This is a genomic window from Nostoc sp., assembly GCF_036917635.1.
Lineage (GTDB): Bacteria > Cyanobacteriota > Cyanobacteriia > Cyanobacteriales > Nostocaceae > Nostoc.
In genome coordinates this window covers 169,935-217,102 of record NZ_JBALCW010000012.1, presented here as the reverse complement: position 1 = coordinate 217,102, position 47,168 = coordinate 169,935, and the positions used below count along the sequence as shown (strand labels likewise).

The window sequence follows — 47,168 nt, the reverse complement described above, 5'->3', positions numbered from 1 at the left end:
GGGGTCATACTTCAAACTGCTGGAATTCTTTTGCAATATACATTTTGGCAGTTTTTGACCCCTATTTCTTCAAGCTTTGTGAGAAATCCGGGTTAAGCAAAGCGCTAGTCTGACGAATCCACCCGTTACCTTAGCAATGCTAGGCTAGTTAGGGACTTCCAAATAAAAAAATACTCAACTACTTATTGTGGGGTGGGCAACATGAGCGCTCATGTTGCCCACCCCACAAGATTGGGTAATTTATTTCTTGGAAGTCCCTTAGAACTCACACCGATAATAATTAATAAAGGGGATAGATGACATTCGCTTGCTGCGAAGCACCCATCCCCGAATAGCTGCCCAGATCGTGAACCTGGAATCTATAGTCCGGTATCTAATCATCCCAGTATCGGCCGAGATATGTTGATTGTCACTAGGATAGATACTGATTTACAAAATATCTACGAAAGTTACACAATTACTCCTGTTTACCCCTTCCATCGCCAACAGCGCCGTCCCGTAAGCTGCTTCTGTATACACTGAGGCAACAACAGGAACCTGCAAATAACGCGCCCTAATTGCACTCCAAGTTTCATTCGCCGCGCCACCGCCAGCAGTATAAACACGGCTCAACTTATCTGCGCCCTTATGCTGTAATAATTCATACCCTCGCGCTTCTATGCGGGCAATGCTTTCTAACAACCCATGCAGAAATTCCATTGGGTTATCTGGGCGTGGTTCCAATCGTGGCGGTAGATTGGGATCATTAATCGGAAAGCGATCGCCTACTTTCAACAACGGATAATAATCTAACTCGCTGGCAATTGATGCATCAATCTCACAGCTAAGGTTTTCTAACTCAGCATTTGTGAAAAATTGCTTTAGTACTGCACCACCAGTATTAGAAGCACCACCAGTCAGCCACAAATCACCCAATCGATGGCTGTAAATTCCATATCTGGCATCTTCTACACGAGTCCGACTTAACAACTTTAGTACCAACGTTGAACCAAGGGAAGTCACGGCTTCACCAGGTAATTTTGCCCCACTGGCGAGAAAAGCAGCAATACTATCAGTTGTACCTGCACAGACCACACAATCACGGCGTAAACCGAACTTATCCGCAATTTCAGGACGCAATTGGGTAATCGGAGTTCCAGGAGTTAAAACTTTGGGTAGCTGAATCGGTATTTGCAGCAATTCTAGCCATTCTGGGTATTTCAACTCTTCTACGTCATAACCCAGCTTTAAAGCATTATGGTAATCGCTAATCCCCAACTGTCCATGTAAGAGAAACGCCAGCCAATCTGCTTGATGCAGGAAATATCTAGCTTCACTAAAAGCGGGTTGTTGCCTCATCCACAAAAGTTTGGCAAGGCTGGAGGTGGCACTCAACACGGTATGATTGGGGGGTGCGATACTCCTCAAATGCTCTAGCAGCAATGATCCTCGCGTATCGTTGTACAACAGGGGTGCATCTGTTGGATTGCCAGCAGCATCGACTAGCAAGACGGTGGAAGAGGTACCATTAATTGCGATCGCTTTAATTTCTCGCCGCAATTGGTCAGGTATTTGTTCCACCAGCACAAACAAAGCCTCTTGCCAAATTTTTGGCGTAACGGCGGCTGGTGAGTCCTGGAAAGGATATCGCACCTGTGCTTGGATGCTAGCTTCCTGATCAATCACCATACCGCGTGCGCCAGATGTGCCAAAGTCGATACCCAAATACAAATCCATAGTTTTATGAATTTTTTTAATAAAGAATCACTAAGTACTACTGATTAATGACTGCTTTTGTTGCATCTTGTAACAAGATATTCCCCAATCTTGGCAAAACAAGGAAAAGTAGTAAACGAACTGTTCAAAATCTATTCAGGTTAGGAGGTTTTCAGCCATGCCTATTTTAGATACTCTGTATATCGCTCAGATATCTTCCATCTCAGATACTCAAGTCTACATCGCTCTAGTTGTGGCGCTGATTCCAGGAGTTCTAGCTTGGCGATTAGCCACAGAACTTTACAAATAAGCCTACGATGTGACACAGTTAAAAAGCTAATAATCCTGGCAGTACGGGGTGCAATTTCTAGATACTTGTGGCTTTATGCCATAAGTAGCTACGAAACTGGCACTTACGTAAGCCAGGTTATTTTTTAAATGGTGCAACACTTGTACCTATTTCAAAAAAATGAAGTAATATGACAGCTAAATCAGCAGTAATTAGCGCTAGAGAGCTTTTACAGTGCTTCCCTTCACTCAGCGAGGTTATTTTTTAGCATTATGAACGCGATTCAACCCTCCAGACCACCGTTACAACCTATACAAAAACGCCGGGTCATTCCTCGACCAAAACGGCATCTTCGCCAGCGTTCTTACCAGGTGATGGCACTGGAAAGTACAGCCAAAATAACAGTTAATCTTGTGATTACAGCCGTTGCAGCATCAGCCTTATCACAACTTTTGCCTTATCATTGGTCACAGCAAGAAAAGTTGCGCGAAATTAGTACTGAAGTCAAGCTGATGGAAGGACATGTCGATGGTTTGCAGGTGCAATTTAGCCGTAACTTCGATCCTCAGGAAACTAAAAGTATTATGCAAGAACAAGGATACCGATTTGATCCTAGCCAGCGTCGGGTCGTGTTGATGAATCGCGATCGCCGAGAAGATGAACAAACAGAGTCATCACCTTAAGACAAATAGCAAATTTGAAATTATTTAACTTTCTTGTGATTCAGGCTACGTATAAACCGGGTGTTAATTTATATTATTGCTAACAAGTAATGGTTAATAGCTAATTTTTGAAAAGCTATGTATATCATCTATTAGTCATTAGCGATACAGCGTCACTAAACTCTAATTCAAAATTTAATAATTTATTTTGAATTTTGAATCCCCCAGAAGAACTAATCTACCAATTAGGACGCTGATTCAGATAGCAACTCGTTTAGCCAATTTTCGAGTTGTAAACGCAAGCGACAACCAGTAATATCCTTACTGTTGTGGAATGATGGCAGTTGAGTGAGGGCGCGACGATAATCAGCTAACGCACAATTCCAGTCACCCCAAAGATGGTAAGTTCTGCCGCGTTCAGCCCAGATATGACCTTCTAGTTGACCAAAAAGCAGTGCTACCTCAAAATTCTCAATTGCCTCCTCATATTGCCCCAAATCACGCCAGGTAATGCCTCGGTTAATCCACGCCCGGACATGGCGAGGATTGAAATCAATAGCTTGATCGTAGTCGGCAAGTGCTGCTGCTAATTCTCCACAAGCCGCATAGTAATTTGCCCGATTATTATAAGCACTAGCTAAATAGGGATTAAGTTTGAGGGCGGTATTATAGTCACAAAGCGCTTTTTGCCTTTCACCACTTTGGAAATAAATTAGGCCCCGGTTGTTGTAATCAATGGCATTGTCGGGATGGCGGGAAATTAGTTGGCCCAAAAGTGCGATCGCTTTAGTATAATCTCCTTGTTGAGCCGAACTCAAAGCACAAGAGCGTAAATAGCGATCGCCTAAAACAGATTCGCCACTGTCATTTTTCCTATGTGCTTGGACTTGATGTGTAATATTTAAAACAATTTTATATTTATTACTTTGCTGGTCACCACCAGCTAAAAATGAGTGAATATTCATATTTACCTATACTAAATCCGTGCTTCGGGGAATCAAATTTTAGTTTTCGTCTGCTAGTGGTTTTACTATTATGTTTATTTTTAAAGTATTTAGGGTTACATGAAAGCCATCTCAAGAGATAACTTAACCTAGCCGCACAAGATAAATCTACGCCCTAGATAAACAATTAATCCTCAAACCTAATCATGAATACTTCATCCCCAGGGTGAATTCCAGAAATGGCAGATGTCAATCTCAAAGGCTAGTCAAGTAGTGAGAGCAGCAAATTGGTAGAATGCCAACAAGCCGTTCATTAAAGAGGGGATGAGGAAGCAGGGGGAGAATAATTAATGCCCAATGCCCCATTCCCCATCCCCTAAATCCAATTTTTAAGTTTTGAGAAATTTTCTGATGACAACCGCAATTTCCTATTCCAATGCCCCTGATTTAGCAACCGATGATTACATTGTTATCGGCTTGGCAACCTGCTTCGTCAAAGAAGATGGAGAAGTTTATCAAATCGAAGTTATAGAACCTATTCCCTCTGCGGCTTTGGAAGCGCTCTTAAAGGGCATTCCTACGTCCTATAAGCTGGCTCATGCCACAACTTTGGGATCTGTGCTGGATGGCGATTCACAACTGTTGCCAGATGGCTTCCCAGAGTCGGCTCAGTTTGGAGAGGAATTTGTGCCACGGGCATTTGCAGCAGCTCGTACCTACAAGCGTCGTGAATCTGCAAAATCTTTAATTCCTTTAGGTACAAACTACACTGAATTTAAGTATTCCATTGAGCGCAAACGTGTATTAAATGCCGCTAGAGTTGTAACGAAAGAAGATAACGTTAAACAGCATTCTCACACTCATAAAGTTCTATAAGTAATTATGCTCAAACTTTACGGTGGCGCTCGTAGTCGAGCCTCAATTGTTCAATGGTATTTAGAAGAACTAAGAGTACCCTACGAATTCGTCAAGCTCGATATGCAAGCAGGTGTTCACCTCAAGCCTGAATATTTGGCGATTAACCCAGTTGGTAAAGTTCCAGCAATTGTTGATGGGGATTTTCAGCTTTGGGAATCTGGGGCAATTTTGCTGTATCTTGCCGATAAGTACGCTAAAACTCCACTTTCACTCCAAGAACGTGCTGTATTTTACCAATGGGTATTGTTTGCCAATGCTACCCTTGGCCCAGGAATTTTTGGAGAAGAAAATCGGGAACGAGAAATGCCCCGCTTGTTGACTCCATTAAATGAAATTTTCAGTAAGCAAGCTTTTTTGCTGGGTAATGAGTTCACTGTTGCTGATGTAGCGGTGGGGTCTATTTTGAATTACATTCCCATTCTGCTGAAGCTAGACCTCAGTTCTTACCCAGAGGTGTTGAACTATATGAAGCAGTTATCTGAGCGTCCAGCATTTCAAAAGAGTATTGGCGGACGGGCTTAAAATAATTCGTAATTCGTAATTCGTAATTCGTAATTGAATTCTTAACTACGAATTACGAATTTGTTAACGATAGTTTGTAAATTGTAAAGCAACTGGGTAGTCTTCTTGTTTCAGGCGTTGCATGACTACTTGTAAGTCATCTTTAGATTTGGCAGAAACCCGCACAGCATCACCTTGGATTGAGGCTTGTACCTTTTTGAATTCGTCTCGAATCAATTTGGAGATTTGTTTGGCAATTTCTTGACTAATGCCTTTTTTGAGTTTGATTTCTTGACGCACCCGATTACCACTGGCTGATTCAACTTTGCCAAAATCAAATATTTTCTGGGAGAGGTTACGCTTGGCGGCTTTTTCCCGCAGAATGTCGTGTACAGAATCTAAGGTAAACTCGCTGTCAGTACTAACGTTAATGTTTTCTTCGACTAACTCGACAGTAGTTTGAGTATCTTTGAGGTCGTAACGACCTTTGATGTCTCGGATAACTTGATCGACAGCGTTAACCAACTCTTGTCGGTCAAAGTCGCTCACAATGTCAAAGGAAAATGTAGAAGCCATAAAACATTTTAGATTTTAGATATTGGATTTTGGATTGGATATTGGAAAAATTTTTTCTCATTCCCCATTCCCCATTCCCCATCCCCCACTTAATTAGTAGCTTGGATGATGCTCAAGAAGATAAGAGTGATAGAGCTAACCATACCAGTAGCAAACATGAGCGATCGCAAAAGGGGTATATTCAAAATATAAAAAATTGAGTATAGCAAACGGGCTACCACAAAGGCGATCGCAGCCACTTGTGCTGTAGTTGAATTTACACCAGTTACATAAGCCATCAATGCTGCTGCGGCAAACACCATAAACGCTTCAAAGGTATTCTGATGCGCCCAAGTAGCTCGTTGGGCATAAGGTGGCAATTTATCAAACATCGCGCGAGGAGTAGAAAACGTTTCATACCCAATACGCACACGGGCATAAGCTACTAGCAAAAATGGCACGTAAATTAGAACGGCAGCAGCAGCGATCGAGTACAAAAAAATTATCATTACTTATTAGTCATTAATTATTAGTCATCAGTCATCAGTCATCGGTCATTAGTCAAATACAAAGGACAAATGACAAATGACAAATGACTAATCAAAGTAGAAAAGCGTCACCACTTTTCTTTGTTCTTCTGCATCCTGACAAGTTTGTAACAGGGTGCGACTGTCGTGAAACGCAAAGCAGATTAGTTGCTGGCAACGGGAGACAATCTCCTTGTTGCACAGGTAACTAGCTTCAGCAAGGGACAGAGTATCATTACTGGGATTTTCGACTAGATGCATTACCTGTTCTAGTTGCTGGCGCGATTCCAAAGGCTGGCGTTCCAGGCTTTGGGGTAGAATCACCGTCAACAAATTTGCATCAGCCCGGGTTGCTCCCTTGATGGCCGCTGAATTTGTACCTGTAGCACCAGAAGTAATGATTCGATTACCCGATAAAACTAGGGCATAAGTCATCATTTCAATAAGATTCTGATGCGTAATCGGCACATGACGAGAACCCAGCAAGGCGATTCTTTTAGAACCCGTTTGCTGGATTGTCGCCAGTTCTTGCGCTAATGTATCTAGGTTAATAAGGTCTGTTGATTGGCTCAAAGATCGGGAAAATCAGATTAAACGACCCAGATATTCTACCAAACAGCGTGTAGATACGAAGAAAACTTGAGTTAAACATTGCTACTAATTTTCGATTGTTTGGTTCAGTAACTCCATTACTTGCTTACACCAGGCTAGCCAATGTGTTTCGTAACTAATGCCATTTAGGAGAGTTAAATACTGAAATTTGCCTGATTCTGGCAGTTCTTGCGGGTTCTGAAAGTAGCACTGTTCTAATTCCTTGTACGTAGATAATTTTTTCAGATGGGCTTCTTGGTGATGTTCTAGCTCCGCCAAGATAATTTGGTTAGGAATAATATGACCAGCAAAAATTTTTACAAGTAAATCATCTTTAATCGGTGTGGGTTCACAAGGTTGAGCAATCCACTCTTTAAGGTGCTGTTCCCCCAAGTCTGTAACGCTGTAGAGTCTTTTATCTGGCCGTCTTGTTTGAAGAATCGACTCGGAACTAATCGATCCTTGATCTTCTAGCTTCGCCAACTCCCGGTAAATCTGCTGGTGACTTGCTGACCAGAAAAAGCCTACAGAGCCATCGAATCGCTTTGCTAAATCATACCCACTACAGGATGCCTCAACCAGAGCAGCTAGTATTGCGTGCGCTAATGCCATAATTTTTAATTCACTACTTGACTTATGCAATTAGTTGCATAATAATATTTATATGCAATTAGTTGCATATTAACTTAAACAACAAGGAGTGAGAGATGCCTCAAGTAATACCTGGACGATTTACAGCCGAGATTGATGAACCCTTTGTTGTATTTCTAATTGGGATGCGAATTAATAAATTATTCGCTTTTTCCAAATGGATTCCCACAGCCAGGGCAATGTCGCCCATGCTACGAAGCCTTAATCAGAATCCCGAAAAAGGGTTTTTAGGAGGAGAAGGGTTTATCTATCCGCGAGGGGTAGGACTGATTCAATACTGGCGATCGTTCGAGGATTTGGAGCATTTTGCCAGAAATCCAGCCGATGCACATCTAAAAGCTTGGCAAAGGTTTAATCAAGGCATTGGTGCTGATGGTAGTGTCGGCATTTGGCACGAAACTTATTTAATAGAGCCGGGAAAATATAAGGCTATTTACGGCAATATGCCTGTCTTTGGATTAGCTGCTGCAACTAAGCACATCCCAGCTATGGGGCGCAAAGAAACAGCACGCCGTCCCTTGGGAGGTGACGGCGAGCCAGCTGTACCCTCACCAGTAATACAGCCTCCCAACTGATAACTGAGCAATGAATCTAAGACAATGCCGCAGAGGGAGTTAAACCTAGTTTGGATAACAAGCGGTCAATGTCAAAATGCTCGGACATCAACTGGCGAATATACTGAACCTTAATCGGCTCGTGGACACGGACTTGACCAAAAGTGCGGTCAACAATTTCTACAGTCGTCAGGGTATCTAAGTCAACAGACAAAATGGGTATTTCTAGTTCTTCAGCGCGACTGAGAATGAACGGTGGGGGTGGTAGTTGCCCCGTGAGAATTAAACATTGGGTAGAAGTTTCCAAAGCCGCTTGCTGAATTTCCACGCGATCGCCTCCTGTTACCACTGCCATATTCCGGCGTTTGCGGAAATATTTCACAGCTGAGTTGACATTCATCGCTCCAATTGCCAGACTTTCCACCAACAAATCCATGCGATCGTTGCGACAGAGAACATCAGCCTTTAACTGTTTGACTAGTTCGCCAACACTGACACTGCGGAGCAAATCGCTATTGGGCAGCATTGCTAGCACCGGAATCCCCTGCTGTTCCAAAAACGGACGCAAGAGAGTGTCAACTGCTTCTAGTTGAGTGACAGGGATATCATTGATTACAACTCCAATCAAGCGATCGCCCACACGCCCTTTAGCAGCCAATAGTGACTCAACCGAAAGCAACGATTTATAGCGGGCTACTAACAGCACGCCAGCATCTAATACTTCAGCCATTTGCAGCAAAGACAAGTCAAACAAATTGCCTTCAGACAAATCACCCGGTCCCTCCAGTAACACTAAATCTCCTTGGGACTTATGCAAATATTCCTGTATTAGAGACTGCTGATAATCGGTTTTGTCTTCCCCTCGCAAGCGCTTTTGCACATTTAGTTCATCCAAAGCCAGCATTGTAGGTGCAACGCGGTTTTCCGGCAAATTGAGGCTAAGAGCGATGAATTGGACATCTTCCTCAATCACGGTTCCACTGGACGAATTCAAACACGTACCAAGCGGTTTACCGTAGGTAATATCCAGTCCTTTTTGCTGTAGCTGATGAGACAAACCCAGAACAGTTGCAGATTTACCGCTGTAAGTCTCGGTTGATCCAATCAGCAAATATTTAGGGGATTTTGGCACACATGCACTCCTAATTTTCCTAATTTCAAAAGTCAGAAGAACCCAGCTAGGTGTTTCCTAATTCTAGTTCCTTCTGGCAAAAGCCTCTCGCTCTCACAAATTAAGGTTTCCCAGAATTAGCTTCTGAATAAGCAGGGGCAGGGGAAAGGTATTATTGCTTGTGTCGGCTCTTAACGTGTACGCCTACCTTGAAGATTTGTCATTACCAAACAAATATCATTGCTATAGCGCTTCTAAATATCTTGCAGCATTCAGGGTTAGCACCATAGCCCGCCCAAAAATAAATTTCTCTTTCTTGTAGCTCAAGCCCACTATAGCGGTTCCTATTCAGATGCGGTACAACATAACATCACGAGGTGTAGGGGTACGGCACTGCCGTGTCCCTACGGGTGTACCTCACGTAAACGAGAACCGCTATAAACGTGGAATCAAACCCTTGTTCAGTCTTCTTTAGAAGACTTGAGCTATTAGCCTCGGAATTCATTCTGATGCGGTTGGTTGAGACTGGTGCAAGAATCTGCTTCAAACGGATTCAATTAAGTTAGTTTGAGTCCGTTTTTATTGACTTATCTTACACTGCTATCTGTGTTGTCTGTATTTTTAGCCCAAAATTGCGTTTATCAGATATCAATTTGAAGTAATTATAAACTTATCAATAGTAATATTGAGTAGTTTTTTAATTTATGACTAATCTTGTTGACTTATATTATTCTCTTGTGTCAGCATAAACACAAGATAAGTATTTTGGTTTAAAAATTCATAAACTTTAGAGGTTATAAAAAATTAGTGCGCTTTAAGGATTACATTATTTGCAAAACTGAAGTTTGGTTATGGTAATTCATTACGATGATGTACTGGAGTAGAGGAATTTCAAAAATCCTATATTTTTATTGTAAGTTCAAGGGTTTAAGGGACTGACAAGAAATAAATTATTCCAATAAACGAACCACTCCAGACACAGAGAACGCAGAGAGAAGAAATAGAGAGAGTTTTTGCGTCAGTTTTGGAACATTTTTTATTTGGAAGTCCCTAAGACCCCAACCATTATATGTAGCACCAGTTTCAGTCGGGGTTTAAATCCCCCGATAGCGCCAGCATTAGCTCATCCTGGAGCGTCAGTTGCCACAACGCTCTTAATCTATCGCTTGGCACTTCTCTTCTCTACGAGATGCACTCGCGTTCGTCTGAAATGTCTAAAATGTTTGAATGCGTGAATTTTGAATTGTCTCAATACGCTTGAATCTTTTTATTTTAGATGGCAAGATGTTTTGGATTTTTAAGGTATTAAAATAACAGGTTTTTTGTAAACTAATCAACATTTAAAAAGGTAAAATATGGAAATGGATACTGTTGAAATTACTTCTGAAAAAAGTCAATTTATAAATAATCTTTGTCAAGAACTTCAAGAGAACTTAGTTCAGGGCTGGCAAAATTTTAATATAAGTGAAAACGTCAATATATTGAGCGGATTTTTTGAATTTATTTTTAGGGCTGGATTTGACGAAAGCCAGTATAGAAAAGTAATACCTAACCCTGCCTATGACAATGCTGCTCGATTGATTGGTAAGCCTTTTTTGGAAACTGCCAGGAAATTTGAAATTCATTTCGATGAAATTTTTCCTGGAAGCTTTTCTGAATCCCAAGAAGCAGAAAAGGAAGGTATTGAAATTCGCATGTTTAAGCTGAAAGCTTTTTACCGAAATAAACCTTTATGCCTATTCTTACTCAAGTTTCCTCATTATCATGAAAAATTTGGCTTTCCACTCTCACCACAATTAGAAATTTTAGAGTTGTATTGATTGTAGGAAATACCTAGCGTTAAGGAATAGGGCAAAGGGACAGACAGTGGGTCTCAATACTGCTCGGATAAGACTAAAAACCTTGGTAGAGACGCGAAATTTCGCGTCTCTACAGGTCTAAAACACTATCGAAAAATCCAAAACCCAGTATTGCAGTGGGTCTGTTCTATCTCCCCTGCTCCCTGCTCACTTGCCTCTTGTTCAATATTTTCCTCAAAAACCCAACACTTGCTTTGATTTTTCAAGTACTTCTTTGGGGCGAAATGGTTTCGTTAGATATAAATCTATAGTTTTTTCAAGTATCTTGTTGCTACTACTCGTAAATTGGGACTCAGGTTTTTTGAGTATGTAGGTGAGCGCATTTCTGAGACTAGAATAATCTTCTGTTTGGCAAAACAATACAAGAGTGTAGCAAAAAAAGGTGCGATCGCACCTGATTTTGCTACTTTTAAAAAGTATTTAGGAAAACAGTAGCTTCAGTTAGATCCGAGAGTAGCGAAAACGAAGTCTAAGTAGCCGAAGCCAGCGTAACCACATTTGTGCCGGTTGTTCAAAGAACGTGAAAATATCACCGAAACCCAAATTAGTTTTGTGATGGTGTAACCAATGTCTCTCAGGAGTAGTAATAAATAGAATTTGGCATAAAATATTCACAGCCTTTGAAGTTTGCCAACCTAGTATACTTACGTGTCTCCACCATACATGAAACTGACCAAGCAGTAATCCAGAGATAACGCCGATGGGAGAGAAAGGCCACAAGACTACTGCTACAAGTACATAAGGCAAAGCTCCCAAGATACCATCTAAAAGAACCTGGGAATTAAAAGTCAAAATAGCGTAGTGGCGGAAGTCCTTCTTCCAGGAGTGGTGCGTTTTTAAATGTAGGCTACCAAAAACGTGCTCGGGTACGTGGTAAAAGAATGTGGATAAAAAATCACCAAAAAACAGTAATATCCAAGCAACAGCGATAGCCTCAAGCATTTGTACTCCTCAAGTAAGTTAAGAAAACTCCACAATAAATATGCAAATTTTATGCTCTAGGCGTAGACACCTGATTTTCTATGATCCTTGCATCATCTGTGCATTTCATCGGTCTACACTCCAGTTAATTTGGGGAGAGAGTATATGGAATTGGGTGAGTTGCAATTTCATGAATCTACAATCCTTAATGCAGTAAACAGCAACTCGTAAGAACCTCCAATTTGGCTTTTAACTCTGGATGAATGGTAACAATACATCTAAAATTCGATGGGAATACTGTGTTTTACCATAGCTACTACATAATCTTCTTACTAAGGCATACAGCGTAAGCAAAGGTTAAGTTAAAATTAGTACAAATTTAGGTTAAGGCGTTCTTAAGTATTATTAATATTATAGAAATAGGCATTATGCCAAAGTAGCCTGGGTTATCAAGGTGACGAAAGTTGCTTGACAATTAAATTAAGAAACCGCAAAATTTGGATAATCTAGAATTAACTACATGCGATAATAGTAGGCTATCAATCAGCATCATCCTCTCTTCAAATCCCCGGATGAAAAGAACTTAATACTTAATACGCTAGAGCAATGGATTCTTAACGAATACTGTCAATTAGTCGCACTATTGAAAATAGGAGGTATTGGTAAAACGGCCTTGTCTGTAAAATTTGCTTAACAGATTCAGAAAAACTTTGAGTATTTAATCTGGCGATCGCTAGCAAAGTGCGCCTTTCTTGTCTACCTACTTAACACCCTGCTTTGATTATGAAAGAAATGTTCAGAAATGTTAACAGAGGCTAATGTGGGGATAGCTGCGGCGGGTTGCGCCAACGCAGATGGGTTTATCTTTTGGTTTGTGAAAACTGAACACTACTAATCAAGCTCTGGAGTATAAAAAAGTGATTGAATTAAATCAATATAAGGTTTTGACTTTCGACTGTTACGGAACCCTAATCGATTGGGAGAACGGTATCTTGGGGGTGCTAAAGCCACTTCTGCTGGCACATAACACTAATTTGGATAACGATCAAACTCTGGAACTGTTTGCTGAATTTGAAGCAGAACTTGAAATTGGAGATTATATCAAATATCGAGAAGTTTTGAAGAGAGTAGTTCAGAGATTTGGTGAACGATTTGGCTTTGAGCCAACTGCTGAAGAACTAAATTCAGTTGCCAATTCAATTCAGCATTGGCTGCCTTTCGCTGATACAATTGAGGCACTTAAAACCCTCAAGCAAAAGTTTAAGCTGGTAATTATCTCAAATGTAGATGACGATCTCTTTGCTTTTTCAGCAAAGCACTTGCAGGTCAAATTTGACCAGATAATCACAGCAGAACAGGCAAAAAGCTACAAACCCTCCTTCAACAACTTCAGAGTGGCTATTGAAAGAATTAATTTGCCGCTAGACCAAATATTACACGTTGCTGCTAGTGTATACCACGATATCATTACAGCCAAATCTTTGGGACTATCAACAGTCTGGGTAAATCGTCAAGCAGACCAAAAAATAATTGACACCACAATTTTAGCAATAAGTCAAGCTGATTTAGAAGTACCGGATTTAAAGACCCTCGCTGCTTTGAGTTCAGCAAAATAATACTAAGGAATAATTACTCAGTGCCTAGCAGGATCTGTTGTTACAAAACGAAACAGGAATTGCAACATAGATTGATTCTGTCTTAATCTGGAAAAACTACTACGCCAGTTTGACGGCACGTTTGCCCTTCTTTTGAGGGTGAGGCCCAAGGGACGGGTGACGCTCGTACCAAAGCTCTGCTTCTGGCTTTTCTTTCCTGGGCGTGCCGATAAACTTGTTCAAGAAAACACTTTGATAGCCTAAAACGATGAAAGCATCTGCTAATTTCGACTTTGAAGACGAGAAATTTAATGCACCGCCTTCTCAAGTCCTTCCCTGGTGTCAGATGATTAATCCTCGGTATGGCACAGATGGTATGCAATCCCACGGTTTGGCAATTAAGCTGGATAATGCTAATGCTGTCGGCTTTGTGCCAGATGATAATTGGCAACAAGTAGAGCATGAATTTACCACTGGAGTCGAAACGGTCTTTATTACCACTACTCCACGCGTGGTTATAGTGCGTCGAGGGCCATTGTCTGTCAAAGACCGGGAAAGTGGTTTAAAACTGGGTACGCTCAAAGAGAATTATGATGCTTTTTTAGCCGACAAACTTAAATTTAAAACCTTTACTCGCTATTTAATTTTTCTAGTGGGAGAGAATAAAAAGTTTTTACATGAATCACCACTACAACTAACTCTTAATGGTGCCGCCGGAGCGAGTTTCAGCAAAACCTACTGCGAATATCAACAAGGCAAAGTAGTTAGTGGATTCGTTGCTGAACTAGAAAAAGTTTATGCCATTTACCGCAAGCAACCCTTGACACCAAAAGGCCCTTTGTTCCAAGCTCACGGGATTTTTTGCCCGATAATTGAGTGTGAAGAAAGAGGTATTGAACCAAATACAGTTCTGGTAGCTTCAACTGTAGACTACAAACATCCCACGGTTGGGACTTTAACACAATACTTAATTGCTTCCGATTCTCTTGAGTCTGCAATGATTTGTAAAACTTTTGAAGAATACAAAGATTTTGGGAAGGAACCTGTAAAATCAGAAACACCTAAATTGGCGATCGCAGGAGTTTCTAACTCTTATGTTTATGCTGATGAAGATGATTTTGCTTATCCGCCGTACTAAAGAGAGTGAAGAGTGATGAGTGAGGAGTGATGAGTTTTGAATTAATAACTCCTAACTCCTAACTCCTAACTCCTAACTCCTAACTTTATTGCTTGAGCAGCACATAATACAGTGAACCATTACCGCCTGTGATGCCAGCGCGATCGCCTGCTAGTTTACCAGAACCCATGAAATAATCCACCCGGCCAGGGCCTTTAATGGCGCTTCCTGTATCCTGGTCAAGCACAAAGCGGCTGACACTACGCCTCTCTAGTTTGCCACCACCAGCAGAATAGGGAAATGAGTTGTAAATCAGCGCTAGCGCTCCCGGTGGCATGAGAGACTTATCTGTAGCAATAGAACGTTCTGCTGTTACTGGCACATGAATACTGCCTGTAGCTCCTGTACCACCAGTTTCTTGGAAGAAAATAAATCGTTCCCAGCGTGGCAGATAATTGCTCAACTCGTAAGGCTTTTGTCGGAAGTAAGCGATCATCCGTGGTAAGGTCAATCCTGATAATGGAAGTTTGCCATCTTTGGCTAGTTCTTTGCCGATACTAGTCCAGGGGTAATCGGTTCCACCTGCATAGCCAACTGACGTTGTTTTGCCATCAGTTAATTTAATTTGGGCAGAACCTTGGATATGTACCATGTATGCGTCTAAGCGTTCGCGGAACCAAAGTAGTTCTAAACCGTGCAACTTGCTCTTATTCCCTTTTAAACCATCCCTCCCTTCCAAATCAATTCGTTTTGGGTGGGGTTTGGGCCATTGACTGAAATCAGGTGGTAGCCGATAAAGAGGATATTTATATATTGCAGTCCTGACACGGCTGGCGGTGTAAACAGGTTCGTAGTAAGCAGTGAACTTAACAGTACCCTTGCCATCATTTCCCACAGACTGGTAAAAGACAAACTCTCGACTGACAGCAGCCTGTAATTGGGCTGCTGAATTAGAACTAACAACCAGTTGGCGGAAGCGTAGCAAACTCCTTTGAACGCGATCAAGGGTAATTTCCTTCATCGGATAATTTTGATATGCTGCGATCGCTTCTTTCTTTGTTAGATAAACCAGACTGTTATCAATAGAAGCCAACAGCGCCTTGCGATCGCCTATTTTACCCCTTTGACCCCAAATTTGGTCATCCAAACCCAAGCAAGTCTGCTGGAGCCTACAATCGGTTCTAATAGCGATTGGTTTTAGCGGTGGCGTTATCTCAGGAGTAATTGGTATTGGCTGAGGTGGGAGATCAGGAGTTATAGGTACTGGCAACGGCAGGAAGTTAGGAACCTGAGCAACAGCCGACCAGAGAGGGTTTACAAGGGCAATTCCCAGACTTAAGGAAAGCAAAGCAAAGGTTTTTCTCATCATTTAGTTGAATCTTTCAACACTGGAACTAAAAACGGGTTCTACCCGGATTGCCACAACCCTAGAAGGTCTTACTACCATATATTCCCCTTGAATATTTTTGATCGGCACGCTAATAAAGTCATTTGAAGCAGATTTTGGCACAAGTTCGCCGCTATACCACTTCTGAAACTCTTGAATAGTCGGAAAACGTACTTCTTCTCTGTGGCCGCTTTCCAGTAGGAGGTATACGGCATATTCATTTGGAGTTCTAGCCATAAGATTGAATCATTTGAAAACATTCAACCCATTGTTAACCACCTAACCCCCGAATGAAAAGGGTAAGCATACGGGAGGTTGGAATGAGGGGGACAGGGGAGAAGAGTTTCCCCTCTGCCTCTTTTCAATGCCCAATGCCTAATGACTCTTCACTCTAGACGCCTAATCTTTTAACCAGTTCCTTAATGTATGACGAATACCGAGATATTAAGCCGACAATATAATCAGGCGGCAACAAGACGGCAAGTTAGTGCTGATTGACTTTGGCGCAGTTAAACAAGTCCAAACTCAACTGCTTACACTTTCAGGGCGCACGGAGGCTACTATTGCCATTGGCACCCCAGGATATATGTCTACTGAACAGGAGCAAGGTAAGCCGCCGGCAATTTCTAGAGTATTGGGTTCGTTGCGAAAATGCTCTACAAGTTGAGTTTCAAAACTCTCGGTTTTATCTGCTAAATTAGTTGGATTAAGTGTTGCATCTTTATGAAAAAAGTTACTATATTATGGGTTTTTAGGAAAATTTTCAAAAACCTCTTTAGCTGAAAAATTCGGTGTTATTTCCGGCGTGAACGTTGAGTTTAATTCTACTCTAGGTTCTAATAGGGGAACAATACGATTTTGTGTATAGTTTCTAACTGCGTTTACCATTTGGATGAGAATCTCCGCTTGGTAAACCACTTCATTTTGCGCCCTTCCCTGAAGTAAACTGGATAAGGCAACGCCACTACCCAAAATACTAACTATGAAAACTAATATTAAAATTAAGTTAAATTTAGCACCTATTTTTAAGTTCTTTAACGTAATGTTGTTTAACATAACCTAAGCAACGAAGGTGGTATATAAGGGGAGCATCGCAATGAGTGCTTAAATCTTTTCCCTCACCCCCAGCCCCTCTCCCATATTTGGGAGAGGGGAGACATAATTCTAGTTCCCCGAATCTCATATGACGGGATTCGGGGTTAAGGGATGAGGGGTATCAAGGTTTTTGCAGATTTGGGATGATCCCCTATATTAAATGTGTCTAATATTTATTTCTACCTCTGATAAACCATGTCAACAACATTTAAATAAATATTAATTTTTTCCTGCAATATAACCTATTTAGGCAGCAGTGAAAGTTATCTAAATTAGTCTTGAAAGCCAAGTTGTTTTCTTAACCATAATTAGTAATGTTTTTGCGATTTCCTCGTCGTTTATTTCTATTTAATCTGCTAGGTTTGACATTTGCCGCCTGCCAATCACCACGGGAGTTTGAAGGCACATTAACTATTGGTGTTATAAACTATGGTGGAGGCGAACAAATAATTAACCAATATGCTAAATTTAATAATTACTTGGGTGAAAAAACAAACTCATATATTCAGCTAGAGCCTGCTTTTAATGAAAACAAAGCGGTTGAGCGCCTTGAGGCTCGTGCTTGGTCATTGGTATTTGCTGCACCGGGTTTAGCTGCGATCGCAATCGCACGTCATCAATATGTTCCCCTGTTTCCTTTAATAGGTATTAGTAATTTACGTTCAATCTTTGTTGTTCGCAAAGACAATCCAATATCCGACTTAAAACAGCTACAAGGTCAAACGATCGCTTTAGGTCAGTTAGGTTCAGCAACAGGATATTACTTCCCACTTTACAATCTTTTTGGTACAACACTAGCAGAGATTCTATTTGCACCCACACCTAAAGCCGCGCTGGAATTGGTCGCTGAGGGAAAAGCGATCGCCTGTGCTGTCTCGGAGGCTGAATTGAGTCTTTACGGTTCACAGTTGGGGTCAACCCAATTCCGTATCCTATTTAAAGACCCTCACTATGTACCATTGGGTGTTGTCTTGATTGGGCCTAATGTCGAACGTAACCGTCAAGAGTTTATCCGTAAAGTAATGAGCGATGCGCCTTCAAGTTTAGCTGAAGAAGTAGGATATGTACCCAATGGACAAGTACCAGATTACAAATACATGATTTATATGGTTGATCGGGTGAGTTCTATTACTTCCAAGCTGCAAAATAAACCTGTTCGTTTATTTTAAATACTCATTCAAGAAGATTTTTATGTCTTATCTTTCTACTAATTCAAAGTTCTTATACCAATTTTGTATGAAGATGCGCTAAATCATATTCTAAGTATAAGAAAGAAAAACGAACCACAAAGGACACAAAGAAATAAAGAAAAACTTATACCATTTTACTTTAATAATGATACAAATACGCTCTTTTGGGGCATGGCATTGCCATGCCCTTACGAGAAATCTATATGTATCAGGATTTTCGTGAATTGCTATTAAAAGGGTTTGACGCAGCCTCACAAATAAATGGTATTAAAGTAATAGTTGGAGAACTTACGGATTGCTCAAAAAAACAATTTGAATCGTGCTAGCTGATTTTGAAGCGTTTCTGTTAGGATTTTATTTAGTTCTATGGTGTCTTGGAATTGCAAAATTTGCTGTGTCGGTAAATCGAAGGGAAATTGCCCTTCAAAGTCTGGACGTTGCATCTGCGCTAGTAAAATTTGCTCAGACCTCTTACTTTGGATAGCATAACCAATCTCAATACAGACATTCGGACTAGGAATTAGTTGAGGAGTTTCTTTACCGTCAATACTAGCAATGGGCGTGGTGTCAGCGATAAATAACAAACTTTTACGGATTTTTCGCATGATCGTGCGGTTAATCCTTACAGTCGCATCGCTGGGGCGAGAGGATTCTACCAATGTTAGGGGAAGGCGCGATCGCTTGTTTAAAATGTCCAAACTTTTTCGCAGTTCTTCTCTGAGAACATTCGTCGCTGCGGCATACTCTGTTTGATAAGATAAAAAAATCATTGGTTCTAACTGAGCCAACAGCGCCTGTTTGGTAAAATAAATTTCATGACTAATTAAGTCAATGTTGGCGACGCAATAGCCACCGCTACCTTCAATATAAAATTCAATATTTTCTCCTTCCAGATAGCGTCCAAACCAAGTTGATTTCTTAACTTCGTCGCTTTCTTCTAAAAAGTCTGCTCGCAATGCTGATCTCAACAGGCTTTTTTTGCTTAACCGAATGTCTGGCGGACGTTTTTCCAGTTCTGGAATCGGCTCGTAATCTTCTAGATACCACGCTCTGAGCGCAATAATTGACATAAGGCGCTATTTAAACTATTTTTCACTATTTAACTTCGTATAATCTTACACCAAGAGGAGTCTCTATCTCAGGCTTCTCTTTAAACACAACAACACCCAAACCTCTACTCGCTGAACTATCTCCTCTCATTGTTTATCATAGCCAGGGATGTACTAACTTTCATCGCTTGTGTAAACAAGTTATAAAAACTAGTTCCAGCGCCCCCTAATATTCCATCTTTGAGGAAATAGCAGTTTTCGCGTTGGGTGTTGCTGTGTTTTTACGAGACAGATTTAAGTTAAACAGCGTCTTTTACCTCTTACTACATTCCAAATGCAGCTGTTATATCTGCCAGGGAAGCTTTATTAGCTTCAATTATTAGATTATCACTTCTGGATGAGAGGGTTTTTTTTTGCAACTAAACTTTACTTTGGTCATTTGTCATTGGTCTTTTGTCATTTCTCTCAGTCGGATTTAAAATCTCCGTTTGAAATGTCTAAAATGTTTGAATTTTAAATTTTGAATTTTGAATTGTTATTTAGCGATCTATTTTGGCTGGAGGCTTGACGGGAATTTCAATCCAGAACTCTGTACCTTTGCCAGGTTCTGAAACGCACTCCATTATTCCACCATGTTTTTCGACGATAATTTGATAGCTGATTGCCAATCCTAGTCCTGTACCCTTACCCACAGGTTTGGTAGTGTAAAACGGATCAAAAATCCGCTTTTTCACGTCTTCACTCATCCCAGACCCATTGTCGCTAATACGAATTAATAGACGAGACTCGTCTGCTGAGAGTTTAGTGGAAATGTGGATAGTAGGCATTGAGTACTTGTTCTGAGCGTTCGCGTAGCGTCTCGAAGAGTTGCCGAAGTATTGGGGATTCTCTTTGTCCTTTTTACCGTCAATGATCATTTCTAGCGCATCTATGGCATTGGTAAAGATATTCATGAATACCTGATTCATTTGACCGGCATAACATTCTACCAATGGTATGTTGCCATAATCTTTGATTACCTGAATGCGTGAGAATTCACTATTTCCTTTCAGTCGATGTTGCAAAATTAACAAGGTGTTGTCAATGCCTTCATGCAGGTCAACACACTTGTTTTCAGCCTCATCCAAGCGAGAAAAACTGCGTAACGACAGCACTATTGAGCGGATGCGATCGCTTCCTACTTGCATTGAGGTGATAATTTTCGGGAGGTCTTCTACCAAAAAGTCAAAATCGATCTCTTTGATCGCTGCCTTAATTTCACTATGGGGGTGGGGATAGTATAACTGGTAGAGACGTAAAATTTCTAGGATTTGTACCGTGTAATCACTGGCATGGCAGAGGTTACCGTAGATAAAGTTAACAGGGTTGTTGATTTCGTGGGCGACACCGGCGACCAACTGTCCTAAGCCGGACATTTTTTCGGTGTGAATCAATCTTGTCTGTGTTTCTTGGAGTTGATGTAGGGTATGCTCTAACTGTGCAGCTTGATTTCTAGCTTCAGTTTCGGCATTACAGGTTTGTTCGTAAAGTTGCGCTTGTTGAATAGCGATCGCAGCCTGATCTCCTAGCTGTTGCAATAAATCAATTTCTGCATCCTGCCAATCTCTAGGAGCCTCACACTGATGGACTATTAGTAAACCCCATAGTTCCATACCTATATTAATCGGAACTATTAAGGTTGCTTGCACTTGCAGACTCTGCAAAAACTCTCGATGACAATCATGCAAAGAAGCTGTCGAAACGTTGTTAATTACCCGTACTCTGCCCTGACTATATAGATGGCTATACTCATCAGGAAAGCAATCGGATGGTGCATTGATTCCCAAAACCGACTGCCAATTGCCATTAATCTCTTCGACAATCACCGATTTCTTCTTCAGTTCAAAAATCACCACCCGGTCTGAATTTAGCAGCCCACGGACTTCTCGAACGATGGATTGCAGAGTTGTCTGCAAGTCTAATGTGCGGCGAATATGCTCTGTGACTTGCTTGAGTACCTTGGTAAACAGTAATGATTTTTCGAGTTCATAAGTTTGTTCTTGCACCCGCAGTTCTAGGTTGGCATTCAGGGCTTGTACCTGTTTAAACATTTGCTGCTGCTCAATTGCCATTGAGAAATGATCGTACAAGGCTTGCGCTAATGAGATGTCTTCCGGTTTCCACTCAGCTGATTGCCCCTTTTTTTGCTCTCGCCAAAGCTCAAAGGAAAACTGGGGTAATATTTGCCGCCGATTTTGTTCACATTGTCCCGCCCACAAGATTTCCGTTTCAAATTCACAGCGAAAAATGCTTAATACACCGAGAAATTTTTCCCGGTAATGTAGGGGAATCACCATAAGTCCGCGAATTTGAGTAGAACGGAATGCTAAAGCCAAAATTCGCAAATGTGGTTCTTTATACAGGTCAGTTGTTACCCAAATATTACCTTGTTTAGACTCAGCCATCCACTTTTGCCATAAGGGATGCTGTTCGATAATACTGTTATCTAACTCGTAGGGCAGTGTCGGTTGGTCGCCGTAGGTGTATAGTTCCTGACTTTGTTCAATGTAAAGCCTGCCACCTATTCCATTGAAGGCAGTAATAACTTCTTCTAGCGCTTTCTGCAATTGGACTGTCGGTAGTTTATGTAATAGTGTGGTTACTCGGTTAATAGTAGCTTCTCGCTCTTGCTTGGTGCGGGCTGCGGTGAGGAGATTACTTTGACCGATCGCGATCGCAACTTGGTCAGCTACTTGCTGCAATACTTTTAGTTCCCGCTTCAAAATCTTTCGCGGTTCACTTTGGTGACATACCAACAATCCCCACAATTTAGGCTTTGCCGATTGTTCTTGTGGATCAGAATCTAAAATTGGTACTACCAACGAAGACTCCACGCCCATTGCCTTTAAGTATTGAATATGGCACGGGTCTACCTGTCGATAGTGGATATTAGTTTCTAGACGTTTGCCAGTTTCTTTTGACTGTACAGGCGATAGCCCGATCTTCCCATTTGCCACATCCACAATCGAACGTTGCTGTGCTAAGAGAAACATCTCCCTAGCTTTTTGTGGAATATCATCAGCTGGGAAGCGTTGCCCCAATAAGGATGGCAAACGCTGCTCATTGATAGATTCAGCAATGACTTCACCACTCCCATCGGTATCAAAACGATACACCTTTACCCGATCTGCACCCAAAAATAAACGTACCTGGCTAACGGTAGTCGTTAATATCTCTTGGAGGTCGAGCGATCGCCTGATCTGGTTTATCATCTGGTGCAGTAAACTTTCTTGGTCTAAGCTTTGCTGCAACCCTTTTGGTTTATCAATAAATGTCATTGCCTATATACACCATGACTGAAGTATAATTTTTTTTATAATTGTCATTGATCAGAATTTTCAACTTAACAATGCCTTGATTTTCATCCCATTCCCAGAAATTATTGCTACAGATGCGTTTGCTAGTGGCGTACATCTATTGCAAATATCTGTGAAAATGGATTAAGAGGATATTTGAAAAAAATCAGATATTTTACTTAATCTCTCTAACCCATCTCAAGTGGATTTAGGGGGATATCAAAATGATGACTGTATCAGTAAATACTTTCAAAACATCCTTTTAAGTCTCAAGTTAAGAAAATTTTAACCATTAACACCTATTAATTTTATATTCTCAATCATTAAACTATTTCAGTAATTTTACTTAATTTGTTGGCGGAAAAACTGCGTGAAATTAAAAATCTTTTTTTACCCTTTTTGCTCATTAATTTAACTAAACCTTATCTAAGTTGAGAACCGTAGTTTTGCCAAGAGGATATGTTGATCACACACACCCCAGCTATATAAATCAAGGAAGCAGTGTGCAGGCTCAAACCCTCACAGAATTACTCATTGTCCCCTGCACGTTGCTCCCCAGCTATATATAAAATTAAGGGAGCAGTGTGCAACCAGTGGATGCGGCGACAGGCGGCGTCGTTGAGCAACGTAGTTGCCAGTCCAAGGTAAAGAGAAAGATTAGCTGGCGATCGCCTATGCAGACGGACACCGCTTCGCGGTTATGCGTATATGAGTAACCAATGAATCAGCCATACTTAGTAATTTAGAATTGCAAGCGATCGCGGACACCGCTTCGCGGATTTTAAAAATTTAGAACTGGCAGGGAAAATAAAAATTAGAAATAATGTCAAAATATTTACCAATAAAGCCAGGGAATTACTTGAACTGAGGGCAAGGGGTAATAAAGTAAACTACCCCAACTTACTGCAGCAACTGGTGCGGAACTGGTGCGGGAATCGCTAGGTAATAGGATTGCGATGGCGTAACCGCCCGCCGGAGGCGATCGCAGTTCTCGACCGTCAGCAAGTAGGAGACGCGGCGACAGCCGCCGTCGGTGAGGCATCATAGATACCAGTCAAAATCACTGGGGAATTTTAGTGACAATGGACAAGAAAAGAAGTCGGAAAGCGATCGCAGTCCATAACCAAAAATATTCAAGATAGTCAAAGCAATAAATTTATCAGTCGTGAAGTGGGATGGTGGAAGCGATCGCTAACCATAGATTTCAGAGAAGCTAATTGCTCAACTTACTGTTAAAAATCCAATAGATGATATTTGGGAAAAATAGGAATGGGAGCGATGGCGTAACCGCCCATTGGTGACAAGTTAAGGAAAAGGGGAAATTGTCCAACTAGTAACGATTTCCATGATTCCTTCCTCTTCAAATAAACAATTTTAAGGTGCGTTGCGCGACAACACACCCTACATCTTTTAAAACATCCTCAAAGAGGAAATCAATTTTGTTGGTCTAACCAATTGATGAGGTCTTCTAAAGATTGGAAATCAAAAATTGCATCAGCGAGGTTCTCTAATTGTTCTGAAGATAAGCCATTAATGCGGTTTTCTAAAGTACTATCAATATTATTAAATCGCCGTTTTAGTTGTCTTTTAACAATGTTTTTTTCTCCTTGTTCAATTCCTTGTGTAATTCCTTTTTCCATCCAACTAGTAACGATTTCCATGATTCCTTCCTCTTCAACTAAGTTGGCTTGTTTTAGTTCAGTCTCAAGTACTTGCTCTTCTGTGGCATTTAATCGGAGATAGGTGTCAATGAAACCGGAAATTAATTCTATTTTAGCAGGATTTAATTTTAGAGTGACTAGCATTCTTAAACATTCGAGCTTTACTTTGATTTTTTCTTCTGGTTTAAACTCCATTTTTGCCATTAATGCAGCAGCTACAGGATTTGGTTGATTTAAAAAGTTTCGCCAATTCAGGTTATTTAGTTGGATAGCAAAGTAATTAAATTCCAGAACTTTTCTGTTAGGAAAATTAACTATATATTGGCTTTTCTCAGGGCGTTTGGGTTCGTCGTATGAGAAGATAACTATAGGAAATATAGGTAATAAATATTTAGCATCTAAACGAGCGAAGTAATGAAACATCCGCCGTTCAAATTCTTTTTGTGTGTAAGCCTGATTTTCTAAATGTATGAGAAAATAACTGTCTTCTCCTCTCCATTTTACTTGTGCTAATAAGTCTATTTTTCTTTTGTCTCCAGTGGTGACATCGGTAAATATTTCTTCTGTTAAAAACGTTAGGCTGTCTTGTGCAACATACTCTAAAACTTCTGGTAAAAAGAGTTCTATAAATTCCCAAAAGAAGGTTTGGATTAATTCTTTAAAGAGTCTATCGTGATCTATCATTTTTCATCAGGTTTGAGAATTGTAATTCTCCTAAGTTAATTTATAGATTATCAAAAATCTTTGAGCATATCTGCTGTTGTGTTTGCCCGTTTGACTCTACCTCACTTACATCATTCTGCTTAAAATCCCCATACAGTTGCACCAGTTCTGCAATCTGCTCAGGGGATAACTCATTGCGCTTATTACCGAGACTCTAAATCATCTTTTGAAAATGGTGCGTCCCATCAATAAGGTGCGTCCCATCAATAAACTGAACTTTTCATTGATTTCTGGTTGCAAAGCTAATTGCTCTTAGTACCAATACCATTGCAGAGAGTGCGATCGTTGCAGCAATCTAGCCAAACAATGATTCCTTTAGCCTGACTTATTTGCAACTGCTCACCCAAGCAACTTAAGGGTATACCTCTTAATGGAGATGGATAAGTCTATAGGACTTACGCACTGTACAAACGAAACCTCTTGTGTATTGACGTAAATAGGTCGTTTCAGCTTTTTATAAACCACCTGCGATCGCAAAAAAGTGGTTGAAAAATCTAGTCAAAAGCGTTGAAAAGCATATTTGCTATTTTGGTCTTTCTGTCAATGCGTAAGTCCTAGTCTAATAAAAAAAGCTCCTAGCAGGTCTAAAGCTGGGAGCTAATAAATTCATTGCTTGATAATTGCAGTATAGGCATTTTTAATGATTTATCTCATCTACTTTAAGAATTAAGCTAAGTTTGAAAGCCGAATGTTAATTTCATAAAGTGGAGGAGTAAATCGCTTGTGGGACTTCCAACAAATAAATTACCCAATCTTGTGGGGTGGGCGTCACGAGAGACCTTGTATATGGGCGGGCAAGATGCCCACCCCACAAGAAATAGTTGAGTATTTTTTTATTTGGAAGTCCCTGTAGCTGCGATCGCTCAGAGCAAATAAATTTATTTATGGTTACTGAGCGTAGTCGAAGTATGGGGTTTTCCCCCCGCTCCCTGCTAGAAAGCTCCCTGCCCCTTTTCCTCTTCGCTGACCCCGCCTTCCCCTACGGGCATCTTCACGAGCGAAATGAAGCGTGGGATATTCGGCGGTACGACCGTTCAGGGCTGTTGTGTTGCTGCTTCGGTTCATGAACAGCACAGCAGACATTACGCAATACCGACACCGCCTGTTATGCCATAAACCTCTCCTGTGATGTAGCTTGCCTCCTGTGAAGCAAGAAGTACGTATACAGGAGCGATTTCTACGGGCTGTCCAGGTCGTCCGAGCGGAACCGTGGAGCCAAATTTCTCAATCTTTTCTTGAGTCTGACCGCCACTAGGCTGTAGCGGTGTCCAGAAAGGGCCGGGCGCTACAGCATTGACGCGCACACCCTTTTCAATCATTTGTTTGGAAAGTGCTTTGGTGAAAGCAACAATGCCTGCTTTGGTGAGCGCATAGTCAATGATGTTCTCTGAAGGTTCATACGCCTGAATAGAAGTTGTATTAATGATGGCTGCACCCGGTTTCAGGTGTGGCACTGCGGACTGCGTAATCCAAAAGAGCGCGTATAGATTGGTTTTAAGCACCTTATCGAACTGCTCGGAGCTGATATCACCAAGAGAGGGCTGAGTTTCTTGTGCGCCAGCATTGTTGACAAGAATATCTAAACCGCCAAGAGATTCTACTGCATCCGCCACGAGTTTTCGGCAAAAATTCTCATCCTTTATGTCACCAGGAAGAGAGATGCCCTTGCGCCCCGCTTGTTCGATCAGTTCTATCACCTCTCGTGCGTCCGCCGACTCACTGGGGAGATAGGAGATTGCCACATCTGCCCCTTCACGCGCAAACGCGATCGCTACGGCACGTCCGATACCGGAATCTCCTCCGGTAATCAACGCCTTTCGATTTGTAAGTTTTCCACATCCTGTATAGCTCTGTTCACCGTGATCGGGCTGAGGGTTCATCTGTTGAGCTAGTCCCGGTGCTGGCTGTGGCTGACGAGGGAAGGGCGGTCCTGGATATTGCTGACGTGGATCTTGCATCTTCAATCGCTCGTTTGTCATCTGTTGCTCCCCTATTGTGGTGTATTCAATTGTAGAATCGCCTTTGTATCGCATCCATCCACTTGGGACAACATTATTGTTGTAATTAGTAATAGCTTTAAGCTTTGCGTGCATCTGTTCTACTCTACCTTTCGACAGACCTCCAACAAGCGGCTGTTGCATCTACTTGGTTTGAGAAAGTTTTGGGTATGTCTGGAATAGCCCGCTTGTAAAGTCTCCGATATCTTCTGCTATTTATGAAAAGATGAATACATAGAGCAATATTATCAGATATAAAACTCTTTGACTCCCTACCCATGAGTGAACCAACTTCTGCAAAAGCTATTGTTGTTTTCGATATTGATGGCGTTGTCCGCGATGTTAGCGGTTCTTATCGCCGTGCGATCGCAGATACGGTAGAATATTTTACGACCCAATATCGCCCAACCCCATTAGATATTGACCAACTCAAGTCTGAAGGCGTGTGGAATAATGATTGGGAAGCATCCCAAGAATTAATTTACCGCTACTTTGAAACCCAAGGACAAACCCGCGAACAACTGCAACTAGATTACACTGCGATCGTTGCTTTTTTTCAAGCGCGTTACCGAGGGACAGACCCAAATAATTTTACTGGATATATCTGTAATGAACCCTTATTATTACAACCTAGCTACTTAGAACAACTTACCCAAGCTGGGATTCCTTGGGGATTTTTTAGCGGTGCAACTCGTGCTTCTGCTAATTATGTATTGGAAAAACGCCTCAGCTTACAATCTCCGGTGTTGATTGCGATGGAAGACGCACCAGGGAAACCAGACCCTACGGGACTTTTTGCTACAGTTCGTGAATTAGATAATGGAATTGAGCAAAAATTAGCTGTAGTCTATGTGGGAGATACGGTAGCAGATATGTATACCGTCGAAAAAGCACGGGGTTTAGATTCTTCTCACACTTGGATTGGTGTAGGGGTTTTACCGCCCCACGTCCAGGAAACAGCAGCGCGTAGTGATGCTTATAGTGAGACACTAATAGCAGCAGGAGCAGCAGTAGTTTTGCGTAATGTGCAAGAATTGACTCCAAGACAGATTCAAGAATTGATAAGTTCATCTGCCCAATCTGTGGTCTAAGATTAATCAAGCTAGGGGTGCATGAATGAGTGGCTGATAAGAATCTTGCTTTAATCATTGGGAGATTAATAAAAATGTCTGGACTTAAACTGCCTAACGGTCCTCAAACTCACCCTTGGGTACAGACCTATCAGTGGCTGACTAATCCCTTAGAATACATAGAAGATTGTGCTAAACGCTATGGTGATATCTTCACCCTTCAGCTTGGACAAAATTCTCCTCCTCAAGTTTTCATTAGCAATCCCCAGGCGATTCAGCAGATTTTTACAACCGATCCAAAACAGTTAGATTCTGGTGAGCCAGCAGGGATTAAATCGCCTTTATTAGGACGACAATCACTACTGGCGCTGGAGGGAAAGCCTCATCAGCGACAACGAAAGCTATTGACACCACCCTTACATGGGGAACGAATGCTAGCTTATGGTGAATTAATCTGCGACATCACACAGCAAGTGACTAATCAGTGGCAGGTTGGAGAAACCTTTGCAGTTCTGCCATCAATGCAAGCAATCTCTTTTCAAGTAATTTTGAAGGCTGTATTTGGTCTAGAAGATGGGCTACGTTACGAGAAACTCAATGAACTCCTGATTGCAATCCTGAATCCCAAAATTCCTATTTTAAGAACAATTCTGCTTCTTTTCCCATCAATGCGACAGGATTTAGGAGCATGGAGTCCCTGGGGGAAATACTTGCGTTTACGGGAGCAAATCGATCAACTTATTTACGCCCAGATTCAAGAACGCAAAGCACAACCCGATCCATCTCGGACTGATATTCTATCTTTGATGATGGCTGCTCGTGATGAGGCGGGAGAGCCGATGACAGACTTAGAATTACGTGATGAACTGATGACCCTATTAGTAGCGGGTCACGAAACCACTGCAACTTCCTTATCATGGGCGCTGTACTGGATTCATCATCTACCACAGGTGCGGGAAAAACTGCTGCAAGAATTAGATAAGTTGGGTGAAAGACCTGATCCGAATGTTATTTTCCGATTGCCTTATTTAAATGCTGTGTGTTCTGAAACGCTACGTCTTTACCCAGTGGCGATATCAGGACTAAATCGAGTGGTAAAATCACCGCTACAAATTGGGGAATACAACTTTGAGCCTGGTACTTTGCTCAATCCCTCTATTTATTTGACCCATCATCGAGAAGATTTATATCCCCAGTCGAAGCAATTTAAGCCAGAGCGTTTTCTAGAGAGACAATTTTCTCAATCTGAGTATTTACCCTTTGGTGGCGGAAACCGTCGCTGTATTGGCATGGCATTTGCCTTGTTTGAGATGAAATTGGTTTTGGTAACTGTGCTATCTCACTGGGAGATGGAACTGGCTGATAGTAAACCTGTAAAGCCAGTCCGTAAGGGTTTGCTATTTAGCCCAGCAGGTGGTGTGCAGATGGTGGTGAAAGGAAAGCGCTTGCAAAATCAGGCAGTCTTTGAGATTAGCTTGAGTTAAGCTTAAAGAATGGGAGAATAGGATGGGATAGAGTGAAGTGATGTCTAGGACGGGCGTAGCTGCGGCACAACCTTGGATTTTATTTAAACTGAGAAAAATTCCTCGTGCCACTGTTTAGCAACTTTATCCCAACCAAAGGAATCTCTTAAAGATAATGCTTCTTTTCTCAGATTTTCTTGTTTCTCTGGATTTTTCAATAAATCAATTACAGCTTTAATAAAAGTATTATTTATCTGTTCATCTCCAGCAGGTCCCTTAATTCTGACACCAGATTTAACAGTCTCATCTAAGCCCGCATAAGTTGTTACTACAGGAACACAACCAGCTGCTTGAGCTTTCCAAGCACTAATACAGAAAATTTCAACAGCACTATGACAAGGATAAACCCAGATCCCAGATTTAAATAATTCTTCAACTAATTGCTTATGCCCAATTCTGCCATGTTCATAAACGTTTTTTTGATCAAAAAGTTGCAAAATTTGCTTCTTTTTATCTGGTAATTGTGGAAATTTAGCAATGTTAGGTGAATTAATCAGCGTATCAATTACTTGCCAGCCATAAAAAATATGTAATTCAACATCAGGTACTTCTTGGATAATCTTATCCCATTGAGTAAGTAAATGTTCAATACCTCTTGTATAGTCACTAATGGAAATCAATCTTTTAGGATTTCTAGAAATTCCTGTTAAATTAAAATCTTCCATATTAATACCATTAGTTGTCAAAAAGATTTTTTCTTCAGGAATCCAGTTTGGTAGTGTAGATTTATGAAAATCTGACAACATGAACAGCTTGTCAAAACTTGCTAAAAATTCTGATTGCTGAGAATCTTCTATTGGAGGAAATAATTTAGGGTTATCGTGCATCCAAATAGCAGTCTTTTTTGACTTTACTTTCATCGTCATCGGTTGCGTCCAAGCGCGATGAAATATTAAACTATTAAAGTCATCTTGAGGATTAAATTTATCAACAGACTGATAAACTACACTATTATATTCCCCCTCCATATCACCGCATCTATTAAACACTGTGACTTGATAACCCAATTTTACTAGTTCTTGACTTAAGTAAATGACAGCTTCTTGGCTACCTCCAATACCATTTTTGATACAAGTAGGGGACCAATCTTCCACATAGAAAGGAAAATTGGAATAAATGACGATTGAGTTATTATCCCAGTTCATATTATTTTATTTGTTCACAATTAATGTGTTAATTAATTTGTTTTAGCCAAGACAGGCTTACCAGTAGAAACAGCTTGCTCAATAATCTCAGCCGCTCGACTTACTCCCCCAGCCCGGAGAGTAGCTGCTTGTAATCTGAGCGCATTCTGTTTATAAGATTTTTCTGTCAACACTTGCCTTACAGCATTCCGCAATCTGGGAACATTCAGTTTCTTCAGGGTGATAAGCTCACCCGCCCCTGTCCAAGCAATACGCGCTGCTACTCCTGGTTGGTCATTGGCAACTGGAATTGCCACCATTGGTACGCCTTTTTTCACACATTCCATTGTTGTATTCATTCCCGCATGAGTAATCATGAGGGTGGCTTTTTCCAGTACTTCTAATTGAGGTGCATACTCAACTACTAAAGGATTTCCTGCTAACTCTGGCAATGATTCTGGTTTAGCAGAACCTCCCAAAGAAATCACTAACTGAGCATCCAAATCTTCACAAGCTAAAGCAATAGTTTCAAAGACCCAAATCAAGCGATTTTGCAATGTCCCCATCGAAGCGTAAATTAACGGTTTACCCGTCAATTTTTCATAAGGGAAAGAAACAGGCATTCGACTGGCTGAAGTATGAAAACTTCCGGTGAAATGGAACCAAGGAGCTAATTCTTCTCTGGGAAATTCAAATTCAGCAGGTGCATTACTTATTTGAGCCAGTGGAGAGTAGCTATCTTTAAGATTAGAGTACAGGGGTAATTTCCACTCTCGACGATATTCATTAATCAAATCTTCGAGTGGTTTGACGACGCTATTAAGTAAGGTGTAACCCATTTGATTGCGTAAGCGTCCCCACACAGATGGGCTATACTTCCAAGTTGTGAAAAAAGGAGGAACGCTAGGTTCTCGATTCAGTACCACAGCGCTGCACACAGTGATGAAAGGAATTTTGAGAAAGTCTGCAATTGTCCCTCCCTCTACTGAACTTTGGTTTACTAGCAACGCTTCTACACCTGCTGCTTTAACTAATGCTGGAGCATCCTGGAGTGTCACAGATGAAACACGCTTCAGCAAATCAATAGTGTATCGAAAGGCAGCTAATCCCCGTAGTTCGCCTAACTTGCCAAAGGTTTCTGCTGTTGAACCAGGAACAAAATCTTTTTCACCAATTGCTTGGAATTCTATTCCTGCTGCGAGTGCTTTAGTTTGAGTATCAAGGGTTCCGAAGAGGGTGACGCGGTGGCCACGCCGTTGAAGTTCTTGCCCCAAGGGAAGCATAGTGTTGAGGGGGCCAGTTGCTGCGCCAGGACAGATTATACCAAAATGAGTCATAATCAATGTCTCTATTACTTAATTTTCAAAAATTTATCTAAAGCTGATACCATGCTGGGCGGCCAACGGCGGATATTTGTTACCCAGTTAATGTCTTTGTAGCGGCTATCAAGTCCATAAGCTGCCACCCAGTTACTCTCAGCTTCACCTTGTTCTCCATTTACCCAGTATGCAGCTGTGAGGGCGGCACGTACATCAGCAAATCTGGGATATTTACGGACAATATTCCGCATCTCACGGATTGCTTGCTTTTTTTGACCAGTTTCGTAAAGAGCAAGGGCATAATTAGCACGGGCGAAGGCAAAATTTGGGGCTATCTCATTAGATTTTTTGTAATCTGCGATCGCCGAATCCCATTTTCCTAAACCTGTTTTGGCATTTCCGCGATTGTTATACGCCATTGCATCGTTAGGATCTAATTCTAAGACATGATTATAATCTGCGATCGCCGAATCCCATTTTCCCATCCCTTCCAACGCCGCGCCCCGATTTAAATATGGATCGGTGACATTTGGTGCTAATTCTATGGCTTTGTTATAATCTGCGATCGCCTCTTGCAATTTATTCTGACTCACCCGCGAATTTCCCCGGTTACTCCACGCCCCCGCATTAGTCGGAAATTGTTCAATAATTTTTGTCCAGTAAGTTTCAGCCGTCGCAAAATCACCTTGATTCGTCGCTGCAAACGCTTGATTTGCCCACTCATCGCCTTGTTTTAACTGTTCTTGAGTAATCGGCGCTTGAGATTGTGCCATGACTGGAGTACCCCAGCCAAATATAATTAACAGACTGAGAAAAATACTAATCAACTTAATCATCTAGGTTTACCTATTTCTGTTGAAAATGGGGAGTGGGGAATGGAGTTCAAAGACTCATTAACGGAGTTCAAAGACTCGTTGGCGAGTATCAAAGACTCGTTCACCAGTATCAAAGACTCATTCACGAGTATTAAACACTCGTTCACCAGTATTAAAGACTCGTTGGCGAGTATCAAAGACTCGTTCACCAGTATCAAAAACTCGTTGGCGAGTATCAAAGACTCATCCCCTATTTCCCATTCCCCATAATTACAATAATGACAATTGTTCATTAGGGGGTGTGAATCCCAAATGCTTATATGCTGCCTTAGTCGCCATCCTGCCACGATGAGTTCTAGTTAAATAGCCAATTTGCATGAGGTAAGGTTCGTAAACCTCTTCAATTGTTTGAGTATCTTCACCCGTCGCTGCTGCCATTGTTTCTAACCCCACTGGGCCGCCGTTAAATTGTTCAATTATCACACTCAGCATTTGGCGATCTGTCCAATCTAAACCGCAGGGATCTACTTGGAATAGTTGCAATGCTTCAGATGCGATACTTTCATTAATCTCCCCAGATATTTTTACTTCAGCATAATCACGTACCCGCTTAAGTAGTCTGTTAGCAATTCGTGGGGTTCCGCGTGAACGGCGGGCAATTTCTGTCGCCCCATCTTCTGTAACGGGGGTTTTGAGTAATTGAGCGGTTCGCAGTACAATTTTAGTCAGTTCGTCAACTTCGTAAAATCGAAGTTTTTGAATTAAACCGAAGCGATCGCGCAGTGGAGAAGTTAAAGCACCGACACGGGTTGTAGCTCCCACTAAGGTAAACTTTGACAGTGGTAAACTTCTAATCCGAGCGCTAGAACCCTTACCGATAGTAATATCTAAACGATAATCTTCCATCGCCGGATAGAGAATTTCTTCTGTCATCCGCGAGAGGCGATGAATTTCATCCACAAATAAAATATCCCCAGGTTTCATGTTCACCAGTAACCCAACAATATCCCGTGGACGTTCTAGGGCTGGCGCACTGGTAATTTTGTAATTTACCCCCATTTCCGATGCTAAAATCATTGCCATCGTGGTTTTGCCCAATCCCGGCGGTCCATACAGCAACAAATGATCCAGTACCTCACCACGAGATTTGGCTGCTTTGATGGCAATATCTAGTACATCCTTTAAATCTTTTTGCCCAATGTAATCAGCAAATCGGTGCGGTCGAATACCTTCTTCTTGCTGTTCTTGCTCATCAATAGCAGCTTCAGGCTTCAAAATATTTTCTGTGGATGGTGCTTTCGCCGACTCTCGACGCTGCTTTGGTTCTTTGTTGGGTTCTGGAGGCTGTTTCTTGGAGGAGATTATTGCCATAATTTCAGCTATCTACTTTTAAGGAACTAGGGAGATGAGGGAGATGAGGGAGATGAGGGAGATGAGGGAGATGAGGGAGATGAGGGAGATGAGGGAGATGAGGGAGATGAGGGAGAGTAGAGACAAAGGGATAATTCTTAACTCTTAACTCCTAACTCCTAACTCCTAACTCAGCACTCTTAATGCCCCATGCCCGTAAAAATTTTCGTTTGAGAATACCCGCGCCAATTTAAAATTTAAATTCCGGTCAATTACCCAGAAGTACAAAAGTTATTATGTTATCTAAAAGAATCTTACCGTGCTTAGATGTTAAGGCGGGACGGGTTGTAAAAGGAGTTAACTTTGTTAATCTCCAAGATGCAGGCGATCCGGTAGAACTGGCCAAGGTTTACAACCAAGCAGGTGCTGATGAATTAGTATTTCTGGATATTACAGCTACTCATGAAGACCGAGCTACTATTTTAGATGTAGTTTACCGGACTGCTGAACAGGTCTTTATTCCGCTGACTGTGGGTGGTGGCATTCAATCCTTAGAAAATGTTAAAGCTTTGTTACGAGCAGGCGCAGATAAGGTTAGTATTAATTCTGCGGCGGTGCGCGATCCAGACTTGATTAATCGGGCAAGCGATCGCTTTGGTAATCAGTGCATAGTTGTTGCAATTGATGCCAGACGGAGAAATAACCCGGAGAATCCAGGTTGGGATGTGTATGTGCGGGGTGGCAGGGAAAATACAGGCTTAGATGCTCTACTGTGGGCAGAAGAAGTTGAAAAACGGGGGGCCGGAGAACTGCTAGTAACAAGTATGGATGCTGATGGAACCCAAGCTGGGTATGACATTGAGATTACACGGGCAATTGCTGATGCTGTAGAAATTCCAGTTATTGCTTCAGGTGGTGCAGGTAATTGTGAACATATCTACACAGCCCTAACCCAAGGCAAAGCTGAAGCCGCATTACTCGCATCCCTGTTACATTACGGACAATTAAGCGTAGCAGAAATCAAAAATTACTTGCGCGATCGCAACGTGCCAGTCAGAACATCCTCCTGAGCTACCATTTAGCATTTAATGACATCTATCTAAGGTTAGACACACTTCCCTGAAAGGGTGTTAATATAATTTTACAAGTATTAACAAATATTAAAAAATATGTTGGTTCCTATTTTACTTTTTGATGTCGCCCTGGTGGCGTGGTCACTTCACTTGATGGAAAGAGCCTACGAGAGCAAAGAATTTTCTCTGATGTTGGCTGGTACATTAGTTGCTCTGGCTGCTGCTGCCATGTTAGTAGTTTACTTTTTGATGGGACACTGTATGACCTATTTGTTGCAAGTGTCGTTGTGAGTGTCCAGTGGTTGAGGAGATATTAAAAATTTATTTTCCAGAAAAAGCTTGACAAAGTACCAATAATCAAGCGATTATATATAATGGATTTTAAGGGGTTATAGCGCAGTTGGTAGCGCACCTCAATGGCATTGAGGGGGTCAGCGGTTCGAATCCGCTTAGCTCCATTCTTAACACCTTAACTCTCTTTATTAACGGAGAAAGTTAGGAAGATTTTTCATAAAGTTTTAAATGCTTGTCTAGCTAGCCAGTCTCGAAAGTTGGAATGATAGAGACTGTAATGGTTTTCTGATGCGATTCCTTGTTGCTGTAAGAACTCTAGCCAATTTTCTAGCACTTCTTCACCTTCATTGTCCCCGACTTGATTATTTTATCAGTAGGCGTGAATGACTCAGCGCGGTTGGCGCGTCTTGATGGTCGAAGTTACACAGATTTTGCATTGTTTGAAAAAGAAATTGCAACTCTTTTAGATTTAGCACAGCAACTATGTCCTGTGTTATTTGTGGGCATGGTGCCGGTGGATGAAGCCAAGATGCCATTTTTAGATTGTTTTTACTATAATCATGCCGACCAGTACCGCTACAAAGAAGCAACTCGAATTGCTTGTACCAAACGGCAGATTCCTTATTTAGATATTTTTGAGCAATGGATGGAACGCGGTGAAACTTGGCGGCTGAAACGCTTGAGTGAAGATGGTCTTCATCCCAATACACTAGGTTATCAAGCTTTGCTAGAAGATGTAATCAATTGGGATGCGATACTTTCAGTGGGCAAAGCCCACGCAACTTACCATTCTAAATTTGATTATCAGCTTAAGCGATTGTAATAATATAGATGTGTTGGTGCTTTGGGATTATACCAATTCACGAAAATCCTGATACATATATATAGATTTATTGTAAGGGCATGGCATTCCTATGCCCCAAAAGAGCGTATTTGTATAATTATTAAACTTAAATAGTATTAGCCTATATTCTCGTATTTGCCATCCTCAGAAAAATACCTCAATCTTGCTGAATTTTCAATAAAAACGAGCCAAAATCTATTTATAACAACTCTAATTTCTCTATTCTTCATACTCCAAACTCTTATGACACCAACTTTATTTGGTCGTTGGCAAACTCGATTATTATTACTTGTAACGGTGGGCGTACTTGTGTCTTTGCCCTTTGCAATGGGTTTGATTGGTTCTAATGCTAACTCGGTTTACTTTTGGATACTTGGTTATGTCGGCGTATTTGGCTTAGGTTGGGATGTGCTTTATAACTATCTCCAAAAATCGCGATGGGACAGGGATTGGCCAGCAGCCTATCAACTCTTAGCTGGGATATGGGAATTAGTATTTGTGTTCTGTGGAGTAAAACTATTTGGCTTTTTACCAATACCTTTACCTAAACAACAACTACCGCTAGCAGTTTTTTTATTGCATTATAGCGTCGTCTGGTTAGCAGTATTTATTAGTTCACAAACCCTGATGCGAATTATCTTTCCCCGTTGGCGTTTCCGGGGTGGAGAGTGGTTGTAATATCGTGTCCTGTTAAAGACTTATCATTAAGAGCGCAGAGTGTAAAGGATCTATGGTGCAATATGCTTGCTGTTAGTGATATTTTGCCACGCAAGATCCCCCCGACCCCCCGATAAATTGGGGGGCTTATTAATTCTCTCTTTAGGGCAGTTGCTAAAACTGCCCTATCTCATCAAATTAAAAATAGCTAAGTAGGTAGGCAAGATAAAATCAAACTATGTAACGAAAAGTAAAATCTTTGTATTTGCCTCGTAGTTGCGCCCACTTACTTATATTTCCAAAATTGGCACTTGTGCTGATGTAGTTATTTATGAGAAAACAGTACAAGCTTTTAAATGTGGGGAGATTATTCAATGCAGAGACCCAAATTAAGGAGGTGTAATGTCAAATTTTGATCTGGTTATTCAGCTATTTCTGCAACTTACAGTTATTCTAGTCACTTGTCGCATCGTCACGATTTTAGGACGCCGCTATCTTGGACAAACCGATGTTGTTTGCGAAATGATTGCAGGCGTAATGCTAGGCCCATCACTTTTGGGATTGATTGCACCAGATTTTCAGCAATGGCTGTTTCCTAAGCTTCCAATTATCACTGCTGTCGGGCTAAAAATACCCAACCCATCAATGTCGATTTTATATGCTATTAGCCAGATTGGGTTGATAATTTATATGTTTTTAATTGGTTTAGAGTTTAACACCAAACTCTTAAAACATCATATAAAAAGTGCAAGTTTGCTATCTGCTGCCGGGATTATCACTCCTTTTATTTTAGGAGCGATCGCATCTTTTTGGTTTTATCACAACGGCAATTTCTTTCAACCAAAGGTAACGCCTTGGTCAGCCGCTTTGTATCTTGGTGCGTCGATGACAATTACGGCTTTTCCAATGTTAGCTCGCATTCTTTACGAACGCGGTCTTGCACAAACCCGCTTCGGTACTTTGGCTTTAGGTGCGGCATCTGTAGATGATGCAGTTGCTTGGTGTTTGCTAGCGCTCGTGCTTGCTAGCGTGAAAAATTCTCTGAGCATTGCCATATTAGCAATTGGTGGCGGCATTTGCTACGTGCTATTTGCAATTTTTCTCGGTCAACCTCTACTAAGAGCCTTCACACGCATGACAAAACGCGGTGCAGGTGTGAACAAACAAACCCTAACTTTAATGTTGATAATTTTGATGTTTTGTGCATGGTTTACCGATGTTACCGGTATCTATGCAATATTCGGTGCTTTTGTGCTAGGGGCAGTGACTCCACGCCAAGAATTCGCCCAACAAATTCGCCAATATACAGAGTTTTTAACTACTTCTTTTTTGCTACCGATATTTTTTGTCTTCTCTGGATTGAATACTCAAATTGGATTGGTAAACACACCGACGTTGTGGGGAATTACACTCTTAATTATTGCGATCGCAATTCTTGGCAAAGGTGTTGCTTGTATGTTGGCTGCAAAATTGGCGGGCGAAAATTGGCGCGAATCTGCAACTATCGGCGCTCTAATGAATGCTCGTGGTTTGATGGAGTTAATCATTCTTAATATTGGACTGGAGCAAGATATAATTACCCCAACTTTATTCACTATCATGGTTATTATGGCAGTCATTACTACACTCATGGCATCACCACTGATTGCCTTTCTGTTGCAAGGTACAAGCTATGAAAAATATTCCACTTAAGCAAATTGAATATAAATTTAATTACCTAGTAATAAGGTAAAATTATTTGCTTTGACTCTGGCTATAGCAATTGTAAATAATTTATGAATAAAAAGATCCCCCACTTCTTCAATAAGTCCGGGATCTGAGCCTCTCGGTTATTTAACTGACAATTCAGACCATGTGGAAAAACCCACGAAAAAACTAACCCCCTAACCCCCAACCCGTAGCGGGAAGGGGGAAAATTCAAAGTCTCTCTCCTTAAAGGAAGAGAGAAATAGAAGTGAGGTTTTCCACATACCGTGAAAAGTCAGGGTTATTTAAGATGTAGCTCCTAAAATCATCAAAATTTATGTTTCACGACTGCAATTGCATCGTAACAATAATTCACATGATGACGAAGCACAAATGACCTTGGTTGTATCTAACTAGGTTGACATTTCCAGTTCTTTAAAGAATCATCTTAAAGAAACCAGATAGTTAATTGTGAGGAAACCATGCATATAGTTATTCTCGTTCTGGTTGAAGTGCTGATTATTATTGGGCTTTCACGGCTAGTAGGGCTAGGATTCCGTTCCATTAAGCAACCACTGGTAATTGGTGAGATTGTCGCCGGGATTATGCTTGGCCCATCTTTATTTGGTTTAGTTGCTCCCGATCTAGCAGTTTCCTTGTTTCCACCAGAAACAATTCCTTTTTTAAATGTTCTGTCTCAGGTGGGACTAATATTTTTCATGTTTCTGATTGGGTTAGAACTTAATCCCAAATATCTGAGTGGACAATTAGAAGTAGCAGTTTTAACTTCTCATGTCAGCATTTTAGTACCCTTTTCTTTAGGAACATTGCTAGCGGTGCTACTTTATCCCCTAGTTTCCGATGCAAGTGTATCCTTCACTGCCTTCGCCTTATTTTTGGGGGCGGCGATGTCGATTACTGCCTTTCCGGTGTTGGCGCGAATCATTACTGAAAACAATTTACAAGGAACGCGTTTAGGAACGTTGGCGTTAACTTGTGCAGCAGTGGATGATGTGACAGCTTGGTGTCTATTAGCAGTAGCGATCGCAGTGGCGCGAACTGGTGACTTTGCAGGTGCCATACCCACAATTATCGCCAGCATAGTTTACATCGGCTTGATGTTGACTGCGGGACGTTGGTTCTTGCAACGCCTTGCCAAACACTACCTTCGTGCGGGACGACTCAGCCAAGTGCTGCTAGCGGGGATTTATATGGCAGTGGTTGCGTCAGCATTAATCACCGAACTAATTGGTATTCACTTAATTTTTGGGGCATTTTTACTGGGAGCAGCCATGCCCAAAAATGAAGATTTAGTGCGGGAATTGGCAGTAAAAACCGAAGATTTTGTTTTAATCTTCTTGCTGCCCATATTTTTCGCCTACAGTGGCTTAAAAACCCAGATTGGTTTGCTCAACCGTCCAGAATTGTGGCTTTTGTGTGCGTTGGTTTTAGGAGTGGCGATCGCAGGCAAATATATTGGTACTTATGTAGCGGCCCGTGTGAGTGGCATTAGTAAACGGGAAGCGTCGGCACTCGGTTGGTTAATGAATACTCGCGGTTTAACTGAACTGATAGTACTAAACATTGGTCTAGAGTTAAAGGTAATTTCCCCCTTAATATTTACCATGCTGGTAATTATGGCATTGGTAACTACATTCATGACCTCGCCACTGCTGGAATGGACATATCCGAAAAAGCTAATCAGGTTAGATGTCGTCGAACCGCAGTCGGAAGCACAAACAGGTATAGACAACTCTGCTGGAAGTGAAACTTCCCCTCATCCTTTCCGAATTTTGGTGCCAGTGGCTAATCCAAGTACCCAAAAAGGTTTAGTACAGTTGGCAGTAGCATTGGCACAGCCCGCCGTCGGTATCGCTCTTAATTACCGATATCCTGCCATTGTTAACCCTCTTAGCCTGATTGAATTTCAAGAAGATTATGCTTTTGAAAGTACTCCAGTTGAAGCAGATCGATTAATCGCCCAGCGCCGCCAGCAGCTACAAGAATTAATTAATACTCTCGAACCGCCAGAAACTCGTTCTTGTGTGCATCCTATCGTTCGCATCTCCAGCAACGTTGCCCGCGAAACAGCACAGATTGCCACATTAGAACAAGCTGATTTAATTCTCGTCGGCTGGCATCGCCCAGCTTTTAGTAGTAATCGTTTAGGTGGACGAGTCGGACAAATGCTTACCACTGCCCCAGTCGATGTAGCAGTGTTTGTAGATAAAGGCAAAGAGCAATTAGAAAGTTTATTGGTACCTTATTCAGCCAATATCCATGACGATTTAGCACTAATACTAGCTCTGAGACTGCTAATCAATCGTGATTGTATGTTGCAGATATTACAGATAGTAGCAAATCAAGCCAAGGAAGAAGTGAGTTACGAACTAAACACGATGATGGAACAATTGCCCACCAGTGTACGCGATCGCATTGAAATCAAAATTCTCGAAGCCCCAGAACCAATCCAAGCCGTAATTCAAGCCTCAGAAGGTGTTGATCTAACTATTGCTGGCACCAGCCGCGCTTGGGGAATCGAGCGCCAAACCCTGGGAAGATATACAGATCAACTAGCTATCCAATGTCGTTCCTCCCTGCTGATTACCCGCCGCTACAGCCAAGTCACCGCTCACCTTGCCTCTATGCTTCCTGAAGTTAGTAGTCAAGAGCCAACATTGAGGAGTTGAAATCATGAATCATTTCAACTTCAAATCTTTGGCTTTTTACGGAGTAGCAATAATTTCAGTGCTACTGTTGTTTAAAACTGTCAGTGCTTACGGAGAAAACAATCTCAAGGCTCCTCCTCCAATTAGCGGTCGGTATCGTCTAACCCTGTCAGAGAATTTGCCTAATTGTGAAAAATCGGATACCCTAACGTTAAACATTCAGCAGTCGGGTATTTACTTAAATGCCTCTGTATTACCGGCAAACGCTAACCCCGATACTGACGAAAAGCACTCTCTGGCAGGCATCTTCCGAAATCAACAGTTAAATTTATCTGGAAAAGTTGGTAAATCAATCCTTTGTAATATTCCTCGTCCCCAAAATGATCCTCTGAACTCAGTCACAATTCAAATGCAACTTGTGGATAAAAGTAATATGACAGGTCAATTAACCGTAACTGGTATTCCACAACCTCTGATATTTACTGCTGTGCCTCAAAAAGCTAATTGAATCGGGGAGTGGGTAAAAACGCGATACATCGCGTTTGTAGAGACGCGATACATCGCGTCTTTGGGATTGGAAGCGCGAAGTAAACAGCAATGTGAGCGCATTGTATGGGTTTTATGAAGCAGATAAAAAGAATGGATCAGGGACTAAAGACTAGGCGATTTTGCCAATGGCGCAAGCAGCTATTTAGCATCAGTTTATTAGGCTTTTGTGCAGCGATCGCCCTTGAAAGCACTATTGCTGCTACACCAGTAGCAAAGCTAGAAAATTGGCGTTTTTCCTCCAAGACACAGCAACTCGAAATCACTCTCTCAGCAGGCACAACCCCCCGTTACTTCTACCTTACCCAACCCTCCCGTCTTGTTGTAGATATACCGAATACTAAGCTGGGCAAAGTTACCACGCAACAAAATTATTCTGGAGCAATCAAAAGTATTCGCGTTTCTCAACTTAATGCTAACGACACACGCATTGTCCTAGATTTAGCACCAGGGACTGTTTTAAATCCTAAACAGATACAACTGCAACCCGTTTCCCGAAAAAACTCCACTCGCTGGGTATTACGTCCGGTTATTTCTGATAAAACTACTGCCGTCAAACCAGGGAACTCCCCACCTTCACCCAAGAAACAACCTCAAACAGCCAAAAAGCCGCCTACTAACCTACCCGTAACCACTACTAATTTACAAGCACCCTTACTCACAGTTCCGCCTATATCAAATAACCTACCCTCAACAATTACTAATAACTCAGGGCAGCCTTTTGTAAACGTACCTCCCCTAAATCCAAATACATCCTCTCAACAACCTGCTTTGATTTTTCCCCCTCCTTCTTTCCCAAATCAACCCGGTAACTTGAATAGCATTCCTCCTTTAGGTATGTCACAATTTTCAGCTCCAACCATGCCCAATCTTCCCAATCCCCAGGTAATCGAGTTTGGTCAACCCCTTCCTAAAAATAGATAGGGAGTAGAGAGCAGAGGAAGCAGGGGGAGAAGAGTTAATAACCAATGCCCAATGCCGCATTGCCAATTCCCAATTCCCAATTACCAAATCTAAAATCTGTCAGTTTCCTGAGGTGTTCCAACTGCTCCTGGTTGAGCCGTAAAAAAGTTTTGAGCAGCTTCATTCTGATATATACACCTAATATCAGGTTTGTCACTGTCCAAGTTACCTGTAAAGCCAAAGGTGTTCAGGCGATTTTTGCACTCATTTACCTGATCAGATGTCACCAGCTTACGTTGCTCTAAAAGCGCCCAATTATTTTGTCGGATTACGCATCCAGGACGCATACTCGGCTGGGCAACATAGACATTGAACGGGTTGAGAGTGACGAACAGTCTAGCATCCATCACCATCGCGCTAGCTCCGTACTGCACACAAATTTCAGGGTTTGGTGCTTTGGTGTCAATGAATTCACGAGAAGCCACATTTGATGGGGCTAACGTCGTTGTAGAACTAAAAGCAATGCCAATCCCAATTCCCAAAATCAACACCCCTCCCATAATTGCGATGGTGAAGAGGTTAAACATTGGGGATTGGAAAATAGAGGGTTTAGAAGTAGTAGCCGATTTACCAGTGGGTTTACGTCTCATTGTTGCTTAATCACCTTCACGCCGATTTGGAAGGGAGTGGCCTAAAGTTTTCTCCCTCTTTCAGTATGCCTATTCTTAACTGTAATTGTCTGCGACTTTTTGAGCAGCATTCTTCTTAAATGATAAAAATAGGAACTTATCTAGATATATAGACACAATTTCAACCTTCTCGGTTGTTGTTTCCATCTTAAATAATTGGTGAGTATTTTTCTTTATTTGTCGGTTAAGGAATTGTTATTACCTTTGTGCTGCTTTACATGCAAATCACAGACTTACTATCTTTAACTTCTATATCTTATTAACCAATTATAGGCTTCTCGACGGTTATTTGCATCTTGTAGTTTTTAACTCAGCGTTCTTGAAATGCTGATTGAATTGAGTCATTAGTCATTTGATGATGACTAATGACTAATGACAAAAGACTAACTAGCTAAGAGAGTTTTTTCTAGAGAAGTCCAACGGAAGGCGCGATCGCCACCCCTCTCAATGACTACTCTTACTCGTGGTTCAAGCTGAGGCAAATTCGTTAAATACTCAAGTTCTTCATTGGAAAGAATATGCCCTTCAATAATCCACAAAACCAGCCCCTTTGACTTTGGTGGTAGCTGTTCTAGATGAGAATTGAGAATTGGTGGCAAATAGTACACATGACCTACTGCCGCACCGCTACCAGTACTTTTTTTCCCAAGATGAGGAGGTCTAACTCCATGAATTCTTGTGAGATATGCAGCTACGTCGCCCAGTCCCCTAGCGGTAATGTGGAGGGTGGTATACCCAGCTGCGCGTAGTCGGCGCTGATATCGACCTTCATAACCCCCTTCCAGAGGTACATACACACCAAGAGCGCCAAATTTTTCCAGATCGCGGATTAAACCGTTGCCAGTGGTAATTAGTGCCATAGATTTTCGTCTTATCCCACTTAGATATCTCTATTATTTACCCTGAACCGATAGATTAAAAGCATTTTTTTGGGCATTGGGCATTACGCATTGGTTATTAACTCTTCTCCCCCTGCTCCCCCTGCTCCCCCTACTCCCTAAAATAACTCTATAAATTACTGGACAAACATAAATAAATAATTTATATTATTAGATTGTGACCAAAAACGCAATTAGGCAGCCTTTTTACTGTCATTCTGAAGTAGTCTTAGCATCAAAAGCTGATAACTTAATCCAAATTTGGATAATCTAACTCAGATTGCTCATAGACTGGTAAACTAAGAAAGCTTTCAGGTCAACATTGGAGCTGATGGACGAAAAATCAAAGCCAATCCAAAGCTCTAGAGTACATTTACTCCTGTGCCTCTGAAAAAGCAGGCAAAATCTTAAACAATAGTTTAAGGTGTTTAAGGAAGTAAAAACTGAGCCGCAATGTTGGTTTATGGCATGACAATTCGTGATGCGTAAAGCCACCGTAATTTATGCGGGGGACATGAGCGAATGGCTGAATTTATTCAGCAGTTAATGGTAAGATATGTATCCTGGGCAGGGCGTTGTCCAGTGGGCGAGGCAATGTAAGACGGGTGTACCTGCAATTGCTACTTGAACCCAGAATCCCCCGTAATTGCTGCGGGAGAGTGCGTCACTTCAGTCTCAGCTAACGGATACTGGGCGGTAAAAACCGCTTAAGTCCAACTGCAACAGGGCAGTAGCCAATCTCCGGGAAGCCGTCTTAATGGGCGTCTAAAAATCGGAAAACCCCGCCGACAGCGCTGCCTCCAGAAAGTGCCAGAGCAATTGCTTGGACGAAAGCATTGCTGCACACAGCTTAAAGCTGTAGCGCCTTGCATTGATTCCAGAAGTTACTCCTTCCCAATGGGAAGGGACTTGTGGCTGTTCTGGTGATCTAGTGAGTGAACCTAAACAGATTCACCAAGCAGTACGGACACGGTTTGTTGTGTCCGAAAGCATTTGGAGCGGTTTATTTAAACCATTCCAAATTTCGCAGGCTAACCCAGCCTAAACTGATGCGTACAAAGCGTGTCCTCTAGAGTCCAATTCCAAGGTAAGCAAGTAGAAAGGAGAACCAGTTACTGTGTCTGTAGGTATTCTCGGCACCAAGCTGGGCATGACCCAAATATTTGACGAAGCAGGAGTAGCTATTCCTGTAACTGTCATTCAAGCAGGTCCATGCACCGTTACACAAGTTAAAACGAAACAAACCGACGGTTATTTTGCCATTCAAGTTGGTTATGGCGAAGTTAAACCAAAGGCACTGAACAGACCACTACTGGGTCATTTAGCAAAATCATCTGCCCCAGCATTGCGTCACTTAAATGAATATCACACCGATAGTTCTGGTGATTACGCTTTAGGTCAACAGATTAAAGCAGATATTTTTAGTGCAGGTCAAATTGTCGATGTAGTCGGCACAAGCATCGGTCGCGGCTTCGCGGGTAACCAGAAGCGCAACAACTTTGGTCGTGGTCCGATGTCCCACGGTTCCAAAAACCACAGAGCGCCGGGTTCTATTGGTGCTGGTACAACACCAGGTCGTGTCTATCCAGGTAAGCGGATGGCAGGGCGTTTAGGTGGCAAAAGGATCACAATCCGTAAACTGACCATAGTGCGAGTTGATGCAGAACGCAACTTATTGCTTATTAAGGGAGCAATTCCTGGGAAACCGGGCGCTCTAGTAAGTATTTTGCCTGCAAAAATAGTGGGATAGTCAAAAGTCATTAGTCAAACGTCATTAGTCATTAGTCATTGGCTAAGGACAAATGGCAAAAGACAAATGACCAATGACCAATGACAAAGGACAAATAACAAAGATGGTTGAAAGCGTAGTTAAAAATTGGCAAGGAGAACAGGTCGGCGAGACGAGCTTCGAGTTGCGCGTTGCCAAGGAAGAAACAGCCTCTCATATTGTACACCGCGCCTTGGTACGGCAATTGACTAATGCTCGTCAAGGAAATGCCAGTACAAAAACTCGTTCAGAAGTTAGAGGCGGTGGCCGTAAGCCTTGGCGACAAAAAGGTACTGGTCGCGCTCGTGCAGGGTCTATTCGTTCACCACTGTGGCGTGGTGGTGGTGTAATCTTTGGGCCAAAGCCTAGAGACTTCAACCTAAAGTTAAACCGCAAAGAGCGACGTTTAGCACTGCGGACAGTATTTGTCAGCCGCATTGAGGATTTGATCGTAGTAGAAGAATTTAGCACCGAGCTATCTCGCCCGAAAACTAAAGAATTAGTGGCAGCCCTTGCCCGTTGGGGAGTAGTACCAGAAAGCAAGTCACTGTTAATTTTGTCTGAAATTGCGGATACAGATAACGTTTATTTGTCAGCCCGCAACATTGAAAATTTAAAACTAATTGCAGCCGACCAGCTAAATGTTTTTGATTTACTGCACGCTGACAAGATTGTAATTACGGCATCAGCCCTAGAAAAAATTCAGGAGGTCTACAGTGCCTAACTTTGACCCCCGCGACCTTGCCGACTTAGTGCGTCGCCCAATCGTCACCGAGAAAGCGACCATCTTAATGGAACAGAATAAGTACACCTTTGAAGTAATTCCAAAGGCATCTAAGCCAGAAATCAAGGCTGCGATCGAAGACTTGTTTCAGGTGAAGGTTGTAAAAGTCAACACCACCCTACCACCGCGTAAAAAGCGGCGCGTTGGTAAATTTATTGGTTATAAGCCCCAATATAAGCGAGCCATTGTTACCGTCGCACCTGGGGATGAAGACAAGATTAGACAAGTTCTATTCCCAGAAGTCTAGGA

Annotated in this window: 43 protein-coding genes, 1 tRNA gene and 1 pseudogene; 24 read left to right on the top strand and 21 right to left on the bottom strand. The window is 41.7% G+C overall.

Annotated elements, in window-relative coordinates; all coding sequences use genetic code 11:
* Positions 1-429 precede the first annotated feature (429 nt).
* Positions 430-1,716 carry an FGGY-family carbohydrate kinase gene (locus V7K32_RS03635; RefSeq protein WP_334990388.1) on the bottom strand — a complete coding sequence of 429 codons (1,287 nt, stop codon included), beginning with the start codon at positions 1,714-1,716 and terminating at the stop codon, positions 430-432.
* A 199-nt stretch (positions 1,717-1,915) separates the two neighbouring features.
* Between V7K32_RS03635 and psaM the strand changes: the two genes are divergently transcribed.
* Positions 1,916-2,005 (top strand): photosystem I reaction center subunit XII, encoded by a 90-nt coding sequence (gene psaM, locus V7K32_RS03630; RefSeq protein WP_040630342.1) that lies wholly within the window; start codon positions 1,916-1,918, stop codon positions 2,003-2,005.
* 251 nt (positions 2,006-2,256) lie between these two features.
* Entirely contained in the window at positions 2,257-2,667 is a 411-nt protein-coding gene (locus V7K32_RS03625; RefSeq protein WP_334990386.1) for a hypothetical protein, read from the top strand.
* A 224-nt stretch (positions 2,668-2,891) separates the two neighbouring features.
* Here the strand turns inward: V7K32_RS03625 and V7K32_RS03620 are convergent, their stop codons facing one another.
* Entirely contained in the window at positions 2,892-3,611 is a 720-nt protein-coding gene (locus V7K32_RS03620; RefSeq protein ID WP_334990384.1) for a tetratricopeptide repeat protein, read from the bottom strand.
* Positions 3,612-4,001: 390 nt separating this feature from the next.
* On the opposite strand from V7K32_RS03620, the gene V7K32_RS03615 reads away from it, so the two are divergent.
* Together V7K32_RS03615 and V7K32_RS03610 are read left to right on the top strand one after the other, a co-directional pair.
* On the top strand, positions 4,002-4,466 hold the full coding sequence (locus V7K32_RS03615; protein WP_334990382.1) for a hypothetical protein: 465 nt from the start codon (positions 4,002-4,004) through the stop codon (positions 4,464-4,466).
* Between the two features lie 6 nt (positions 4,467-4,472).
* On the top strand, positions 4,473-5,030 hold the full coding sequence (locus V7K32_RS03610; protein ID WP_334990380.1) for a glutathione S-transferase family protein: 558 nt from the start codon (positions 4,473-4,475) through the stop codon (positions 5,028-5,030).
* Between the two features lie 63 nt (positions 5,031-5,093).
* On the opposite strand, the gene V7K32_RS03605 is transcribed toward V7K32_RS03610, so the two are convergent.
* From V7K32_RS03605 to V7K32_RS03590, 4 genes are all read right to left on the bottom strand, one after another.
* Positions 5,094-5,585, bottom strand: coding sequence for a YajQ family cyclic di-GMP-binding protein (locus V7K32_RS03605; RefSeq protein ID WP_334990378.1), 492 nt, complete (start codon positions 5,583-5,585; stop codon positions 5,094-5,096).
* Between the two features lie 89 nt (positions 5,586-5,674).
* On the bottom strand, positions 5,675-6,073 hold the full coding sequence (locus tag V7K32_RS03600) for an MAPEG family protein (RefSeq protein ID WP_334990376.1): 399 nt from the start codon (positions 6,071-6,073) through the stop codon (positions 5,675-5,677).
* A gap of 87 nt (positions 6,074-6,160) precedes the next feature.
* The gene (locus tag V7K32_RS03595) at positions 6,161-6,664 is read right to left on the bottom strand and encodes a DNA recombination-mediator protein A (protein WP_100902618.1); all 504 of its coding nucleotides are present in this window, start codon (positions 6,662-6,664) and stop codon (positions 6,161-6,163) included.
* Between the two features lie 84 nt (positions 6,665-6,748).
* Entirely contained in the window at positions 6,749-7,294 is a 546-nt protein-coding gene (locus tag V7K32_RS03590; protein ID WP_334990374.1) for a PadR family transcriptional regulator, read from the bottom strand.
* A 95-nt stretch (positions 7,295-7,389) separates the two neighbouring features.
* Here V7K32_RS03590 and V7K32_RS03585 point away from each other — a divergent pair, with 95 nt between their 5' ends.
* Positions 7,390-7,908 (top strand): DUF4188 domain-containing protein, encoded by a 519-nt coding sequence (locus V7K32_RS03585; protein WP_334990372.1) that lies wholly within the window; start codon positions 7,390-7,392, stop codon positions 7,906-7,908.
* Between the two features lie 16 nt (positions 7,909-7,924).
* Here V7K32_RS03585 and V7K32_RS03580 read toward each other — a convergent pair whose 3' ends face one another.
* On the bottom strand, positions 7,925-9,019 hold the full coding sequence (locus tag V7K32_RS03580; RefSeq protein ID WP_334990370.1) for a phosphotransacetylase family protein: 1,095 nt from the start codon (positions 9,017-9,019) through the stop codon (positions 7,925-7,927).
* A gap of 1,340 nt (positions 9,020-10,359) precedes the next feature.
* Here V7K32_RS03580 and V7K32_RS03575 point away from each other — a divergent pair.
* On the top strand, positions 10,360-10,818 hold the full coding sequence (locus V7K32_RS03575) for a hypothetical protein (RefSeq protein ID WP_334990368.1): 459 nt from the start codon (positions 10,360-10,362) through the stop codon (positions 10,816-10,818).
* Positions 10,819-11,298: 480 nt separating this feature from the next.
* Here V7K32_RS03575 and V7K32_RS03565 read toward each other — a convergent pair whose 3' ends face one another.
* Positions 11,299-11,799, bottom strand: a complete 501-nt coding sequence (locus V7K32_RS03565) for a fatty acid hydroxylase (RefSeq protein WP_334883260.1) — start codon at positions 11,797-11,799, stop codon at positions 11,299-11,301.
* An 896-nt stretch (positions 11,800-12,695) separates the two neighbouring features.
* Here V7K32_RS03565 and V7K32_RS03560 point away from each other — a divergent pair.
* Both V7K32_RS03560 and V7K32_RS03555 read left to right on the top strand, forming a co-directional pair.
* Positions 12,696-13,394, top strand: a complete 699-nt coding sequence (locus tag V7K32_RS03560) for a haloacid dehalogenase type II (RefSeq protein WP_334990366.1) — start codon at positions 12,696-12,698, stop codon at positions 13,392-13,394.
* A 247-nt stretch (positions 13,395-13,641) separates the two neighbouring features.
* Positions 13,642-14,511, top strand: coding sequence for a DUF5895 domain-containing protein (locus tag V7K32_RS03555; protein ID WP_334990364.1), 870 nt, complete (start codon positions 13,642-13,644; stop codon positions 14,509-14,511).
* Between the two features lie 85 nt (positions 14,512-14,596).
* Here the strand turns inward: V7K32_RS03555 and mltA are convergent, their stop codons facing one another.
* Together mltA and V7K32_RS03545 are read right to left on the bottom strand one after the other, a co-directional pair.
* Positions 14,597-15,856: a murein transglycosylase A gene (mltA, locus tag V7K32_RS03550; protein ID WP_334990412.1), complete on the bottom strand. Its 1,260-nt coding sequence runs from the start codon at positions 15,854-15,856 to the stop codon at positions 14,597-14,599.
* A gap of 3 nt (positions 15,857-15,859) precedes the next feature.
* Positions 15,860-16,114 carry a hypothetical protein gene (locus V7K32_RS03545; protein WP_109010830.1) on the bottom strand — a complete coding sequence of 85 codons (255 nt, stop codon included), beginning with the start codon at positions 16,112-16,114 and terminating at the stop codon, positions 15,860-15,862.
* 250 nt (positions 16,115-16,364) lie between these two features.
* On the opposite strand from V7K32_RS03545, the gene V7K32_RS03540 reads away from it, so the two are divergent.
* On the top strand, positions 16,365-16,544 hold the full coding sequence (locus V7K32_RS03540; protein WP_334990362.1) for a hypothetical protein: 180 nt from the start codon (positions 16,365-16,367) through the stop codon (positions 16,542-16,544).
* A 74-nt stretch (positions 16,545-16,618) separates the two neighbouring features.
* Here the strand turns inward: V7K32_RS03540 and V7K32_RS03535 are convergent, their stop codons facing one another.
* Positions 16,619-16,933 carry a hypothetical protein gene (locus V7K32_RS03535; RefSeq protein WP_334990360.1) on the bottom strand — a complete coding sequence of 105 codons (315 nt, stop codon included), beginning with the start codon at positions 16,931-16,933 and terminating at the stop codon, positions 16,619-16,621.
* 353 nt (positions 16,934-17,286) lie between these two features.
* On the opposite strand from V7K32_RS03535, the gene V7K32_RS03530 reads away from it, so the two are divergent.
* The gene (locus V7K32_RS03530) at positions 17,287-18,141 is read left to right on the top strand and encodes a phosphate/phosphite/phosphonate ABC transporter substrate-binding protein (RefSeq protein ID WP_334990358.1); all 855 of its coding nucleotides are present in this window, start codon (positions 17,287-17,289) and stop codon (positions 18,139-18,141) included.
* A 320-nt stretch (positions 18,142-18,461) separates the two neighbouring features.
* Here the strand turns inward: V7K32_RS03530 and V7K32_RS03525 are convergent, their stop codons facing one another.
* The 4 genes from V7K32_RS03525 to V7K32_RS03510 all read right to left on the bottom strand — a co-directional run bounded on the left by V7K32_RS03525 (position 18,462) and on the right by V7K32_RS03510 (position 26,909).
* Positions 18,462-19,232 (bottom strand): hypothetical protein, encoded by a 771-nt coding sequence (locus V7K32_RS03525; protein ID WP_334990356.1) that lies wholly within the window; start codon positions 19,230-19,232, stop codon positions 18,462-18,464.
* Positions 19,233-19,750: 518 nt separating this feature from the next.
* Complete coding sequence (locus tag V7K32_RS03520; protein ID WP_334990354.1) at positions 19,751-22,528, bottom strand: GAF domain-containing protein; 2,778 nt, start codon at positions 22,526-22,528, stop codon at positions 19,751-19,753.
* 1,451 nt (positions 22,529-23,979) lie between these two features.
* On the bottom strand, positions 23,980-24,891 hold the full coding sequence (locus tag V7K32_RS03515) for a DUF4351 domain-containing protein (RefSeq protein WP_334990352.1): 912 nt from the start codon (positions 24,889-24,891) through the stop codon (positions 23,980-23,982).
* 1,121 nt (positions 24,892-26,012) lie between these two features.
* The gene (locus V7K32_RS03510; RefSeq protein ID WP_442938689.1) at positions 26,013-26,909 is read right to left on the bottom strand and encodes an SDR family oxidoreductase; all 897 of its coding nucleotides are present in this window, start codon (positions 26,907-26,909) and stop codon (positions 26,013-26,015) included.
* A 296-nt stretch (positions 26,910-27,205) separates the two neighbouring features.
* Here V7K32_RS03510 and V7K32_RS03505 point away from each other — a divergent pair, with 296 nt between their 5' ends.
* A complete protein-coding gene (locus V7K32_RS03505; RefSeq protein ID WP_334990348.1) occupies positions 27,206-28,018 on the top strand; it encodes a TIGR01548 family HAD-type hydrolase in 813 nt (270 codons plus the stop codon).
* 74 nt (positions 28,019-28,092) lie between these two features.
* Complete coding sequence (locus V7K32_RS03500; RefSeq protein ID WP_334990346.1) at positions 28,093-29,481, top strand: cytochrome P450; 1,389 nt, start codon at positions 28,093-28,095, stop codon at positions 29,479-29,481.
* Between the two features lie 83 nt (positions 29,482-29,564).
* On the opposite strand, the gene V7K32_RS03495 is transcribed toward V7K32_RS03500, so the two are convergent.
* From V7K32_RS03495 to ruvB, 4 genes are all read right to left on the bottom strand, one after another.
* On the bottom strand, positions 29,565-30,665 hold the full coding sequence (locus V7K32_RS03495) for a glycosyltransferase family 4 protein (protein WP_334990344.1): 1,101 nt from the start codon (positions 30,663-30,665) through the stop codon (positions 29,565-29,567).
* A 32-nt stretch (positions 30,666-30,697) separates the two neighbouring features.
* Positions 30,698-31,981, bottom strand: coding sequence for a glycosyltransferase (locus tag V7K32_RS03490; protein ID WP_334990342.1), 1,284 nt, complete (start codon positions 31,979-31,981; stop codon positions 30,698-30,700).
* A 14-nt stretch (positions 31,982-31,995) separates the two neighbouring features.
* A complete protein-coding gene (locus tag V7K32_RS03485; RefSeq protein WP_334990339.1) occupies positions 31,996-32,799 on the bottom strand; it encodes a tetratricopeptide repeat protein in 804 nt (267 codons plus the stop codon).
* 249 nt (positions 32,800-33,048) lie between these two features.
* Entirely contained in the window at positions 33,049-34,149 is a 1,101-nt protein-coding gene (gene ruvB / locus V7K32_RS03480) for a Holliday junction branch migration DNA helicase RuvB (RefSeq protein ID WP_334990337.1), read from the bottom strand.
* A 275-nt stretch (positions 34,150-34,424) separates the two neighbouring features.
* On the opposite strand from ruvB, the gene hisF reads away from it, so the two are divergent.
* The 9 genes and pseudogenes from hisF to V7K32_RS03435 all read left to right on the top strand — a co-directional run bounded on the left by hisF (position 34,425) and on the right by V7K32_RS03435 (position 42,821).
* Complete coding sequence (gene hisF / locus V7K32_RS03475) at positions 34,425-35,198, top strand: imidazole glycerol phosphate synthase subunit HisF (RefSeq protein WP_334990335.1); 774 nt, start codon at positions 34,425-34,427, stop codon at positions 35,196-35,198.
* A gap of 99 nt (positions 35,199-35,297) precedes the next feature.
* Positions 35,298-35,492: a hypothetical protein gene (locus V7K32_RS03470; RefSeq protein ID WP_334883179.1), complete on the top strand. Its 195-nt coding sequence runs from the start codon at positions 35,298-35,300 to the stop codon at positions 35,490-35,492.
* Between the two features lie 94 nt (positions 35,493-35,586).
* A tRNA-Ala gene (locus tag V7K32_RS03465) sits at positions 35,587-35,659 on the top strand.
* Positions 35,660-35,844: 185 nt separating this feature from the next.
* Positions 35,845-36,318, top strand: a pseudogene (locus tag V7K32_RS03460) (GDSL-type esterase/lipase family protein); the annotation flags it as partial.
* Positions 36,319-36,582: 264 nt separating this feature from the next.
* Entirely contained in the window at positions 36,583-37,017 is a 435-nt protein-coding gene (locus V7K32_RS03455; RefSeq protein WP_334990333.1) for a hypothetical protein, read from the top strand.
* Positions 37,018-37,398: 381 nt separating this feature from the next.
* On the top strand, positions 37,399-38,688 hold the full coding sequence (locus V7K32_RS03450; RefSeq protein WP_334990331.1) for a cation:proton antiporter: 1,290 nt from the start codon (positions 37,399-37,401) through the stop codon (positions 38,686-38,688).
* A gap of 476 nt (positions 38,689-39,164) precedes the next feature.
* Positions 39,165-41,372, top strand: coding sequence for a cation:proton antiporter (locus tag V7K32_RS03445; RefSeq protein WP_334990329.1), 2,208 nt, complete (start codon positions 39,165-39,167; stop codon positions 41,370-41,372).
* A gap of 4 nt (positions 41,373-41,376) precedes the next feature.
* On the top strand, positions 41,377-41,859 hold the full coding sequence (locus V7K32_RS03440; protein WP_334990327.1) for a hypothetical protein: 483 nt from the start codon (positions 41,377-41,379) through the stop codon (positions 41,857-41,859).
* Positions 41,860-41,990: 131 nt separating this feature from the next.
* Positions 41,991-42,821: an AMIN domain-containing protein gene (locus V7K32_RS03435; protein ID WP_334990325.1), complete on the top strand. Its 831-nt coding sequence runs from the start codon at positions 41,991-41,993 to the stop codon at positions 42,819-42,821.
* Between the two features lie 89 nt (positions 42,822-42,910).
* Here the strand turns inward: V7K32_RS03435 and V7K32_RS03430 are convergent, their stop codons facing one another.
* Together V7K32_RS03430 and V7K32_RS03425 are read right to left on the bottom strand one after the other, a co-directional pair.
* Complete coding sequence (locus V7K32_RS03430; protein WP_334865894.1) at positions 42,911-43,450, bottom strand: DUF3172 domain-containing protein; 540 nt, start codon at positions 43,448-43,450, stop codon at positions 42,911-42,913.
* Positions 43,451-43,872: 422 nt separating this feature from the next.
* Positions 43,873-44,349, bottom strand: a complete 477-nt coding sequence (locus V7K32_RS03425; protein WP_196510707.1) for an NAD(P)H-quinone oxidoreductase subunit N — start codon at positions 44,347-44,349, stop codon at positions 43,873-43,875.
* 1,135 nt (positions 44,350-45,484) lie between these two features.
* On the opposite strand from V7K32_RS03425, the gene rplC reads away from it, so the two are divergent.
* The 3 genes from rplC to V7K32_RS03410 all read left to right on the top strand — a co-directional run bounded on the left by rplC (position 45,485) and on the right by V7K32_RS03410 (position 47,166).
* The gene (gene rplC / locus V7K32_RS03420; RefSeq protein ID WP_334883897.1) at positions 45,485-46,117 is read left to right on the top strand and encodes a 50S ribosomal protein L3; all 633 of its coding nucleotides are present in this window, start codon (positions 45,485-45,487) and stop codon (positions 46,115-46,117) included.
* A 103-nt stretch (positions 46,118-46,220) separates the two neighbouring features.
* A complete protein-coding gene (gene rplD, locus V7K32_RS03415) occupies positions 46,221-46,859 on the top strand; it encodes a 50S ribosomal protein L4 (RefSeq protein WP_334990410.1) in 639 nt (212 codons plus the stop codon).
* Entirely contained in the window at positions 46,852-47,166 is a 315-nt protein-coding gene (locus tag V7K32_RS03410) for a 50S ribosomal protein L23 (RefSeq protein WP_334990323.1), read from the top strand. Before rplD ends, V7K32_RS03410 begins: the two co-directional genes overlap by 8 nt.
* Positions 47,167-47,168 lie beyond the last annotated feature (2 nt).

Coding starts and splice junctions, on each gene's coding strand:
- V7K32_RS03635 (WP_334990388.1), bottom strand. CDS start 1,716: ATGGATTTGTATTTGGGTATCGACTTTGGCACATCTGGCGCACGCGGT.
- V7K32_RS03625 (WP_334990386.1), top strand. CDS start 2,257: ATGAACGCGATTCAACCCTCCAGACCACCGTTACAACCTATACAAAAA.
- V7K32_RS03620 (WP_334990384.1), bottom strand. CDS start 3,611: ATGAATATTCACTCATTTTTAGCTGGTGGTGACCAGCAAAGTAATAAA.
- V7K32_RS03615 (WP_334990382.1), top strand. CDS start 4,002: ATGACAACCGCAATTTCCTATTCCAATGCCCCTGATTTAGCAACCGAT.
- V7K32_RS03610 (WP_334990380.1), top strand. CDS start 4,473: ATGCTCAAACTTTACGGTGGCGCTCGTAGTCGAGCCTCAATTGTTCAA.
- V7K32_RS03605 (WP_334990378.1), bottom strand. CDS start 5,585: ATGGCTTCTACATTTTCCTTTGACATTGTGAGCGACTTTGACCGACAA.
- V7K32_RS03600 (WP_334990376.1), bottom strand. CDS start 6,073: ATGATAATTTTTTTGTACTCGATCGCTGCTGCTGCCGTTCTAATTTAC.
- V7K32_RS03590 (WP_334990374.1), bottom strand. CDS start 7,294: ATGGCATTAGCGCACGCAATACTAGCTGCTCTGGTTGAGGCATCCTGT.
- V7K32_RS03585 (WP_334990372.1), top strand. CDS start 7,390: ATGCCTCAAGTAATACCTGGACGATTTACAGCCGAGATTGATGAACCC.
- V7K32_RS03575 (WP_334990368.1), top strand. CDS start 10,360: ATGGATACTGTTGAAATTACTTCTGAAAAAAGTCAATTTATAAATAAT.
- V7K32_RS03565 (WP_334883260.1), bottom strand. CDS start 11,799: ATGCTTGAGGCTATCGCTGTTGCTTGGATATTACTGTTTTTTGGTGAT.
- V7K32_RS03555 (WP_334990364.1), top strand. CDS start 13,642: ATGAAAGCATCTGCTAATTTCGACTTTGAAGACGAGAAATTTAATGCA.
- mltA (WP_334990412.1), bottom strand. CDS start 15,856: ATGAGAAAAACCTTTGCTTTGCTTTCCTTAAGTCTGGGAATTGCCCTT.
- V7K32_RS03545 (WP_109010830.1), bottom strand. CDS start 16,114: ATGGCTAGAACTCCAAATGAATATGCCGTATACCTCCTACTGGAAAGC.
- V7K32_RS03535 (WP_334990360.1), bottom strand. CDS start 16,933: ATGTTAAACAACATTACGTTAAAGAACTTAAAAATAGGTGCTAAATTT.
- V7K32_RS03530 (WP_334990358.1), top strand. CDS start 17,287: ATGTTTTTGCGATTTCCTCGTCGTTTATTTCTATTTAATCTGCTAGGT.
- V7K32_RS03525 (WP_334990356.1), bottom strand. CDS start 19,232: ATGTCAATTATTGCGCTCAGAGCGTGGTATCTAGAAGATTACGAGCCG.
- V7K32_RS03520 (WP_334990354.1), bottom strand. CDS start 22,528: ATGACATTTATTGATAAACCAAAAGGGTTGCAGCAAAGCTTAGACCAA.
- V7K32_RS03515 (WP_334990352.1), bottom strand. CDS start 24,891: ATGATAGATCACGATAGACTCTTTAAAGAATTAATCCAAACCTTCTTT.
- V7K32_RS03510 (WP_442938689.1), bottom strand. CDS start 26,909: ATGACAAACGAGCGATTGAAGATGCAAGATCCACGTCAGCAATATCCA.
- V7K32_RS03505 (WP_334990348.1), top strand. CDS start 27,206: ATGAGTGAACCAACTTCTGCAAAAGCTATTGTTGTTTTCGATATTGAT.
- V7K32_RS03500 (WP_334990346.1), top strand. CDS start 28,093: ATGTCTGGACTTAAACTGCCTAACGGTCCTCAAACTCACCCTTGGGTA.
- V7K32_RS03495 (WP_334990344.1), bottom strand. CDS start 30,665: ATGAACTGGGATAATAACTCAATCGTCATTTATTCCAATTTTCCTTTC.
- V7K32_RS03490 (WP_334990342.1), bottom strand. CDS start 31,981: ATGACTCATTTTGGTATAATCTGTCCTGGCGCAGCAACTGGCCCCCTC.
- V7K32_RS03485 (WP_334990339.1), bottom strand. CDS start 32,799: ATGATTAAGTTGATTAGTATTTTTCTCAGTCTGTTAATTATATTTGGC.
- ruvB (WP_334990337.1), bottom strand. CDS start 34,149: ATGGCAATAATCTCCTCCAAGAAACAGCCTCCAGAACCCAACAAAGAA.
- hisF (WP_334990335.1), top strand. CDS start 34,425: ATGTTATCTAAAAGAATCTTACCGTGCTTAGATGTTAAGGCGGGACGG.
- V7K32_RS03470 (WP_334883179.1), top strand. CDS start 35,298: ATGTTGGTTCCTATTTTACTTTTTGATGTCGCCCTGGTGGCGTGGTCA.
- V7K32_RS03455 (WP_334990333.1), top strand. CDS start 36,583: ATGACACCAACTTTATTTGGTCGTTGGCAAACTCGATTATTATTACTT.
- V7K32_RS03450 (WP_334990331.1), top strand. CDS start 37,399: ATGTCAAATTTTGATCTGGTTATTCAGCTATTTCTGCAACTTACAGTT.
- V7K32_RS03445 (WP_334990329.1), top strand. CDS start 39,165: ATGCATATAGTTATTCTCGTTCTGGTTGAAGTGCTGATTATTATTGGG.
- V7K32_RS03440 (WP_334990327.1), top strand. CDS start 41,377: ATGAATCATTTCAACTTCAAATCTTTGGCTTTTTACGGAGTAGCAATA.
- V7K32_RS03435 (WP_334990325.1), top strand. CDS start 41,991: ATGGATCAGGGACTAAAGACTAGGCGATTTTGCCAATGGCGCAAGCAG.
- V7K32_RS03430 (WP_334865894.1), bottom strand. CDS start 43,450: ATGAGACGTAAACCCACTGGTAAATCGGCTACTACTTCTAAACCCTCT.
- V7K32_RS03425 (WP_196510707.1), bottom strand. CDS start 44,349: ATGGCACTAATTACCACTGGCAACGGTTTAATCCGCGATCTGGAAAAA.
- rplD (WP_334990410.1), top strand. CDS start 46,221: ATGGTTGAAAGCGTAGTTAAAAATTGGCAAGGAGAACAGGTCGGCGAG.